The 44,765-nt window shown below is 40.2% G+C and carries 39 protein-coding genes and 4 pseudogenes; 5 read left to right on the top strand and 38 right to left on the bottom strand.

From position 1 onward, the window contains the following. Window positions 1–536: 536 nt before the first annotated feature. Both HT736_RS03505 and HT736_RS03500 read right to left on the bottom strand, forming a co-directional pair. Window positions 537–2,172 (bottom strand): annotated as a pseudogene (locus HT736_RS03505) (hypothetical protein). Next, entirely contained in the window at window positions 2,153–2,902 is a 750-nt protein-coding gene (locus HT736_RS03500; RefSeq protein WP_119948164.1) for an ABC transporter ATP-binding protein, read from the bottom strand. The pseudogene HT736_RS03505 and the gene HT736_RS03500 overlap by 20 nt, the downstream one beginning before the upstream one ends. A 180-nt stretch (window positions 2,903–3,082) precedes the next feature. On the opposite strand from HT736_RS03500, the gene HT736_RS03495 reads away from it, so the two are divergent. Beyond that, on the top strand, window positions 3,083–4,537 hold the full coding sequence (locus tag HT736_RS03495) for an alpha-amylase (protein WP_055356677.1): 1,455 nt from the start codon (window positions 3,083–3,085) through the stop codon (window positions 4,535–4,537). Between the two features lie 162 nt (window positions 4,538–4,699). Here HT736_RS03495 and HT736_RS11650 read toward each other — a convergent pair whose 3' ends face one another. The 12 genes from HT736_RS11650 to HT736_RS03435 all read right to left on the bottom strand — a co-directional run bounded on the left by HT736_RS11650 (window position 4,700) and on the right by HT736_RS03435 (window position 17,679). Next, window positions 4,700–5,971 carry an HNH endonuclease gene (locus HT736_RS11650; RefSeq protein ID WP_055356678.1) on the bottom strand — a complete coding sequence of 424 codons (1,272 nt, stop codon included), beginning with the start codon at window positions 5,969–5,971 and terminating at the stop codon, window positions 4,700–4,702. Between the two features lie 70 nt (window positions 5,972–6,041). Beyond that, window positions 6,042–8,660, bottom strand: a complete 2,619-nt coding sequence (alaS, locus tag HT736_RS03485; protein ID WP_138700323.1) for an alanine--tRNA ligase — start codon at window positions 8,658–8,660, stop codon at window positions 6,042–6,044. A 21-nt stretch (window positions 8,661–8,681) separates the two neighbouring features. Further along, window positions 8,682–9,167 (bottom strand): LURP-one-related/scramblase family protein, encoded by a 486-nt coding sequence (locus tag HT736_RS03480; RefSeq protein ID WP_138700324.1) that lies wholly within the window; start codon window positions 9,165–9,167, stop codon window positions 8,682–8,684. Window positions 9,168–9,680: 513 nt separating this feature from the next. Continuing rightward, window positions 9,681–10,214 carry a DUF5626 family protein gene (locus HT736_RS03475; RefSeq protein ID WP_023939050.1) on the bottom strand — a complete coding sequence of 178 codons (534 nt, stop codon included), beginning with the start codon at window positions 10,212–10,214 and terminating at the stop codon, window positions 9,681–9,683. A 152-nt stretch (window positions 10,215–10,366) separates the two neighbouring features. Beyond that, window positions 10,367–11,437, bottom strand: coding sequence for an ABC transporter substrate-binding protein (locus HT736_RS03470; protein WP_138707307.1), 1,071 nt, complete (start codon window positions 11,435–11,437; stop codon window positions 10,367–10,369). Further along, a complete protein-coding gene (locus HT736_RS03465; protein WP_000712740.1) occupies window positions 11,434–12,207 on the bottom strand; it encodes an ABC transporter permease subunit in 774 nt (257 codons plus the stop codon). Before HT736_RS03465 ends, HT736_RS03470 begins: the two co-directional genes overlap by 4 nt. Further along, window positions 12,204–13,010, bottom strand: a complete 807-nt coding sequence (locus tag HT736_RS03460; RefSeq protein WP_138700326.1) for an ABC transporter permease — start codon at window positions 13,008–13,010, stop codon at window positions 12,204–12,206. The genes HT736_RS03465 and HT736_RS03460 overlap by 4 nt, the downstream gene beginning before the upstream one ends. After that, window positions 12,991–14,148 (bottom strand): ABC transporter ATP-binding protein, encoded by a 1,158-nt coding sequence (locus tag HT736_RS03455; RefSeq protein ID WP_000742900.1) that lies wholly within the window; start codon window positions 14,146–14,148, stop codon window positions 12,991–12,993. Before HT736_RS03455 ends, HT736_RS03460 begins: the two co-directional genes overlap by 20 nt. A gap of 159 nt (window positions 14,149–14,307) precedes the next feature. After that, on the bottom strand, window positions 14,308–15,213 hold the full coding sequence (murB, locus tag HT736_RS03450) for a UDP-N-acetylmuramate dehydrogenase (RefSeq protein ID WP_172930756.1): 906 nt from the start codon (window positions 15,211–15,213) through the stop codon (window positions 14,308–14,310). 115 nt (window positions 15,214–15,328) lie between these two features. After that, the gene (locus HT736_RS03445) at window positions 15,329–16,081 is read right to left on the bottom strand and encodes a YhfC family glutamic-type intramembrane protease (RefSeq protein WP_119919707.1); all 753 of its coding nucleotides are present in this window, start codon (window positions 16,079–16,081) and stop codon (window positions 15,329–15,331) included. Window positions 16,082–16,090: 9 nt separating this feature from the next. Next, complete coding sequence (gene budA / locus HT736_RS03440) at window positions 16,091–16,822, bottom strand: acetolactate decarboxylase (RefSeq protein WP_023936077.1); 732 nt, start codon at window positions 16,820–16,822, stop codon at window positions 16,091–16,093. 482 nt (window positions 16,823–17,304) lie between these two features. Beyond that, a complete protein-coding gene (locus HT736_RS03435; protein WP_000342870.1) occupies window positions 17,305–17,679 on the bottom strand; it encodes a hypothetical protein in 375 nt (124 codons plus the stop codon). A gap of 563 nt (window positions 17,680–18,242) precedes the next feature. On the opposite strand from HT736_RS03435, the gene HT736_RS03430 reads away from it, so the two are divergent. Further along, complete coding sequence (locus HT736_RS03430; RefSeq protein ID WP_000744852.1) at window positions 18,243–19,514, top strand: PLP-dependent aminotransferase family protein; 1,272 nt, start codon at window positions 18,243–18,245, stop codon at window positions 19,512–19,514. 19 nt (window positions 19,515–19,533) lie between these two features. Here HT736_RS03430 and HT736_RS03425 read toward each other — a convergent pair whose 3' ends face one another. From HT736_RS03425 to hprK, 21 genes and pseudogenes are all read right to left on the bottom strand, one after another. Further along, window positions 19,534–20,349, bottom strand: a complete 816-nt coding sequence (locus HT736_RS03425; protein ID WP_172923263.1) for an ABC transporter substrate-binding protein — start codon at window positions 20,347–20,349, stop codon at window positions 19,534–19,536. 119 nt (window positions 20,350–20,468) lie between these two features. Then, window positions 20,469–20,942 carry an NUDIX domain-containing protein gene (locus tag HT736_RS03420; RefSeq protein ID WP_249337221.1) on the bottom strand — a complete coding sequence of 158 codons (474 nt, stop codon included), beginning with the start codon at window positions 20,940–20,942 and terminating at the stop codon, window positions 20,469–20,471. 84 nt (window positions 20,943–21,026) lie between these two features. After that, window positions 21,027–21,680, bottom strand: a complete 654-nt coding sequence (gene phoU, locus HT736_RS03415; RefSeq protein WP_000946465.1) for a phosphate signaling complex protein PhoU — start codon at window positions 21,678–21,680, stop codon at window positions 21,027–21,029. An 11-nt stretch (window positions 21,681–21,691) separates the two neighbouring features. Beyond that, the gene (pstB, locus tag HT736_RS03410) at window positions 21,692–22,450 is read right to left on the bottom strand and encodes a phosphate ABC transporter ATP-binding protein PstB (RefSeq protein WP_000128635.1); all 759 of its coding nucleotides are present in this window, start codon (window positions 22,448–22,450) and stop codon (window positions 21,692–21,694) included. A gap of 12 nt (window positions 22,451–22,462) precedes the next feature. Further along, a complete protein-coding gene (pstB, locus tag HT736_RS03405) occupies window positions 22,463–23,266 on the bottom strand; it encodes a phosphate ABC transporter ATP-binding protein PstB (RefSeq protein WP_000109215.1) in 804 nt (267 codons plus the stop codon). A 10-nt stretch (window positions 23,267–23,276) separates the two neighbouring features. Continuing rightward, window positions 23,277–24,161, bottom strand: coding sequence for a phosphate ABC transporter permease PstA (gene pstA, locus HT736_RS03400; RefSeq protein WP_001201787.1), 885 nt, complete (start codon window positions 24,159–24,161; stop codon window positions 23,277–23,279). After that, window positions 24,151–25,068, bottom strand: a complete 918-nt coding sequence (gene pstC / locus HT736_RS03395) for a phosphate ABC transporter permease subunit PstC (RefSeq protein WP_001070908.1) — start codon at window positions 25,066–25,068, stop codon at window positions 24,151–24,153. The genes pstA and pstC overlap by 11 nt, the downstream gene beginning before the upstream one ends. Beyond that, window positions 25,068–25,946 carry a phosphate ABC transporter substrate-binding protein PstS gene (gene pstS, locus HT736_RS03390; RefSeq protein ID WP_000746334.1) on the bottom strand — a complete coding sequence of 293 codons (879 nt, stop codon included), beginning with the start codon at window positions 25,944–25,946 and terminating at the stop codon, window positions 25,068–25,070. The genes pstC and pstS overlap by 1 nt, the downstream gene beginning before the upstream one ends. A gap of 657 nt (window positions 25,947–26,603) precedes the next feature. Then, window positions 26,604–27,908 (bottom strand): RsmF rRNA methyltransferase first C-terminal domain-containing protein, encoded by a 1,305-nt coding sequence (locus HT736_RS03385; RefSeq protein WP_001160256.1) that lies wholly within the window; start codon window positions 27,906–27,908, stop codon window positions 26,604–26,606. Next, window positions 27,909–28,682 (bottom strand): inositol monophosphatase family protein, encoded by a 774-nt coding sequence (locus tag HT736_RS03380; RefSeq protein WP_138701202.1) that lies wholly within the window; start codon window positions 28,680–28,682, stop codon window positions 27,909–27,911. It abuts the gene before it with no gap. After that, window positions 28,672–28,950: a UPF0223 family protein gene (locus HT736_RS03375; protein ID WP_001041974.1), complete on the bottom strand. Its 279-nt coding sequence runs from the start codon at window positions 28,948–28,950 to the stop codon at window positions 28,672–28,674. The genes HT736_RS03380 and HT736_RS03375 overlap by 11 nt, the downstream gene beginning before the upstream one ends. Beyond that, window positions 28,950–29,351 carry a Spx/MgsR family RNA polymerase-binding regulatory protein gene (locus tag HT736_RS03370; RefSeq protein WP_000631259.1) on the bottom strand — a complete coding sequence of 134 codons (402 nt, stop codon included), beginning with the start codon at window positions 29,349–29,351 and terminating at the stop codon, window positions 28,950–28,952. The genes HT736_RS03375 and HT736_RS03370 overlap by 1 nt, the downstream gene beginning before the upstream one ends. A 209-nt stretch (window positions 29,352–29,560) precedes the next feature. Continuing rightward, a complete protein-coding gene (locus tag HT736_RS03365) occupies window positions 29,561–30,178 on the bottom strand; it encodes a TIGR01906 family membrane protein (protein ID WP_172930755.1) in 618 nt (205 codons plus the stop codon). Continuing rightward, a complete protein-coding gene (locus tag HT736_RS03360) occupies window positions 30,168–30,941 on the bottom strand; it encodes a TIGR01457 family HAD-type hydrolase (RefSeq protein ID WP_172930754.1) in 774 nt (257 codons plus the stop codon). The genes HT736_RS03365 and HT736_RS03360 overlap by 11 nt, the downstream gene beginning before the upstream one ends. Before the next feature lie 10 nt (window positions 30,942–30,951). Then, window positions 30,952–31,689 carry an acyl-[acyl-carrier-protein] thioesterase gene (locus HT736_RS03355; protein WP_023936057.1) on the bottom strand — a complete coding sequence of 246 codons (738 nt, stop codon included), beginning with the start codon at window positions 31,687–31,689 and terminating at the stop codon, window positions 30,952–30,954. A 4-nt stretch (window positions 31,690–31,693) separates the two neighbouring features. Next, window positions 31,694–32,824: a radical SAM family heme chaperone HemW gene (gene hemW / locus HT736_RS03350; protein ID WP_023936055.1), complete on the bottom strand. Its 1,131-nt coding sequence runs from the start codon at window positions 32,822–32,824 to the stop codon at window positions 31,694–31,696. 175 nt (window positions 32,825–32,999) lie between these two features. Beyond that, window positions 33,000–37,097 (bottom strand): G5 domain-containing protein, encoded by a 4,098-nt coding sequence (locus HT736_RS03345; protein ID WP_172930753.1) that lies wholly within the window; start codon window positions 37,095–37,097, stop codon window positions 33,000–33,002. Window positions 37,098–37,455: 358 nt separating this feature from the next. Then, the gene (locus tag HT736_RS03340) at window positions 37,456–37,851 is read right to left on the bottom strand and encodes a YtxH domain-containing protein (RefSeq protein WP_000517395.1); all 396 of its coding nucleotides are present in this window, start codon (window positions 37,849–37,851) and stop codon (window positions 37,456–37,458) included. Then, window positions 37,824–38,250, bottom strand: a pseudogene (locus HT736_RS03335) (DUF948 domain-containing protein). Before HT736_RS03335 ends, HT736_RS03340 begins: the two are co-directional and overlap by 28 nt. After that, window positions 38,251–39,039: a prolipoprotein diacylglyceryl transferase gene (gene lgt, locus HT736_RS03330; protein ID WP_054392788.1), complete on the bottom strand. Its 789-nt coding sequence runs from the start codon at window positions 39,037–39,039 to the stop codon at window positions 38,251–38,253. It abuts the pseudogene before it with no gap. Beyond that, window positions 39,032–39,967, bottom strand: a complete 936-nt coding sequence (hprK, locus tag HT736_RS03325; RefSeq protein WP_000115147.1) for an HPr(Ser) kinase/phosphatase — start codon at window positions 39,965–39,967, stop codon at window positions 39,032–39,034. Before hprK ends, lgt begins: the two co-directional genes overlap by 8 nt. Before the next feature lie 96 nt (window positions 39,968–40,063). On the opposite strand from hprK, the gene HT736_RS11645 reads away from it, so the two are divergent. Beyond that, window positions 40,064–40,210 carry a hypothetical protein gene (locus HT736_RS11645; protein WP_240154021.1) on the top strand — a complete coding sequence of 49 codons (147 nt, stop codon included), beginning with the start codon at window positions 40,064–40,066 and terminating at the stop codon, window positions 40,208–40,210. 39 nt (window positions 40,211–40,249) lie between these two features. On the opposite strand, the gene rpsU is transcribed toward HT736_RS11645, so the two are convergent. Together rpsU and HT736_RS03310 are read right to left on the bottom strand one after the other, a co-directional pair. Continuing rightward, window positions 40,250–40,426, bottom strand: coding sequence for a 30S ribosomal protein S21 (rpsU, locus tag HT736_RS03315; protein WP_000048054.1), 177 nt, complete (start codon window positions 40,424–40,426; stop codon window positions 40,250–40,252). 138 nt (window positions 40,427–40,564) lie between these two features. Then, the gene (locus HT736_RS03310; RefSeq protein ID WP_000864588.1) at window positions 40,565–41,272 is read right to left on the bottom strand and encodes a glucosamine-6-phosphate deaminase; all 708 of its coding nucleotides are present in this window, start codon (window positions 41,270–41,272) and stop codon (window positions 40,565–40,567) included. A 150-nt stretch (window positions 41,273–41,422) separates the two neighbouring features. Between HT736_RS03310 and queA the strand changes: the two genes are divergently transcribed. Beyond that, entirely contained in the window at window positions 41,423–42,451 is a 1,029-nt protein-coding gene (gene queA, locus HT736_RS03305; RefSeq protein WP_001090168.1) for a tRNA preQ1(34) S-adenosylmethionine ribosyltransferase-isomerase QueA, read from the top strand. Between the two features lie 479 nt (window positions 42,452–42,930). Then, window positions 42,931–44,257: pseudogene (locus tag HT736_RS03300) on the top strand (transposase). A 260-nt stretch (window positions 44,258–44,517) separates the two neighbouring features. Here HT736_RS03300 and HT736_RS03295 read toward each other — a convergent pair. Further along, window positions 44,518–44,765, bottom strand: a pseudogene (locus tag HT736_RS03295) (N-acetylmuramoyl-L-alanine amidase family protein); the annotation flags it as partial.

Here is a 44,765-nt window from a genome sequence, read left to right as displayed (position 1 = left end):
GTCAGTAACCATATCTACGGCAAGGCAAAGCTGACGTGGTTTGAAGAGATTTTCGAAGAGTATTAACTTTGAGATTGTAGGTAGAGAGGTTGTACCTGCAATATATGTCTGTCAAATTTAGTGACGAAGATAGTAGAAGAAATATTAGGATATAGATCAGCTTCAGCAGGTATCTGGAAAATTTGATTTTATAGAAAAGCCTTTTGTTACAAACTAAATATACTATCAATAAATAATATTATAGAAGCAACAATAATTAAAATTTCACCTATCTGCATCATTCTATTTCTAACTTTAAATATATGTTCTATCAAAAATACTTGGATCACACACATTATAGGAATGAAAGTTTTTGAAATTGAAAAATATCCAAATAAATAAACTATAAACAATAATAATAGAACTATATTATATTTCTTATTCAAAACATTCCTCCCTATATTTTTGATTACCAATCGTAATCATTTACAACTATATTCTAACAAACTATAAAAGCGTTTGTCGAATTGAATTTATCAAGCAATCGACCAACTAGCTCATCTTTTTTCTATTTCTGCCAATATGCGTGACAGGTAGTAATGATAGCCAAAAATAGCAAGAGCAAGCAAGAGGATAAGAACTCCTACTCCCAAGCTGATGGCAAGGACAGGGGCGAGAGACCGAACCAAGAACAAACTTGCTATGACTAAAATCATTAAGATAACACTATAAATTAAGAGTAAAACTATTGCTACTATACGATTTGAACGGTTCACCAAGTCCGTAATGCTACTCCAATTGGTTGACAGATTTTTCACGTCCTTAAGGTAATGGTGGCAAGAAAGGATGACACTGGCAAGGATCCATGCCACAAGAAGGTAAATCATCGAAAGGATGGGCAAGCCTAGATATAGAGAAAGGCCAAGTAAAGTCAGAACTGGTAAAAAGGACTGGACAGCAAATATAATCCAAAATTTCACTTTCACATAACGAGCAAAGTCAAAGGGTAAACTCTTAAGAAAATCAACATTTTCTCTCTCCAAGGACAAGGCAATTGAATGCAGGCTGGTGATATTGTTATTGACAACTGCTATAAACACTCCTACAAAAAACAAGGGTAACCAGTATGGAGGATGAATGTCTGGAACTATCTGAGAATCTCGGATTTTGGAAATCAGACCGATCATCATGAGATAAGGAAGGAAAGCACTTGTAAAAAGCACTGTAATCACGCCAGTCCCCTGTCCCAAGAGGGTGAGGTGGTAGCGTAAAACCATACGGAAAAATCCCTTTTTAGTAGTTGAAATTCTCTCCTTACTGCGACGTTCTTTCTTGACCTTCTCCTCACTGTTAAGCAGAATCACGTCATAAAAACGAGGAAAAACCTTCTTTTTGCTCAAGTAAAGCAAGAAGAGAGTTAGTCCTATCCAAGCGAGCAGACCCAGGATGGCTTCTGTCGAAAAAGGCTCCACTGCTATTTTGTAAAAGAGATGAATAGGATAAAGGAGAAATGGAATGTCTCTAACTTTGTCAACAATACGTCCAGAAGTCGACTGTAGAAAGAAGACATATATTAAAGGTATGAGAACTCCTATCCCAATCATCACATTCGAAAAAATAGACTGATACTTTCTGAAGACCCTAGTCTGAGCCAAGAAATGTACTGCCACTACCATCACTAAAGTAACAGAGACAAATAATAAGGCCAAGGACAGTAGCATCAAAGGCAAGCCCAGCCAAAGAGAAGGTGCTAGCCTAATATAGAGGACTAGAAAATAAGCTAGGATTGGTACAATTCCAGTTAGAGCTGGCAAGAGAACAGACAGTCCTTTAGCAATTATAATCTCTGATTCTTTAAAGGCATAGGGTCTATACGATACCAAATCCTTACTCTCATAAAAGACATTATAAAAGGCCGTTAAAGAAGTTGAAAAGGCAACCACTAGTAAAATAGTAACCATGAAACCAAAATAAACAGGCATTTCTTCAAAAGGAAAATGAATGGCTATATTACTTAAAAAAAAAGAGCATCAAGAGGCTAGAAAAAATGTAAGAACTTAGAACTCTAGCGGAAACATTTACTTTTTTCCCAGGATTCTTAGCCTGCTTCTTTCGTAGGTTAGCCAGATTAGCTTCTTGAGATGAATAAAGGATATTGATATCAACTAATTTTTTAATGACCTTGAAACGCATCTGAAACCTCCTCTTTTCTACCAGCAAGGCTAAGATAGATACTTTCTAAAGACTGGTCTGGATGGTCTTTTCTCAAGTCCTCTACGCTACCACAATAAATCAAATGTCCCTTTTTCAAAATGGCAATCCGATCACAAACTTGCTCAGCTACCTCTAGGACATGGGTTGAAAACAAGACTGTCTTGCCTTTTTGTGCATGTTCCTTCATCATTTGCTTCAAATCAAAGGCAGCCTGGGGATCCAAACCTGTCAAGGGTTCGTCCAAGACCCAAATATCGGGATCAGACAAGAGTGCCCCAATGACAAAGACTTTTTGACGCATTCCGTGAGAAAGGGTTTCAATAACCTGATAACGATTTTCAGCAAAATCAAAAACACTCAATAGCCTAGCTAGACTAGCCTCCAAGTCAGAGCTAGTCAGATCATAGGATGAGGCGATCAATTCCCAAAATTCATTGGCCGTTAAACGTAAAAATAAGTCAGGCGAGTCTGCTACGTAGCCAATTTTTCGTTTGATAGCTAAACGATTTTCCGATAAATCCTGACCATCTACCAGAATACGACCACTGCTGGGTGAAATGATACTGACTAGGGATTTTATGGTAGTCGATTTTCCAGCACCGTTATGGCCAATCAAACCCATAATCTCCCCATTTTCAATCTGCAAATTGAGATTGTTCAAAGCCTCTTTATCACCATACAACTTACTAACATTTTGAAATTCAATCATGGGATGACTCCTATCTTTATCTATATTACATACTATTATACTAGCACTTTGATACAAAAAAATCAACACTTTATTTTAAGTAGATACAATAGTTTCCTTCTATTTCTTACGCAAACGTTTGCGCTGAGAGATACTTTATGATAGAATAAAGAACAAGATTGACAAGTAAGAGGAAACATCATGCAAAATCAAACACTCATGCAATACTTTGAATGGTATCTGCCCCATGACGGTCAGCACTGGATGCGTCTAGCTGAAGATGCTCCACACCTAGCTGATCTCGGTATCAGCCATGTCTGGATGCCACCAGCCTTCAAGGCTACCAATGAAAAAGATGTAGGTTATGGGGTCTATGACTTATTTGACTTAGGAGAGTTCAACCAAAAAGGGACTGTCCGCACCAAGTATGGTTTTAAAGAAGACTATCTTCAAACCATTCAAGCCCTAAAAGCACAGGGAATCCAGCCTATGGCTGATGTGGTACTCAACCACAAGGCTGCGGCCGATCACATGGAAGCCTTTCAGGTCATCGAAGTGGACCCTGTAGACCGTACAGTCGAACTCGGAGAACCCTTCACCATCAATGGCTGGACTAGTTTTACCTTCGATGGTCGCCAAAATACCTACAATGACTTCCACTGGCACTGGTACCACTTCACAGGTACAGACTATGATGCCAAACGTCGTAAGTCTGGGATTTATCTCATCCAAGGGGATAATAAGGGCTGGGCCAACGAGGAATTGGTCGATAATGAAAACGGTAACTACGACTACCTCATGTATGCTGATCTAGACTTTAAGCATCCTGAAGTCATCCAAAATATCTATGACTGGGCTGATTGGTTCATGGAAACGACTGGTGTAGCTGGTTTCCGCTTGGATGCCGTTAAACACATTGACTCTTTCTTTATGAGCAATTTCATCCGTGATATGAAGGAAAAATACGGTGAGGATTTCTATGTTTTTGGTGAATTTTGGAACCCAGACAAGGAAGCCAACCTAGACTATCTTGAAAAAACGGAAGAACGATTCGATCTTGTCGATGTTCGTCTCCACCAGAATCTCTTTGATGCTAGTCGAGCAGGTTCCAACTACGATCTTCGTAGCATTTTCACAGATAGCTTGGTTGAACTCAAACCTGACAAGGCTGTGACTTTTGTCGACAACCACGATACACAACGAGGTCAGGCTCTTGAGTCTACCGTTGAAGAATGGTTCAAACCAGCAGCCTATGCCCTCATTCTGTTACGCCAAAATGGCCTTCCATGTGTCTTTTACGGCGACTACTATGGGATTTCAGGGCAATATGCTCAACAAGATTTCAAAGAAGTCCTTGACCGTCTCCTAGCCATCCGAAAAGATTTGGCCTATGGAGAGCAAACAGACTACTTTGATGACGCAAACTGTATCGGTTGGGTACGTTCAGGTGCTGAACATCAATCCCCAATCGCAGTCCTTATCTCAAATAACCAAGAAAGCAGCAAGTCAATGTTTGTCGGCCAAGAATGGGCTAACCAAACTTTCATAGACTTACTTGGAAACCACCAAAGTCATGTTACAATCGATGAGGAAGGTTATGGACAATTCCCAGTCTCAGCTAGATCCGTAAGTGTCTGGGCAGCCAATACAATCTAATAACTCATAATAATCCAGCCAGGTCCAATCGGATTTGGCTTTTTTGCATTCACAAAAAGACCTACCCAAATGGATAGATCTTTAAACAACCTATATTTTTGTTAAAAATTATATCACTAATTGACACGTTCTGTTCTCAAACATTATAATTTTCATCTAAATCTATAAAATTTTATCTGATTTTGTTCTATTACATTTCCAACATAATGTTTGTAAATTACTTTCCGTAGACATTCCACCCTTTGAAACTGGAATAATATGATCCACTTCTAGCAATAATAAATCTTGTTGAGCAGTAGATGCTCCGCAATATTGGCAAGTATAACAGTCCCTTTCTTTGACATACTCACGTAATTTTTTAGTCATTAATGCACGTTGAGCTTTAGCACTTTTCTTATACTTAACTTGCTCATCCATATAAGTAATTAATAATTCAATTATTTCCTCATTTAGTGTAATTGAAGTAACTTGACTAGAATTACCACCTGCACTAACATATTGAAAAGTATAGGTAGGAAAATTAAAATTAATTTGGGGAACTTCAATGTTGATATAATATAAAAATTCTTCTTTATAATACTTTAAAATAAACTGTGGAGGATTTAAACTATTTAAAATTCTTGCCAATCTATTATCAAGATTCTCTTTAGCATTAAGAAATCGTGATACTTGTTCACCAATTTCTTGAATACGCTGTAGATTTTCTTCGTTAGGCTTAAAATCAAAATACTTACATAAATACTTAAAAGGTTCTAACTCTGCATTTCTAACAACTTGTAGTGAAGCATTATAAACATATTTAGATTGATAATCAATAACGTTCCTATCACGTTGAATATTATACAAACTTGTATTTTGTCCTTTAGCTACATGAGCATACTTATATTTATCAAAACTTGTAGATTGTAAGCTTACCTCATCAAACTTCTCAACATATTTAGCTATTTCATTATATTCTGTAACAAAAGAATCGATTTGTATTTTATTCCGAATAAATTCATCACTTAAAAAGTAATGTTTTTTCATATTATATCGAACAAGCCTATAAATTAAATAAATCCAACCAATCCAAGGAATAAAGAACGCAACAATAAACTTGAGAATTTCATTATTTTTTCTTTTGAATTTATTTAATTTAATTTTATTTCGCTCTTCTTCTATTACACTTATTGGTATTTCAATCGATGAGGTCGATGAGTATATTTCATCTATCGGTTTATTTATTGTATCTCTGTTACTATTAACAGCTATAGCTTTTTTACTATCTTTAATATACAACCAATAGAAAAGGAAAGTAAATACGGAACTAAAAATAATTTGAGATATAAATTGTTGGAAGCCTAGCTGGTCAATAATTTTTTTGGAATCAAATACAAATCCAATTGTTCCCATACCAAAAAATATACTTAAAGCAACATAAATTTTTCTTTTCATAAGAATACTCTCTTAACAATATCTTTTCAACTCTTAATTTTTAAAATTATCAAAGAATTAATAATCGAGTTTACAATTTACCTGCTACTGCATCCAACAATTCTTGGATCTTAGCTTGATTGCTTCCTCCTGCCATGGCCATGTCTGGTTTACCACCACCACGTCCATCGACGATTGGTGCTAATTCTTTGACAAGGTTTCCTGCATGAAGGTCTTTTGTCTTGCTTGCTACAAGGACATTGACTTTATCACCGATAGCAGCAACTAGGACAAGCAAGTCAGAGTAGTCTTTTTGTTTCCAGTTATCCGCAAAAGTACGAAGGGCACCAGCATCTGATACAGACACTTGGCTAGCAATGTAACGGTGACCATTGACTTCCTTAACATCCTTGAAGATATCGCCTGCGGCTGCAGCTGCGGCTTTTTCTTTCAACTCAGCATTTTCTTTTTGCAATTGACGAAGTTGTTCTTGAAGTCCTTCTACCTTGTGAGGGACTTCTTTAAGTTGAGGTGCTTTAAGAGTTGCTGCGACAGCTTTAAGAGCATCTTCTTGTTCACGGTAGGCTTCAAAGGCTTCCTTACCAGTCACTGCCAAGATACGGCGAGTTCCTGAACCGATTCCTTCTTCTTTGACAATTTTGAAGAGACCAATCTCAGAAGTGTTGCCAACATGAGTACCACCACAAAGTTCAATAGAGTAGTCACCGATAGTCACGACACGAACTTCCTTGCCGTATTTCTCACCAAAGAGGGCCATAGCTCCCATTTCTTTAGCAGTGTCAACATCCGTTTCAACTGTCTTCACTTCAAGTGCTTCCCAAATTTTCTCGTTAACTTGCTGTTCAATCGCACGCAATTCTTCAGCAGTCACTGCTTGGAAGTGGGTAAAGTCAAAGCGAAGGAATTCCACTTCATTAAGTGACCCTGCTTGTGTCGCATGGTTTCCAAGGATATTGTGAAGGGCAGCGTGAAGCAAGTGAGTAGCAGTGTGGTTTTTCATAACACGGTGACGACGATTTGTATCAATTGCTAAAGTATATTCTTGGTTCAAGGCAAGCGGTGCAAGGACTTCAACAGTGTGAAGAGCTTGTCCGTTTGGTGCTTTTTGAACATTGGTCACAGTAGCCACAACCTTACCTGACTCATCCAAGATTTGTCCGTGGTCAGCTACCTGTCCACCCATTTCAGCATAAAATGACGTTTCCGCAAAGATAAGAGAGGCAGTTCCTTCTGAAACAGCTTCTACTTCTGCATTGTCCGCCACGATAGCTACCAATTTAGAAGACAATTGGCTAGCATTGTAGTTGAAGACACTTTCTACAGTGATGTTTTGAAGAGTTTCATTTTGCATACCCATTGAGCCACCCTTGACAGCTGACGCACGCGCGCGTTCTTGCTGTTCTTTCATGGCTGCTTCAAAACCTTCACGGTCTACAGTCATACCAGCTTCTTCAGCGATTTCTTCAGTCAATTCAACTGGGAACCCATAAGTATCATAGAGTTTGAAGACATCTGAACCAGCGATAACAGATTGACCTTTTTCTTTCAAGTCTGCTACAATGCCTTGGGCAAAGTGTTGACCTGAGTGAAGGGTACGGGCAAATGATTCTTCTTCGCTCTTAACGATTTTCTCAATAAAGTCACGTTTCTCAAGCACTTCTGGGTAGTAGCTTTCCATGATTTTTCCAACAGTTGGAACGAGTTTGTAAAGGAAAGGCTCGTTGATACCCAATTTTTGACCATGCATAGAAGCACGACGAAGAAGACGACGAAGGACATAACCACGACCTTCATTTCCTGGAAGGGCACCATCACCGATGGCAAATGAAAGTGAACGGATGTGGTCAGCGATGACCTTGAAGCTCATGTTGTCGCCATCTTGGTCATAAACCTTACCAGACAATTTCTCGACTTCACGAATGATTGGCATGAAGAGGTCTGTTTCAAAGTTTGTCTTAGCCCCTTGGATAACCGCCACCAAACGCTCCAAACCAGCGCCCGTATCAATGTTCTTGTGTGGCAATTCCTTGTACTCGCTACGAGGAACAGCAGGGTCTGCGTTAAATTGTGACAAAACGATGTTCCAGATTTCGATGTAACGGTCGTTTTCAATATCTTCTGCAAGTAAACGAAGACCGATATTTTCTGGGTCAAAGGCTTCTCCACGGTCAAAGAAAATCTCTGTATCAGGTCCAGAAGGTCCCGCACCGATTTCCCAGAAGTTGTCCTCGATCGGAATCAAGTGACTTGGGTCCACTCCCACTTCAATCCAGCGGTTGTAAGAATCTTTATCATCTGGATAGTAAGTCATGTAAAGTTTTTCAGCAGGGAAATCAAACCATTCAGGGCTTGTCAAAAGCTCATAAGCCCAAGTGATAGCTTCGTCACGGAAGTAATCTCCAATAGAGAAGTTCCCCAACATTTCAAACATGGTATGGTGACGTGCAGTCTTCCCTACGTTCTCGATGTCGTTGGTACGGATAGCCTTTTGAGCATTGGTAATACGTGGATTTTCAGGAATAATGGTCCCGTCAAAGTATTTCTTAAGGGTTGCTACCCCAGAGTTGATCCACAAAAGAGTTGGGTCATTTACAGGAACCAAGCTCACTGATGGTTCTACTGAGTGACCTTTGGTCGCCCAGAAGTCAAGCCACATTTGGCGTACTTGTGCACTAGATAGTTGTTTCATATCGTCTCCTTATTTACTTGTTTAATGTGATTGGCTTTCTAGCATTTCCACATAGTCAATCGCGACACAGAGGGAAATGACTAGATCTGCATAAGCGTCTTCAAGAACCGTTACGGTATAGGTAGAGGTCAAATGGAAGAGTTCCTTCTTAATTTCCGCAATCAGCTGATCGCGATCATCCAGCAATTTGAAATCCAAATCCCAGATATTACCCTCGATACGAAGACCTAAATTATCAAACTCATACTTATCTCGCCAAAAGGTCAACTTCTTACGAATGACAAAACTCGAGCCATCCCGAAGCTGAATCTCAAAACGAGGAAGCAAGGTCAAGATTTCTTTACTGATCTGACTGACCTGTTCACCATTATCATCATAGATGGTAAAAGTTTTGGGAATCTTAAAGAATGATCCCTCTACCTGATAGGCGATTTCTCCCCTGTCGTCCTTGATAGCGAAGCGTTCGCCTCCAAGACGAAACTTTTGTTTGACAAGAAATGTTTTCATCAACACCTCCAAAAAATCAAAAGACAAGCTCATATCACGAAGGGCGAAAAACCGCGGTACCACCTTCATTCAATGAACTTGTCATTCTCTTGTTCTTATGCAATTGTATGATTGAGTAGCATGACTTCCTAGCTTAGATGGCTCGCAGCACCGCCATTTCTCTGGACTAAGACAAGAGAAAATCAATTCTCAACTTTCTTATTATACCGTTTTTTTAAGCTTGCGTCAACTGGAAATGATCTCCATTTAATCAGACCTATTCCCTACATCTCAGATTACTTTTTCAGAATATACTTTTTCTTACTGCCATTTTTCTTTTTATCCCAACTTTTATCCCAAGTTTTCGAATGTTTCATAATAAAAGACACCAAATTATTTAGTTTTGGTGTCTTTTATCTGCTCTCTAAATATTTTAAAGTTATTTATTTCTTAATATTTTTTACTATTAAAAAAATGATGATTAGAAAGAGAGTTATAGTAAGAGCGACTGTCATCAAACCAAACATTCCCATTTTACTTCACCAGTGTAACTAGATAGTCTGCGTCGAGCTCTGCTCGAAGAGCTCCGTCCCAACTTGGGCCGTTAATCCAAGGAACACTGAGTTGAAATGTGAAATATGCTGTTGCTCTCCTATTACTTTCATGCACTAAATTTGCGGAGTTTGTGCCTACTAGATGGAAATACCATAAATCATATGCGCTGGTAATGTTACGAGTATCTATTGTGATATAGAAGCCACAGTTAAATATCCCGCGTCTGTAACTTATATGATAAGTTCCGTTACTAGCTTTTTCACTACCAACTTGTGCCCATCTAAAACTGGTTCGAGGTCTGTCAGCAACCTTTGTAACGGTAATTACATTTTCTTCCCCAGAATTATCTGTAAATACTTGTGTAGCAGAATCCCCAACTTTCATTACTAAAGATGTTCTTGTTTCATAACTACCGTTATTGTCAATATTTTCATCTGCCTTTGTAGTTGAAAATGTTGTTAAAAACAATAAACTAGCAACTGCTGTTAAGAAAATCATAAAATTCTTTTTCATGATTTATTCCTCCTATCTTTTTTAAAAGCATAGAATATTTAGAGAGTTTCTTGTGTTTGTGTTTACGCTTACATTATACCATAAAATATTGTTATTGCAAAGAAAAAGAGTTAAAAAAACGAACCAGCGTGACTGATCCGTTTTCATATATCCTACTTCCGATACATTTTAAATTGTAGGAAGAGGTCGCTATATTTTCCTGTCCATTTATGGTCAAATTTCTCATAAACTTCTAGGTGTTTCATAGTTTCAGCATCTGGATAGAAGGCTTTATCTTCTTTTTTCTCCTCTGGGAGTAATTCCTTAGCTGGTAGGTTTGGAGTTGAATAACCGACATACTCCGCATTTTTGAGAGCATTTTCGGGTTTCAACATAAAGTTGATAAAGGCATAGGCTGCATCTTGGTTTTTGACTGTTTTTGGAATGACCATATTGTCAAACCAAAGGTTACTGGCCTCAGTCGGTACTACATAGCGTAGATTTTCATTTTTTTCTAACATTTGGCTGGCTTCACCAGAGAAGGTCACACCGATAGCAGCGTTATTTTGAATCATGTAGCCCTTCATCTCGTCGGCCACAATAGCCTTGATATTTGGAGTCAGTTTATAGAGCTTATCTACTGTCTCTTCCAATTGCTGTGGATCCTTGGAGTTAAGGCTGTAGCCAAGGGAGTTGAGCCCCAGTCCCAGTACCTCACGCGCCCCATCAAAGAGCATGATAGAGTTTTTATACTCTGGTTTCCAAAGGTCGTCCCAATGTTCAGGCGCTTCATCTACCATAGTTTCATTGTAGACAATTCCCAAGGTTCCCCAGAAGTAAGGGATGGAGAATTTATTGCCTGGGTCAAAGGACTGGTTGAGGAACTCTGGTCCAATATTTTCAAGACCTTCAAGTTTTGAATAGTCAAGCGGTACCAAGAGGTCTTCGTCCTTCATCTTGTTAATCATGTATTCACTAGGGATGGCAATATCGTAAGTCGTTCCACCCTGCTTAATCTTGGTATACATGGCTTCGTTGGAGTCAAAGGTCTCGTACTGGACTTGGATGCCTGTTTCTTCTGTGAATTGCTCCAAGAGTTCTGGATCGATATAGTCCCCCCAGTTGTAGATAACCAGTTTTTGACTATCTCGGCTATTGATTTTACTATCGAGATGAGTCGCAATTCCCCACAAGACAAGGATAATGGCTACAATTCCTGCTAAAAATGAATAGAGTTTTTTCATGCTTGCTCCTCCTTCTCACGTGAGATAAAGTAATATCCAACAACTAGGATAATACTAAAGAGAAAGACAAGGGCAGACAGGGCATTGATTTCTAGCGAAATCCCCTTGCGAGCACGAGAGTAAATCTCGACGGACAGGGTTGAAAAGCCATTTCCCGTTACAAAGAAGGTCACAGCAAAGTCATCTAGCGAATAGGTGAAGGCCATGAAGTAACCTGCAATGATAGACGGAGTCAGATAAGGAAGCATGATTTCCTTGAACATCTGAAATTGACTAGCTCCCAAGTCATAGGCTGCATGAATCATGTCGCCGTTCATTTCCTTGAGTCGAGGCAAGACCATCAAGACCACGATAGGAATAGAGAAGGCCACATGACTAGAAAGAACGGTCAAAAAGCCAAGTGAAAATTTGAGTTGAGTAAAGAGAATCAAGAAGCTGGCACCAATCATAACATCAGGCGCAACCATGAGGATATTATTGAGTGATAGAAAGGCTTCTTGGTATTTCTTACGAGACTGGTAGATATAAATAGCTCCAAAAGTCCCGATAATGGTCGCAATCAAGGCTGACAGGAAGGCCAAGAAAAAGGTCTGAGTTACAATCAACATAAGACGACCATCGCCAAACATGGTTTTAAAATGGCTCAAGCTAAAGCCTGTAAAGCTATTCATGTCATTGCCTGCATTAAAGGCATAGCCAATCAGGTAAAAAATCGGCAGGTAGAGGACAAGAAAGACCAGTCCTAGATATAGATTGGCAAATTTTTTCATCGTTCTCTCCTTTCCTTAGTTACCCACATGGTGATGAACATGGTCAGGATGAGAATCACACCGATGGTAGAACCCATACCGTAGTTGTCATTGGTCAGAAAGTTTTGCTCAATGGCTGTTCCCAGCGTGATAACGCGGTTCCCACCAATCAAACGGGTCAGCATGAAGAGACTCAAACTTGGGATAAAGACCGATTGGACCCCACTTCTCACTCCGTTCATAGATAGAGGGAAGATGACATGACGGAAGGTTTCCCACTTGGTCGCACCAAGGTCGTAGCTGGCATTGATGAGATTGTTATCCATATCGTCCAAGACATTGAAAATCGGCAAAATCATAAAGGGAAGCTCGATGTAGCTTGCGACAAAGATAAAGGAGAAATCGGTAAAAAGCAACTGTTGTGAGCCGATTCCGATAAATTCCAAGAATTGGTTAATAGAGCCATTCTGACCAAAAATTCCGATAAAGGCATAGGCTTTAAGGAGCAAATTGATCCAAGTTGGTAGGATAATCAGCATGAGCCAGAGTTGACGGTGCTTGAGACGGGTCAAAAAGAGGGCTGTCGGATAGCTGATGAGCAGGGTTACAAAGGTCACAATTCCTGCATAGAGTACAGAGTTAAAGCTCATTTTTAGGTAGGTCAAGTTTTGTGACGCAAAGTAAGATTTATAGTTTTCTAAACTAAACTGGCCTTCAATGTTGAAAAAGGATTGTCCGAAAATCAAGACCAAGGGTGTCAGGACAAAGAGGGCGATCCAGAGCATGTAGGGAACTACAAAGAGTTTAGAGCTTGTTTTCTTCATCTCTTTCCTCCTCGATTGCATTGATCAGACCTGCTTCTTGCTCTTCGATTTCCACGTATTCTTCGATACGAGCATCGAACTCTTCTTCAGTTTCGTTGAGACGCATGATATGGATGTCTTCTGGCTCAAAGTCCAGACCGATTTCCTCTCCAACGATGGCCTTACGAGTTGAGTGGATCATCCATTCATTTCCAAGTTCGTCATAGGCGATAATTTCATAGTGCACCCCACGGAAGAGCTGGGTATCCACCTTAACTTGGAGCTTGCCTTCTTCAGGCAGGGTAATGCGCAAGTCCTCTGGACGAATGACAACCTCGACAGGCTCATTTGGCTTCATCCCCCCATCGACTGCTTCAAAGCGTTTGCCGTTAAACTCAACCAAGTAGTCCTCAATCATGGTACCTGGCAAGATATTTGACTCCCCGATAAAGGTGGCAACAAAGTGGTTGATTGGCTCATCGTAGATGTCCACAGGAGTTCCAGACTGAACAATCTCGCCATCATTCATAACGAAAATCCAGTCACTCATGGCCAGGGCTTCTTCCTGATCGTGAGTGACAAAGACAAAGGTAATGCCCAATCGTTGTTGCAGTTCACGCAGTTCGTACTGCATGTCTGTTCGTAATTTTAAGTCCAGCGCTGACAAAGGCTCATCCAACAAAACCACACGGGGTTGGTTGATAATGGCACGGGCAATAGCCACACGCTGACGTTGTCCTCCTGAGAGTTTACGAATGGATCGTTTTTCATACCCTTCCAACTGAACCATCTTGAGAACTTCCGCTACGCGTTGCTCGATTTCTTTCTTGTCGATCTTACGCAAGCGGAGCGGAAAAGCAACATTTTCAAACACATTCATATGTGGAAATAAGGCATAGGATTGGAAGACGGTATGGACGTCACGCTTGTTGGTTGGAATGTCATTGATTCGGACACCGTCCAATAAAATATCTCCTGTTGTCGCATCCAGTAAACCTGCAATGATGTTAAGGATAGTTGATTTCCCTGAACCAGATGCGCCTAAAAGAGTGTAGAATTTCCCTTCTTCCAACTCAAAGTTGATATCTTTGAGAACCTTGGTGTTGCTGTCTTCAAAAACTTTAGAGACGTTTTTGAATTCAATAATTGGTTTTTTCAATTGTCATTTATTCCTTCTTTTTCATAGATTAACAGATCAGGGCTCTGTCAGGTCCCCACTACCTCTTGCAGGGAGTAAAACCACCTGCATACATCTTCGCTACCGATAGGCTTTCACCCCCTTTCCATGACATAGCAGCAGCTTTTCAAATACAGCTTCCTACTTGCTTTCACCCAAGATCCGGACTTCTCTTTCAAGCGTAATACCTGAGTGTTCCTTGACTTTTTCGATAACCGATTGGATCAAGTCCTCGTAGTCTTTGGCCGTTCCATCAGCAACATTGATCATAAATCCTGCGTGCTTTTCAGACACTTCAACACCACCGATACGATAGCCTTTCAAGCCAGCTTCTGAAATTAACTGACCTGCAAAATGCCCGACTGGACGCTTAAAGACCGAACCACAGGATGGGTATTCCAAAGGTTGCTTGAGTTCACGTAAGTGCGTCAAGCGGTCCATTTCCTGCTTGATAACCTGATGGGTTCCTGGGGCTAGGGCAAATTTAGCTGACAAGACAACTGCACCAGACTCCTGAATAGCTGAATGGCGGTAACCAAAAGCCAAGTCCTTGGCAGACAGGGTCTCGATTTCCCCATCCTTAGTCAAGACCTTACAAGACTGCAAGATGTGGGCAATCTCGCCACCATAGGCACCCGCATTCATAAAGACAGCACCGCCAACGCTTCCTGGAATGCCACAAGCAAACTCAAAGCCAGTCAAACTATGACGAAGCGCAATGCGAGTTGTTTCAATCAAGTTAGCCCCTGCTTCTGCTTCAATAGTATAGCCATCAACAGAAACATTATTGAGCTTGTCACACAAGATGACAAATCCACGAATTCCACCATCACGAACGATGATATTGCTAGCATTGCCAAGAACCATCCAAGGGATATTTTCTTGATTAGCAAATTTGACAACGCGAGCCAACTCAAAACGATTTCGTGGAAAGACCAGATAATCGGCCTCTCCACCTACTTTTGTATAACTATAGCTATGCAAGGGTTCCTTAAAACGGATATCAATCCCTTCTAAGATTTCAAGCATTTTTTCTCTTACAGACATGTCACTCTTCCTTTTACAAAATTCATTCCATTATACCATTTTTAGAGACATTTGACGACCATAAAAAGACCTTGTCTGGATTTTGCATAAGAAAAAGAGGTTTCCCCCTTTTTTCTTATGATTTTTTACAAAAGATTGCCTTGGTCCCATAGGCAACCAGAACAAGTTCAAGTGCTAGGACAACTTCAACCAAGACTGGATTTGTCAACCAGCCAACTTGGACTAGAGATGGTGCTAGGTCAAAGAAGGCATGTAGGCCATAGGCTGCTAGGAGATAAATCCATTTCTTCTGGCGAACAGCTTGGTAAACCCAAACAGTCAAGAGTAATTGGAAACCTAGCGCCAAGATTCTCTCAAAACCAAGCAAATAAATCTGCCAGACCGAAAGTGACTGAATGGTTTTCAACATATTTTCAGACAGTAATTGCATGACCTGTGGATCCTGAGTTTGAACTGCCGAAAGCACGAAGTAGAGATTGAGTAAACTAGTAAGACCTAGGAAAATCAACTCCAAACCACCATGCCCTAACCCATAGGCCAAGGCGTCTGCCTTTTCCAAACTTCTCTTTTTCTCCAACCATTTGAAGAAAATAAGACGAGCCGTTTCCTCAAAAAATGCTGCCATGGCTAGGCCATAGATGATATAGACAAGCGGATGATCTTGCAAGAGAGCAATACTACCGTCTTTTTGAGGATGTAAAACTAAGATATGCACCAGTTTTTCCAAAATCTGCGAAGAAACAAAGAAAGCGACTGCACCCAATCCCAAGGCAGCTAGATTAGTCTGGTATTTCTTTTTGGCATACCAAACGCTCCCTAGCAAGAAAGCCAGCAACAGCACCATGGTAATGATAATATGAATGATCATTTTCTTCTCCTATTCTGCCTTTTCAATATCTTTTTTCATCTCGTCAACATTGAACTTAGCAAACAAGTATTGACGGTCTTGGACTGGGAAACGTTGGTCCAACTGGTCAATAGCTCCCACCTCGATAATGCCTTCCTTGATAACAAAGTCCATAACATGCCCACCGAAGGTCAAATCATCTGAGATAAAATGTAGATGATATCCTGCCAAACTGACCCCATTGAAAATCTCTGGCGTCCAGAAACCAACGATGGTTCCTGCCACATTGTCACGACTATATTCAGGTTGATGGGTTGCGACATCAGCAAACTTGGTATCTGGTGCCGACTTAGGAATCATGCGCACATGCATATGTGAAAATTCCCCACGAATCTTGATAGAGCGGAAAAGATTTTCCCCGTCATAATAAGACTCAATCCGTTCTTCCAATTCCTTGTCTGTCATCTCAAAGCGCTGGCGGAAAATGACCTCTGCCTGATGTGGTACTACTGCTGCGTAAGGAATAAGGGCATCTGGTGATACTTCTACAATTTCCGGTTGCTCTCCTGAGCCTTTGGCTTGATAAGCCTTGCCATCCAAGACAATCAATTCCCCATCAATGGAATCCAAGGTTCCCAAACCAAGGTCTCCATGCTCTAGCAATTCTCCTACTGTCATGGTGCCACCATAAAGGCCAGCCATCAAGGCTCCAAGGGTATTGTATTGAAATAATTTCACTGGTTCCTGCACGTTCTTATCCATTCTCTTTCTTGTTTGTTATTCTATAAATGTTACTCCTAAGTATACCACATTTAGCTTTATATGTGAACGAGAGAAACACCTTAGACATTGCCAAGAAAGAAAAAAAGGGTACAATGTAACAAAATCAAGGGAGGTCTGGAATGAAGAAACAAAGCAAGTACCAAGAGGTCGTAGCTTATCTGAAAAATGCATCGAGTCTGGACGCTTTCCGACGGGTAGCCTGAGATTTTGACAGAAACAAAACTTGAACTGGCACAACAACCCCTAAGGAACACACTTCCCTAGGGGCCTTTTTTTATTTAACTAAATCATTATTTATTTTTTGTTCCTAGCAAACATAAATATTGTATTAATAATTGCAAAAATAAATGCAAACAAAAGGATTTTCCAAAGGATAAATTTTTGTAACACTAAATATGCATATACAAATCCAATCAAAAAGCTAATAATCCCATCTTTTATTAAAAAGTTTTTATCACGCATTATTCCAGACCACACTGAACTGCCCAAATAGCCAACTGACCAGCAATGATATAAATATTTGTTTTAAGTCCATTAGCTTTAACAAATCTTAGTACCACTTTAGCTAATTCTAACCAAGCCTTTTTCTGCGCATACTTAACAATTAGCGAAACATTGGTCATAGCAAAAAATTCTTCTCGTATTTTTCTCGCTATACATCCTCCCATCTCATCCCAAGGGACTCTGTCATAGAGATTATTAATATTAGTTTCTAATTTATTTTCCGCAAGAGCAATATCTTTTTGAGAAAAGTTTTTATAAACATATTCAGTAAAATTTTTTTCATTAACTCCATTTCTAAACATTTGATCAAGAACATTAGCTACATCATCCATTTATTTTTGTTCTTGGGTACTAATTTCAGAAACTTCCGTAGTAGTTACATCATCAGCAAATACTCTAACAGAAACTATAGAAGGAGACATAATAGAAAATAGTGATAATACAACAAGAGCTGAAGTTACAGTTTTTTTTAAATTTCATAAAAAACACTCCTTCAAGTCACAAATATATATTACTGATAAAATAACTTGATTTTCTGATTTAAAACTCCTTTCTAACAAGTCATTCGTATACTTTTATTTTCCAATTCTATTATACCACAACTAGAAAACGGTTTCAAGCTTTTTCCTAAAAATATGTGCAAGTAATACGGGGAAATTAGCATGAAAACTTTTTAAAACAAACCAACCCCAGATAAAAATACATATTTTGTTTTAAAGAGAAAAAGGTTCCGAAAAACTGTCACATCTGCATTTGGTTGCTCTTTGATTTCAAAAAAGTATTAAAGATGGGAATATACCACATTTGCTCTTAGATGTGAACGAGAGAAACACCCTAGACATTGCCAAGAAGGAAAAAAAAGGGTACAATGTAACAAAATCAAGGGAGGTCTGGAATGAAGAAACAAAGCAAGTACCAAGAGGTCGTTTCCTATCTGAAAAATGGTATCGAGTCTGGACGCTTTCCGACGGGAAGTCGCCTGCCTTCTATCCGTCAACTAAGCCTTGACTTTCACTGTAGCAAGGACACCGTTCAGCGCGCCCTGCTGGAATTACGGCACGAACAATACCTCTATGCCAAGCCCCAGAGTGGCTACTATGTCCTAGAACAAGGGCAACACCAAGACCTCGAAATCGAGGTTACGGATGAACACGCCAGCGCCTATGACGATTTCCGACTCTGTGTCAATGAAACTTTGATTGGCCGGGAAAACTACCTCTTCAACTACTATGAAAATCAAGAAGGTTTAGAAGACTTAAGACAATCCATTCACCAACTCCTCTTTGACCAAGCCCTCTACTGCAAGGCTGACCAACTGGTACTGACTTCTGGAACCCAACAAGCCTTGTTTATCCTTTCTCAAATTTCCTTCCCTAGCCAAGCCAAGGAAATCTTGGTGGAACAACCGACCTACCATCGAATGAATCGCCTCTTGATTGCTCAGGGTCTGGACTATCAAACGATTGAACGAGGCATTGATGGGATTGACTTGAAGGAACTGGAAGGCCACTTCAAAACAGGAAAAATTAAGTTTTTCTATACCATTCCTCGATTTCACTATCCTCTAGGCCATTCCTATTCTGAGCAGGACAAACGAGCTATTCTTGACTTAGCAGCCAAGTATGATGTCTATATCGTAGAGGACGATTATCTGGGTGATTTGGACTCCAAGAAGGGCCAAACCTTCCACTATCTTGATACAGAGGAGCGTGTCATTTATATCAAGTCCTTCTCGACCAGCCTCTTTCCAGCCCTTCGTATTACAGCACTCATTCTTCCAAATGCTATCAAAGAAGCATTTGTGGCCTACAAAAATATCCTAGACTACGACAGCAACCTCATCATGCAAAAGGCCTTATCACTCTATATCGATAGTCAATTGTTTGAGAAAAATCGTCTGACTCGCTTGAATAATCAAGAAACTTACCAAAAACAAATCAAGGAAAGACTAGCTTACAGCCCCTGTCCTCTTCCTCATTTTCCTCTTCACGATGGTTTATTGCTAGACCTGAGACAGTATCCTAAAATCGCCAATCTCAAACACAGTCAACTAGGCTTGGACTTCTTTGAAGAGGCCTATTTAAGCACCTGTCCTTATCAATTTGCCAAGGTGTCCCTAGACAATCTGGAAAAGGTTTTAAACTATTTAAAAGCAGAATTGGAATGACATCCAACTCTGCTTTTTCTTATTCTTCAACTTCAGTTAGACTTGCTGCTTTTTCAAGATAGCTTTGGTAAGTTCCTTCATCCTTGAGTTTTTGGATGACCTTGTCTACCACTTCTCTCAAATCATCACTATTTTTTCTAAGAGCAACGGCATTGGCGTCGCCGTCCTTCATCTTCAAGCTGACAATTGCGACAGCTAAGTCAGCGTTTTTAGCAGCATAACTAAGTGCAACAGGCTCATCCATATGAACAGCATCTACTTTTCCAACCTGCAATTCATTGACTGCTTCACCCATATTAGTTAGGGAAGTTAATTGAGCTTTTGGCAATTGTTCCTTGACCATTGATTCTGGAACAGTCCCTTTTTGAGCCGCAATATTAGCACTTTCAAGGCTAGTTAAATCCTTGTATTTTTCTACATCAGCCTTACGAACCAAGAAACTAATCTTGTTTTCATAGTAAGGGATTGAAAAATCAAAGACTTCTTTTCTCTCGTCAGTAGCGCTAATTCCCGCAACTGCCAGGTCAGCCTTACCTGTTTGAAGACTGGTCAAAACATTGTCAAAACTCATGCTTGAGATTTCCAACTTAACCCCAAGTTCATCAGCGATAGCCTGAGCCATGTCGATGTCTGCACCGACTACCTGATTTTTCCCGTCAACTAAAGACTGAAATTCAAAAGGTGCATAGTCAGGACTTGTCGCCACAACCAATTTCCCCTTTTGCTTAATCGCCTCAACAGCTGACTGAGAACCATTCGAACCTGACTGGCAAGCTACTAAGAAGAAACTTGCAAGAAAACTACATAAAACAAATATCCATTTTTTTGATTTCATAAATAAACAACCCCTCTGTTAATTTTGTATAATTATAACGATATCTAAGTTACTTGTCAAGTGTTTTCTTGCATTTTCATAAAATATATTTACTAAAAAATAGAAATACAGTGGTTAGTTTATCTATCTATTGGGAACTTATTTTCAAAAAAATCATTTATCATATCTTGATGCTGCTGGTTTACAATTGCAATATTTTGTATGTCACTATGATCAAAAAATCCTAATTCTAAAGTTTCATCACTTGTAAAAAAATTTGTAGAGATAGAAGTTTCAGATGAAACTAAATACAAGATTGTAAGAACTTGAGCCTCATCACCATTCGGATAACTGTCTGAATATTTTGTATAAACATTTAAGAGTTTTTCCACCCTCACTTCGACTCCTGTTTCTTCATAAAACTCTCGTACTAAAGCTTCTAAAGCCGATTCTCCTAATTCAAGAGCACCACCTGGTAATCCCCACGTTCCTTTATCTGCTCGTTTTTGTAATAAAATTTTTCCTAATTGACTTAATATTCCACAGGTAAAATTTAAAATAATCTTATCTTTTCCAACTTTTTTCTGATATTCTGTATGTAGTTCATTATTCACCTCTGACAAAGCAAACTATCTATACAATGAAAGCTTACTGTATTAAAAAGTAAGCTTTCACAATAATTTTATCCTTTGAATACTTTATAATTCGACAATCTTACCTGTTTCAAAGTAAACAACCCATTCACAGATATTTTTAGCATAGTCACCGATACGCTCCAAGTAGGAAATAACTTGGAAATAATCACGACCCGTAACAATGGCTTCTGGATTTTTCTTAATCTCTTCAGTCGCAAGGTCACGGATAGTTTCAAAATAGTGGTTAATTTGCTCATCCATGGAGGCTACCCGGTATGCGTCGTCAACAGAACCATTAAGATAAAGATCAAGTGCTGCTTCAACAACGCTTTTAACTTCACGTCCCATTTTTTGAATTTCTTCCTCTACAGCTGGGATGCGTTCTTCCCCCTTCATACGGATGGTTGCCTGGGCAATGGCTACAGCGTGATCCCCCATACGCTCCACATCTGATACAGCCTTAAGGACAGTCAAGACTGTACGCAAATCTTGAGAGACTGGTTGTTGGAGTGCAATCATTTCAAATGATTTCTTTTCCAGTTTCACTTCGTATTCATTTACTTCTGCGTCATCTTCGATGACCTCTTTTGCCAGGTCACGGTCATGCGTGACAAAGGCACGCACCGTACGATTGATTTGTGAGAGCACTTCTTGTCCCATAGCGTAGAACTGGTTATGTAATTTCTCTAAATCTTCTTCAAATTGAGATCGTAACATCTTTCATCTCCTTATCCAAATTTTCCTGTAATATAGTCTTCCGTTTCCTTGTGTTGGGGATCAAGGAACATCTGCTTGGTATCATTAAATTCAATCAAATCTCCATCTAGGAAAAATCCTGTCTTATCAGAGATACGTGAAGCTTGTTGCATGGAACGGGTTACCAGAAGCATGGTGTACTTGTCTTTTAGACCATACAAGGTTTCCTCAATTTTACCAGCTGAAATCGGATCCAAAGCCGAAGTTGGCTCATCCAAGAGGATGATTTTAGGACTGGTTGCCAAGACACGGGCCACGCAGACACGCTGCTGTTGACCACCTGACAATCCAATAGCTGAATCATGTAGACGATCCTTGACCTCATCCCAGATAGAGGCACCTTGCAAGGCTTTTTCTACGGCTTCATCCAGAACCAGCTTATCCTTAATTCCATTGATACGAAGCCCGTAGACAACATTCTCATAGATAGTCATAGGGAAAGGATTAGGTTGTTGGAAAACCATTCCGATTTCCTTACGTAATTCAACCGTATCTGTACGCGGACTGTAGATGTTGTGACCATTGTACACCACGGATCCAGTTGTTGTCACCTCTGGATTGAGATCTCCCATGCGGTTGAGAGACTTGAGGAGGGTTGACTTCCCTGATCCAGATGGACCAATCAAGGCTGTAATTTCCTTAGGTTGGAAAGATAGGGAAACACTATTCAAAGCCTTCTTTTTATTATAATAAACGGACAGGTCTGATACCTGTAAAATCGCATCTGTCATACGGTTTCCTTTCTAACCAAAGTGACCAGATACATAGTCATTGGTGGACTGTAGCTTGGCATTTTGGAAAATAGTTGCAGTTTTGTCATACTCAATCAAATCACCCAAGTAAAAGAAGCCTGTATAGTCACTTGCACGAGCAGCCTGCTGCATATTATGCGTTACAATGATGATGGTAAAGTCTTTCTTGAGCTCAAACATGGTCTCTTCTAGTTGCATGGTCGCAATCGGATCCAAGGCTGAGGCTGGCTCATCCATTAAGAGGATATCTGGCTTAACAGAGATGGCACGAGCAATACAGAGACGTTGTTGCTGACCACCTGATAAGGTCAAGGCTGACTTGTGGAGATCGTCTTTAACCTGATCCCAGAGGGCAGCCTGACGAAGGGAGGTTTCTACGATTTCATCTAGGACTTGCTTATCCTTAACTCCAGCACGTTCATGCGCAAAGGTAATATTACGGTAAATTGACTTAGCAAATGGATTAGGGCGTTGAAAAACCATTCCAATGTGTTTACGCATTTCATAAACGTTGATTTCTGGACGGTTGACATCAATTCCACGATAGAGAATCTGCCCAGTTACTTTAGCAATATCAATAGTATCATTCATGCGATTGAGACTGCGTAAGTAGGTAGATTTCCCCGATCCCGACGGACCAATCAAAGCTGTAATTTTATTTCTTTCAAATTGCATATCAATCCCCTTAATGGATTCATTTTTACCATAGTAAACATGGACATCCTTAGTAGAAAGGGCTACTTTTTCTTCAGGAAAGGTAAGGATATGCTTCTCATCCCAGTTATATGTTGACATGGCTTCTCCTTTAGACAGCGGTTAATTTCTTGTGTAGATAGTTTCCGAACTTACGAGCTCCAAAGTTAAAAATCAGGATAAAGATTAGGAGCACAGCGGCAGAACCTGCTGATACAATAGTTCCATCTGGAATAGTGCCTTCACTATTGACTTTCCAGATATGGACAGCCAAGGTTTCTGCTTGACGGAAGATAGAGATGGGGCTAGTCACACTGAGGATATTCCAGTTAGACCAGTCAAGAGCTGGCGCCGATTGCCCTGCTGTATAAATCAGAGCTGCAGCTTCGCCAAAGATACGACCAGATGCCAAGACGACACCCGTTACAATACCTGGAAGCGCTTCTGGAATAACAACATGAACCACTGTCTCCCAACGAGAAATCCCAAGAGCCAGACCAGCCTCACGTTGGGTATGGTGAACATGTTTCAAACTATCCTCTACATTACGCGTCATCTGAGGCAAGTTAAAGACTGTCAAGGCCAAGGCACCTGAAATGATTGAAAATCCATACTCAAACTGGACTACAAAGATCAAGTAACCAAAGAGACCCACCACCACTGATGGTAAAGAGGACAAAATTTCAATACAAGTCCGCACAAAGTTGGTAACAGGACCTTTTTTAGCATATTCAGCCAAGTAAATCCCAGCTCCCATAGAAAGAGGTACAGAAATAATCAAGGTAATGACCAATAGGAAAAAGGAATTGTAAAGCTGAATGCCAATCCCACCACCTGCTTGAAAAGCAGAAGACCTTCCAGTCAAGAAAGACCAAGAGATATGGGGCAAGCCCCGAACCAAGATATAGAGAATCAAGGAAGCCAAGATTGTCACAATGATGCTAGCAATCGTATAGAGGACAGCTGTTGCAAGTTTATCTAATTTCTTAGCGCGCATAATTTTTCTTTCCTCTTTCTTTCGTAATCAATTTAATCACACTGTTAAAAACTAAACTCATCAAGAGCAGTACCAAGGCCAGTGACCAGAGAACATTATTATTTACAGTTCCCATGACAGTGTTCCCAATTCCCATAGTTAATATAGAAGTTAAAGTTGCAGCTGGTGTGGTCAAGGAAGTTGGGATAACAGCTGAGTTTCCGACAACCATCTGGATAGCTAAAGCCTCACCAAAGGCACGCGCCATCCCAAAGACCACTGCAGTGAAAATACCAGAACGGGCCGCCTTCAAGATTACACGCCAGATAGTCTGCCAGCGAGTGGCTCCCATAGCGAAACTAGCCTCACGATAATAACGAGGAACCGCACGCAAGCTATCCGTTGTCATAAAGGTTACGGTCGGCAAAATCATGACAAAGAGGACGGAAATCCCTGACAAAATCCCAAAACCAGTCCCACCAAAGACACTGCGAACAAAGGGAACGACGACTTGCAAGCCAATAAATCCATACACTACTGAAGGAATCCCAACCAGGAGTTCAATAGCTGGTTGCAAAATCTTCGCCCCTTTTGGTGATACTTCGGTCATAAAAACTGCTGCACCAATAGCAAAGGGGGTTGCGATAAGGGCTGAGAGAATGGTAACGATAAAGGAACCCAAAATCATAGGAAGGGCACCAAATTCTTTACTAGAAGGATTCCAAGTTCCTCCCAAAAGAAAGTCAAAGATATTCACACCATTGACAAAGAAGGTCGACAAGCCTTTTTGCGCTACGAAAACCAAAATCATGGCCACAAGGATGACTATCAAAGAAAGACAGGCAAAGGTCAAACCTTTTCCTAATTTCTCCAGACGAGAATTCTTTGATGGAAGCAACATTTTCTTAGCTAATTCTTCTTGATTCATTATTGTCTCCCTTCCAACACTGTCACAGTTCCGGCAGCATCTTTTTCAACCTTCATTTCCTTAATCGGAATATACTTCAATCCTTTGACAATCCCTTCTTGGGTCTCATCCGAGAGAACAAAATTGAGAAATTCTGCAGCTAACTCATTGGGCTGCCCCAATGTATACATATGCTCATAAGACCACAAGGGCCAATTATTGCTACTTATATTTTCTGGACTTAAGTCATAACCATTCAACTTCATGCTTTTGACCGAATCATCTATATAGGTAAGAGATAAATAAGAGATAGCTCCTGGACTTTTTGATACGATTGATTTTACCGCTCCATTTGAATCCTGCTCCTGACTTTGCATGGCAGACTGACCTTCCATAATGACAGTATCAAAGGTAGCACGAGAGCCAGAGCCGGCTGCCCGATTGATAACAGAGATGGGTAAGTCCTTACCACCAACCTCTTTCCAATTGGTTACCTCACCTATGAAGATTTGACGAAGTTGCTCTGTCGTTAGGTTATCAACATCAACCTCCTTATTGGCAATCAGAGCCAAGCCAGCTACCGCGACCTTGTGGTCAACAAGAGCAGAAGCATCAATTCCGTCTTTTTCCTCAGCAAATACATCTGAGTTTCCTATATCAACTGCCCCAGACTGAACCTGGGACAAGCCTGTACCAGAACCTCCCCCTTGGACATTGACCGTTTTTCCAACATGGATCGTGCCAAATTCATCTGCCGCTACTTCAACCAAGGGTTGCAAGGCAGTTGAGCCAACAGCCGTTATGGATTCTCCACGATCAATCCAGCTAGCACAGCCTACTAAACAAGCCGTCAGCCAAAAAGCGATAAGAGACAGAGCAAGCTTTTTTCTTTTTTTCACTGTTTTTCTCCTCGAAAATAATTATGAATACTGTGAATTTTTTAAGTAGTTCTTTATGAGTTGACGCATGAATTCTTACCAAATTTCTGCGCAATTGATTATTTATATAATATAGGCTATATTACTCTTTTCTAACCTCCTTTTTTCATATGTGGATAAAATCTCTTGTCTATCCCTTCCCCCATTGTCACCCATTATAGTCATTTCGTGTCTCTTTTTCCCCTTTTTAATGCAAGGAAAAGGTTACTCTCCTTAGATGATAATCCAAAAGCTAGAAAGGTATCTCAAACCTCTCTACTCTCCCAGACTAGTTTACAACTAAAAGGAAAAGATTCTATTTTATGGGAAATCTAGTTTACAAGCGGTAAGAACGCTAATAACTAAACTTCTTGTACTCTTTGAAAATCTCTTCAAACCAGGTCAGCCTTGCCTTGTTATAGGTATGTACCTATTTGGTCAGTCCTATCTACAACTTTAAAGCAATGCTTTGTAACTGACTCCGTCAGTCCTATTTGCAACCTCAAAACAGTATTTTGAGCNNTGATTTTCATTGAGTAGTAAAACTACATGTGATGGCAATCAAGATATCAAGAATCATCCTACTAAAAAAATCCATACTTTCACTATAACATAGAATAAGATATTTGACTAGCATTTTCACTTGAATCTGAGGCCTTTTGGAAAATAATTTTTCAAAACATTTCCAGTAACCTTTGCAAAGCCCAAGCCATTGCCTTTAACCAAAACTTGGTACCAACCATTTGGCAGACTTTCTGCCAGCTGAACAGTTTCTCCAGCCACATACTTGACAAACGCTTCTTGGCCAATTTCAACCGATTGTTCGACCTGACTCGGTTTCAAGGCTAGACCAAGAGCAAAACTGGGCTCAAAGCGTTTCTTCTTAAAAGTGCCCAGATGTAGTCCATTGCGAGCAATCTTGAGCTTACCTAAATCTGGCAAGAGTTCTGGTAAGAGATAGAGTTGGTCCCCAAAAGTCTGCAAGATTCCCGGTAGATTGACCTTCAAATGGTTTTGGGCAAATTCTTGCCACAAGGCAACTTGTTCTCGACCAAGATTGCTCTTACTTGCCTTACATTTAGGAGTTGGATTGTTACCCTTAAACTGTAGATGGGCTACAAACTGACCCTCTCCCTTAAACTGATGAGGGTACATCCGAGCCGTTTCTGGCAGGTCAATACCAGCTACCATTCCATTGATATGCTCTACTGGCAACAAATCAAAATCATACTCTTCCAGCAACCACTTAACAATCTCTTCGTTTTCCTCGGGTGCCCAGGTACAGGTTGAATAAACCAGACGACCACCTTCAGCTAGCATGGTTACTGCATCTGCTAAAATTTCTCTTTGCAAGCTAGCACATTGACTCGGATACTCTAAGCTCCAATAGTTCATAGCATCTGGTTGCTTACGAAACATTCCTTCACCAGAGCAAGGGGCATCAAGGACAATGAGGTCAAAATAGCCTTTAAAGACCTTGGCCAAGCGGTCAGCAGATTCATTGGTCACCACAACATTTGTCGCTCCAAAGCGCTCCATGTTTTCTACTAAAATCTTAGCCCGTTTGCTTGAAATTTCATTGGAGACGAGAAGGCCCTCTCCAGCTAGATAGGCTGCTAGTTGAGTTGATTTACCTCCCGGTGCAGCTGCCAAGTCCAAGACCTTCATACCAGGACTGGGCTGGGCTACCTGAGCAACCATCTGAGCAGCAGGTTCTTGCGAATAAACTAAACCAGTAGCATGCTCAGGCGATTTCCCTGAAACCTTCCCATAATGTCCCCAAGGAGTTTGAGGAATGGTATCAGAAAAGGAAAGTTGCGCTTCTTTTAAAGGATTGACCCGAAAGGCCGAAACCGCTTCCTCCTCAAAAGAGGCAAGAAAATCTCTTGCCTCATCTCCTAGTATCTCTTCATATTTTTCAACAAATCCTTCTGGAAATTGCATTTAAGTTCTTTTCCTTTCGTAAATATAGGACTGAATTTCCTCCTGCATCTCAAGAGGTAGCATCATGACCGGTTGTCTGGTTTGAAAATCAAGCGGTTGACCAGATAGGGTCACCACCCGATAGCCCAGACTTTCCCCTAAAATACTAGCCGCAGCATAATCCCATGGTTGCAGATAAGTGACATAGGTCAACAAACGCCCTGACAAAATCTTGGCAAAACTAATGGCCGCACTCCCATAGACACGAACACCGAGGACGGCTCGACTCAAATCAGCTAGTCCCCATTCATTGGTTTCTAGCATACCACTATTTCCTGCAATGAGAAAATCTCCAAGTGGTTTTGGTTTAAAGGGAGCTAGGGGCTTATTATTTCGACAAACTGGAAAGACCCCACCACCGTGGTAACAATCCCCTTTGACCACATCATAAATTAGGCCAAACTGTCCCTGACCATTTTCAAAATAAGCCATCATAACAGCAAAATCTTCCTGCTGGGCTACAAAATTATTGGTCCCATCAATGGGATCAATGACCCAAACCTTGCCCTCTTGAACTGAAGCTCGCAGACACCCTTCTTCAGCACAAATCTTATCCTCAGGATAACAGGATAGAATTTCACCAACCAAGAGTTCCTGAACTTCCTTGTCCAGTCTGGTCACCAAATCTGTTGGAGAGGACTTGGTCTCAACGCGCAAGTCTTCCTGCATGTGGTCAAGGATGTACTGTCCTGCTTTCTTAATTAGCTCTTTAGCAAATTCAAATTTACTTTCCAAGAGAAATCTTTCCTTCCCCTTTTTCCTTGGCAGCCTGAACTGCTCGGTAAAGCGAATAACCACTCACTGTTTCAAATTCTCGTCCCAAACGTTTTTCTTCGCTCTTGCTTGGCACGACCGCCTTGAATCCCTTATAGGAGTCCAGTAACTTTTTAGCCTCTACCTTGCCTTCATAGGCAGCTTCAACATCATTAAAAAAAGAAAGCACTGAAGCAAGTTCTTCAGTGCTCCACGACAAATCTAGTGGGTAACTATACTGTTTGTTCATTAACTAATACCAGCTCTCATTCTTGCTTCTTTTAGTTCTTGCTTACGGTAACTACGAGGGAGAAAAGCACGAATCTCATCTTCATTAAAACCGATCTGCATACGTTTGGCATCAATAATAATTGGACGACGCAAAAGACTAGGATACTGCTCAATCAAATGAAGCAATTCCGATACCGAAATACTCTCTACATCAATATTCAATTTTTGAAAAATTTTTGAACGAGTTGAAATGATGTCATCAGTACCATTTTCGGTCAAGGAAAGGATGTGTTGCAATTCTTTTCTTGTTAAAGGACTGGTCATAATATTGTGTTCCACAAAGGGAACCTTATGTTTTTCTAACCAGGCCTTCGCCTTACGACATGATGTACAGCTCGGTGATAGAAATAGTGTAATCATGCTTTTCTCTTCTTATCTATACTTTGCTACTTCTATTATACAAAAAAATAAAGCGCTTGACTAGAGATTTTTAGAAAAAAAGCCTATTTTTTCAAGAAAAATAGACTGTTCGCGAACGATTGACACAATTGGATTTGGTTAATTCACTCTTAACGATGGTTTTAAACGATATGTATTTTTATATATACAAATTAAAAACAGCTTTCGGTTCACTTCCTACGACTTTTCAGATACAGATAGCCAAAGAAGCTCTCATAGAGGGCAAAAAAGAGGAGGAAGGCATGAAGGAAGAAGGTCTCTGGCAAAATCAGAATCACTGGATCCTTGGCTGGGTCAAAAAGCCAGGTATCATCTCCCACAAAGAGAATTTGATGGAAAAGGGTAAAGAATTGGTCAAAACCAATCAAAACTCCCCCAAGTCCAATCAGCACAGGCAAGACTACTAGAGTCAAGAGTCCCTTACTGAATAAAGACAAAAAGCCCTTTTTCACAATCCTATTGACAAAGACATAGAAACTTGGCAGTGTCACTAGAGCTACTAGCTGAACCAAATGAAAGAGATTCTTGACCACTGCAAAGTGGTGCAGACCAGCTGCTGACGAACGAAAATCTGGCATCTCTAGGACCTGACTAAATGGATTGGTCAGATAATTCATCAAAATATGAAAATTGTATTGAATGATTTCTGGTTTTAGATAGACTCGATTCGTTAAGTTTAGCCACTGAATCTCCATAGGATAGAAAATCCAAGCCAAATAAATGGTCAGAAGGATAGAAAGAGAGAGGAGAAAGAGCATAGAGCTCCAAAAGGTCAGTTTAGTTTTCATCAAAATCCCACTCCGCAAGGCTAGAAACCACATGTGTCGGTGCGATTGGTAGGCCAGCTACTTCTTCTGCCTTGGTAAAACCTGTCGTCACCAAGAGCGTTGGAATGCCATTATCAATCCCAGCTCGTATATCCGTCAGATAGTTGTCCCCGACCATGATTAACTCTTCACGTTCCAAACCTAAATGCTCAACCGCCTTGTCCATAATGATGGCATTTGGTTTTCCGATATAAACCGGCTTCACTCGTGTCGCTACGTCAAGCAGCGTAATCAGCGAACCAGCACCAGGCAAAAGACCACGCTCTGTCGGGATATTGAGGTCAGGATTGGTTCCGATAAAATGGGCACCCTTTTGGATAGCTAGAGTTGCTGTCGCAAATTTTTCATAGTCAACTTGCCAGTCCAGACCTACTACCACATAGGCAGGATTTTCCTTGTCTTCCACATAGCCAGCCGCCTTGATGGCTTCCTTGAGCCCTGATTCTCCGATAACATAGACAGTCTTTTTCAGTCCCAAGTCATTCATATAGTCGATAGTTGCCAAAGTCGCTGTGTAGACAGTCGATAGAGGCGTATCGATATTAAAATTCTGAGCCAACATTTCTTGAACACTCTCAGGAGTACGGGTTGTATTGTTGGTCACAAAGAGATAGGGGATGTCTCGCTTTTGCAATTCATGGACAAAAGCCTCTCCTGCTGGGATTCTGTCTTTGCCCTTATAAATGGTTCCGTCTAAATCAATTAAATAGCCTTTATATTTCATCTATTTCTCCCTAAGCCTTTTTTATTTCTTGCCAAGTAATAATAGCCTGTGCATTGGTAGCCCCGTCGCTTGTAATCTCATGCTTGCTTTCCAGTCCAGTCCTTTCAACAGCCGATGTAATAAACCCACCTGGTCGAACTTCCTTGACATACTTGAGATTGATTTTCTTGGGAATATAGTGGGTCAAAAAGTCCGCTCCCATGACCTCAAAAATCCAATCCAAGTATTTACTGTTATTGACATGACCATTCATATCCAAGTCGTAAAAACGGACATGGTAATCCTTGCTAATTGGATTTTCCAAGAACTCATACTTTGGCCCGCGGATAAGCTTTTTATTAAATTCAGACTGGTAAGGAGCCACAATCTCAGGTTCGACAGCATGGATTTTTCGACTGTCTCGGTCCATGAGAACAAAGGTCGCCATCATGTGGATGAGTTCCTGACCTGCTTCATCATAAATGGTAAAGCGACGGTAGCAAAAGAGCAGATTGTAGCTCAGGGCTTCCGTTTCGATGGTAATTTCTTCCGCAAAACGAGGCAAACGAACCACCTCAATATCGTATTCTGTGATAATCCAGACCAGATTATGCTCTTCTAAAATGGCCTTATCACTAACTCCCAGTTCAATCGACTGCATCCCTGAAACTTGTAGGGACAGCAAAATCACATCTGGAAGTTTGATATGACCGTTCATGTCAGCCATATCAAAAGGAATTTTCATTTTCATTTGATAAGTTAAGCCCATCATCCTACTCCAAAATAAATCGTTCTGCTACGGTGTCTCCTAAGAAGAGACCTCTTTTTGTCATGCGAACTCGGTCACCCTCTATTTGCATGAGACCCTGTTGAACCAAGTCTCTGACAATTTCTCCATAAAGTCCATCAAAAGAGCATCCAAATTTTTCCTCAAATCGCGCCATAGAGACCCCTGATTTCTTGCGGAGTCCCAGGAACATTTCTTCTTCCATTTGCTCTTTTTGGCTCAGGTACTCCTCTGTGATACGAGCATTGCCTTCCTCAACTGCACTGAGATAATGGCGAATGGGACCATGGTTTTTATAGCGAATACCATTGACATAACCAGAGGCCCCAGCACCGATGCCATAGTATTCAGCATTATCCCAGTACATGAGATTATGACGACTTTCAAAGCCGGGTTTGGAGAAATTAGAAATCTCATAATGCTCAAAGCCTGCTCGCTCAAGCTCAGTGATGATGTACTCAAACATCTCAGCTTCCAGCTCCTCCTTAGGCAGAGGCAATTTTCCTCGCCGCATGCGGTTCATAAAGACCGTATGGTTTTCTAAAATCAAACTATACAAACTCATATGGGGAATATCCAGTCCAATGGCTTTAGCCACATTTTCCTTTACTTGCTCCATGGTCTGACCAGGCAGCGCATAAATCAAATCAATGGAGATGTTGTCAAAACCAGCCAGTTTCAGGCGATCGATATTTTCATAAATATCCTTCTCCAAATGACTGCGCCCAATCTTTTTCAACATCTTATCATCAAAGGTCTGGACACCTAGCGAAACACGATTGACAGCCGAATTTTTCAAAACAGCTATCTTATCCGCATCCAAATCTCCTGGATTGGCTTCAATGGTCAACTCTTCCAAGGCAGACAAGTCCAAGTTTTTAGTCAAGCCATTCAGTAAAACCTCCAGTTGCGGAGCCGACAGGGCTGTCGGTGTTCCACCACCGATGTAGATGGTCCGCAACTTTTGAATATCATAAGAACGAAACTCTTCTAACAGATGCTCCAAATAGCTATCAACTGGCTGATTCTTGATAAAAACTTTTGAAAAATCACAATAATAACAAATCTGGGTACAAAATGGGATGTGCACATAGGCTGACGTTGGTTTTTTCTGCATAGTACTTATTATACCACAAAAGCGAACAATACTTAGAATTCCCTTTAACAAAATCCTAGCATTGTTCGCTTTCTTTATCTAAACATTCTTTGTATTTTATGACGAACACGATTCCCAGAACCAATCTAGTTTGTCTTTACAATACAAAAGAATGAATGTTCATTTGACTAAATTTTTAGTCTTCTTTTTTCTTTCCAAGAGCAAGTCCGAGACCGCCTAGCAGACCAAGAAGTCCTAGAGATGCAAGAGTCGCATTTGATTCTGTTCCTGTATTTGGCAATACATTTTGAGAATCATTTGACTTAGCTCCACTATCACTATCACTAGCATCTGTAGTATCTTCATGATTTTCATTCGGAGTAACTGCATCTGGAATTGGAGTTGTTGGTGCAGGTGTATCTTGATCAGAACCTCCATTAGTAGCAGGTGTGACTGGAGTTGCTGGAGTGACTTTACCTGGTGTTACCTTAGCTGGTGTTGTTATATTATTAGCAATGTGTTCTGTGATATGACCGTCCTTTGAGTCTACATCATAAGTGGTTGTAGTAACTGTTTTACCTTTAGCTCCTTCAATACGTTCATTAGGTGTGTCAACTTCTCGTTCACCATCTCTAACATATCCAACTTCAGGTTCAATCGGGGTTTCTACTACTTTGTCCTTGGCTGCGACTTTGACGACTGTATTCGTTGGTTCTTTCGTTTTCCCATAAGTTAGCACGGTTGTTGGAGTTACCTTACCTGTTTCTGGATCAACTTCATAGGTAGTGGTCTCAATCACATCGCGACCTTCAGAATCTTTAGATTGTTCAACCTTAGTTTTAGCTCCTACTTTAACGATTGTCTTACCTGCTGGGGTGACGACTGGGGTGCCAACGTGTTCTGTGATATGACCGTCCTTTGAATCTACATCGTAAGTGGTTGTAGTAACTGTTTTACCTTTAGCTCCTTCAATACGTTCATTAGGTGTGTCAACTTCTCGTTCACCATCTCTAACATATTCAACTTCAGGTTCAATTGGTGTTTCTACTATTTTGTCCTTGGCTGCGACTTTGACTATTGTTGCTGTTGGATTTACTACTACTGGTTTTTCTACTGTTTCTGTAATAGCGCCTGTAGTAGAATCAACACTATATGTTGTTGTGATAGTACTTGAACCTGCTTGGCCTGCTTCTTCCACATTTGGTTGATTTTTGTCGCGTGTATCATCTTTCACATATTTCTTAGGTGATGAGATTTCTGTTTTTTCTACTTTGTCCTTGGCTGCGACTTTGACGACTGTATTCGTTGGTTCTTTCGTACGAACTGGTTTACCTTCACTTGCTGTAATCTTTCCAGTATTAGTGTCCACAGTGTAAGTTGTTGTGATAGTGTCTTCACCATCTTCACCTTTAACAGTAGTTGGGACTGTACCTTTTTCTTTCGTATCATCTTTTTCGTAAACTACTGGAGATGGTACTACCATCTTCTCAATCGTTAGTTCTTTCCTTGTCCCGTAAGTAGTTACTGTTGTAGAAGTTACCTTACCTGTTTTTGGATCAACTTCATAAGTTGTAGTGTTGATAACTTCACGACCTTGGTCATCCTTGCTACTCTCAACCTTAGTTTTAGCTCCAACCTTAACTATTGTTTTACCAGCTGGGGTGACCACTGGCTTACCAACCTGTTCTGTGACTGTTCCATTATTTGGATTAACGTCATACCTTGTAGTCGTTACAGATTTTCCTTTTGCTCCTTTTCTAGGCTTGTCTGGTGTACCAAAGTCACGAGTGTCATCTCTTTCATAAACCACTGTGGGCTCAATTGGCGTTTCTACTACTTGATCCTTAGCCGCGACTTTAACGATTGTTTCTGTTGGATTTACTATTACTGGATTTCCTTCATTTGGAGTAACTTCCCCATTGTCTGGATTTACTGTGTAAGTCGTGGTGGTTGTCTTACTTCCGTCTTTTCCTGGGACAGTAATATTGGCTTGGCCTTTTTCTCGACTAGCATCTTTTTCGTATTTTACTGGAGATGGGATTGTTTCTACGTCTACTTTATCCTTAGCTCCTACTTTTACAACTCTAGCTATTGGTAGAGTTACGACTTCTGATCCCCCTTTTGTTGGAGTTAGGGCTCCATTTACTGGATTTACGCTATAGGTTGTGGTGACTTTAGATTTTCCTGATCTCCCTAGAAATTGAACGGTATCAGTACCTTTTGGACTGTTTTCATCTTTTAAATAAACTGTTTTGGGTTCAACTGAATTATACTCAACTATATCCTTCGCGCCACCTTTATTGACTACTTCTTCCTTCTTAGTCGAAGTAAGGCTGCCAGTTTTTGAGTTTACTGTGTAGCTTGTTGTCTTCTTAACAACGTCGTCTCCTTTTTTAATGTATTCTACTTCATCCTTGGCTGCGACTTTGACAACTGTTTCTATTGCCGGTTGCTTAACTACTGGTTGTCCTACATGTTCAATCAGATCTCCAGTGTTAGGATTTACACTATAAGTTGTTGTTACTGTACTAGTACCTGAAGTACCAGTTGTTGTTACATTAGCTTCACCTTTAGCTCTTGTGGCATCTTTTTCATAACGTACACTTGGCTCAAGTTGGGTAACGACAACTGTAGATTTGGCTCCATCTTTCTTAAACACTTCATCAATTGTATTGTTAGTAATCTGTCCTGTATCGAGATCTTTCATACTCACAGTTATTGACTTAATGATGTCATCTCCGCGTTTACTATATACAACAGTTTCTCCAACTTTTTCTACAGATTTAACTGTTTCAATGTTTTTATCTTGATAACCTGTCCCATCTAAGGAAATTCGTTTCCCAGATATAAACTCTGATCGTCTATTAATCATATCAGCTTCAAAATAAGAACGTGAACTGTGACCTCCACTGGTTCGTCCAACATTTATAACAACATCACTATCATTGCTGACGCCTTTTCTTATCGCCAAATCATTATCAACAATATAATGAGTCATTTTACCAGACTTGGCTATTTTTTTGCTATCTAAACCTTTTTGCCAAAATTCACGACTGGAAAGCAAATTGGTCACAACTTTTGGAGCATTAAAGGTTGTGCCTTTTTTTAATACATTATTATAAACGTTTCTATAAACCAACTGTTCTTTAGGAGACATGACTCTGCTGTCAGAATATGCCAACTGATAAGCTTCAACCATTGCCCGTTGTACTAAATATCCTCCTAAAGAATGACCTGTCAAATAAAGATTAGTAATACTCTTATCTTTAGCTAGTTCATGCATAATATTTTCTGCATCTATCCCTTGTTGAGGATTGCTTCCTAATCCAAGTGTTATATCAGCTCCTATATCTTTCGCATCACTTGTTCCACGAAAGGCTAATACTTGTGCAGTTCCATTTGGTAAATATAAGAAATCACTCTTCGTTTCATACAAGACAGCATCTAGTCCACTGGAGGTATGGTAACTTTTCTTCCTTTCCCAATAAGGCCCCAATTCCTTATTCATCATCATATACTCATAACGTGGTTTACTGTCACCATTCTTTTTATATAACTCTGACTCTGTTAAGGGTCTCTTATGATCCAGCACTCTATCAATATAATTATCATCACGGTAGGATAATTCCATGAACATAATCATATCGCGCTCACTTACATTCCATTTTAATTTTTCATCTGGCTTTTCTTTACTGTCAATAATACCATCACCATCAGTATCTTCTAATAAGGGATGACTATTATAACCTACATATTTTTTCCCACCTTTTTCATAAATATAAAGTTCTTCTTTATCCTTCAAGTAATCATCATCTGTATAGGCTTCTGGACTTAACTTAGAGCCGTTTAACAATAAACTATCAAGCTTATTACCTTCTGAACCGATTACTCCTGCTTTTATTTGCTTAGCATACTCATCAGTTAATTCATACTTTTTAACCTCGGAAGGATTTGATGCTGCTCTCACCGCTGGAGTGCTTGATCTGTCTTCACCCGCCACGAAATCCCTTGTGGTCAAGCTATTATTTTCCTTATTCCCAGATCTGACGGGTTCTGTAGTCCTTGTAGATCCTATTGGAACATCTCTGGTATCTAACTCAGAAGAAGGATTATTTTGATTATCTAGCATAGGTTGAACTTCTTCTCTTTTATCCACAGAAGATGGAGAATTTTCCGTAGAAGCAAGTACTCCCTGGGATGGTGTAAACAAGGCAATGCCTATTAATACAGAAGCCACTCCAACAGAAAACTTTCGAATCGAAAAACATTGACGTTTATTAAAAATATCTTTCATTTTACCAACTTTCTTTCTAGCTATTTTTTACAAAATAGAGAGTTCTACTATTTTCCCTTGACAAAATACTAAACCCTTTCTTGACTAAAATTTTAGAACTTTTCCTCTGCTTGATTATAAACTACCACATTGATTTCTAATCATAAAAAAATGAATTGCTTAATATTAATAAAATATCAGTACAATATAAAAAATGTAAATATTTCACTTTCAACACTGCCATTATACCATAATACTCAATGAAAATCAAAAAACGCATAATATCAGGCCTTGAAAAACCTTGATACTATGCGTTTGATTATGGGAAGATCTACTTCATTTTCTCCTAGAATTGAGTTTTTGCCCAGTCTCATCAAATCTAGATTTTTTCTTCTTTGATATCAATCACAATCTCTTCTGATTCATCAAGAATTTCGGCCTTTTCTTGCCATTGCTCTTTGAGATTATTGAATCGATATTTTGATACTTCTGTCGCTTGACGAGCACATGATTTGGCTTGAGCAAGGACGCTGTCCACAGTGATTTCACCCGACTCAACCTGTTCTTTGGTTTTAAGAACAAAATCTGTAGCCTGCTCCTTGACTTCTGTCAGTTTTTCACAGACCTGCTCCTTGGCATACTCTGGATTTTCTCTCAAATCATCCAGAAAATCTTGAGCCTGACTGCAAACTTGTTTGCCCTTGTCGCTTGTTAAAAACAAGGCAAGAGCTGCACCTGAAACGGTTCCTAAAAGGATTGAGGATAATTTACCCATAAGGATTCTCCTTTTTTATTTTTTTAAAAATTTACTTGCAAGACGAAGAGCTGATAAACTTGCCCCAGTCTTGAGTGTTTTTGAACCAGCTGATGAAGCTTTCTTGCTCAAGACACGCGCATGGTCATTGAGGTCTGAAACAGATAGAGATAAATCTGCAACAGCACTAAAGAGTGGATCAATCGTTGCCACCTTGACATTAATATCATCTGCCAAGACATTGATCTTAGACAGCAATTCATTGGTATGATGCAAGGTCACATCCACATCTGAAGTCAAGGTTTTAATCGTCTTCTCTGTTTCATCGATAACACGGCCAAGCTTTTGTACAGTAATGATTAGATACACTAAAAATACAATCAAAGCAAGGGCAACAAAAATATATGCAACTTCTAACATTTAGTTTTCCTCCTCTGTAACATAGTAAGGGGCCTTCTTTCGATTTTGATATAGAATGATAAAAATACCCAGTCCGATAAGGACAACTGATAGCCATTGAGACACTCGAAGGCCAAAGAACATGAGACTATCTGTTCGCATGCCTTCGATGACCATACGACCGAAACCATACCAAATCAAGTAAAAAGCCGTGATATGACCTCGTCTGAGACTTTTCCATTTTCGTCTAAAAATCAGAATCAAGGCAAATCCAAGTAGATTCCATAGGGACTCATAAAGAAAGGTCGGCTGACGGTAGCTCCCCTCAATATACATCTGGTCACGAATAAAGACAGGTAGATAATCCAAATTATCCACTGCTGCACCATAAGCTTCTTGGTTAAAGAAATTGCCCCAGCGACCCAAACTTTGGGCAATCATGACGCTAGGCGCCGCAATATCTAGAAAATCCCAAGTGTTAATGAGTTTACGATCAGCAAAGATATAGAGTACAAGTGCCCCAGTTATCAAACCACCGTAAATGGCCAAACCACCATTCCAAATGGCAAAAATCTCTCCCAAATTCTGACTATAATAATCAAAACGGAAAATGACATAGTAGAGACGAGCTCCTAAAATAGACAAGGGAAAGGCTATCAAGATAAAATCTAAAATATCGTCTGGTATGATCTTCTTTCTAGGCGCTTCTTTCATGGTCAAATAAACCGCAAGAATCAAACCTGTAACAATACACAAGGCATACCAACGAATGGCTAGAGGGCCTAGTTGAATAGCAATTGGATCAAGCATTAGGCACCTCATTTCGAGCGATGAGACTTGTCAGTCGTTCTTCGAACAAACGGGTCGCATCAAAGCCCATTTCCTTGGCACGATAATTCATGGCAGCTGCCTCAATCACGACAGAAATATTACGACCTGTTTTAACTGGAATGCGGATACGAGGAATGGCTACGCCAGAAATTTCTATTTCCTCTGCATTGTTTCCAAGACGATCAAAAGTCTTATGTGTATCATAGTTTTCCAAATAGACAGCAAGTTGAACCTGTGAAGAATCCTTGACGGCACTGGCACCGTAGAGGCTCATGACATCGATAATCCCAACCCCACGAATTTCAATCAGGTGTCTCAAGATTTCAGCCGGTTCACCCCAAAGAGTAATCTCATCCTTGGCAAAGATATCGACCCGGTCATCAGCTACCAAGCGGTGACCACGTTTGACAAGTTCCAGACCTGTCTCACTCTTACCAATTCCACTATCTCCCTGAATCAAGACGCCCATCCCATAGATATCCATCAAAACCCCATGAACACTGGTACGTTCTGCCAAACGAGAATCCAGATAGCTAGATAACTCTCCAGATAAACGACTTGTCGCTGTACGGCTGGTTAAAATAGCAATCTTACATTCTCTGGCTGCTTTTAACATCTCCTCTGGAACCACCAAACCACGGGCAACAATGACCGCTGGTGTCTCAGGTAGAAACATTTTTTTCAAAACTTCATAACGGCTGTTGGAAGGCATGCTGATCAGATAAGACCACTCCTTCATCCCCAAAAGTTGAATCCGCTCTGGCGTGTAGTAGTCAAAATAACCTGTCATTTCAAGACCAGGTCGCGTAATATCTGCTGTATTGATTTCCTTTTCAAGCAATTCTGGTTCGCCATAGACAATGTCTAGTCTAAGCTTTTCAATCACTTCTTTTACTAAAACCGACATCATTTCCTCCTTCAATCGAGTTCTTCTCTCTATTATATCAAATTGTAGGAGGAAGTTTCAGATTTTTGCAGGCTTTGGAGTATTTATTTATACTCAATGAAAATCAAAGAGCAAACTAGGAAACTAGCCACAGGCTGCTCAAAACACTGTTTTGAGGTTGTAGATGGAACTGACGAAGTCAGTAACCATATCTACGGCAAGGAGACGTTGACGTGGTTTGAAGAGATTTTCGAAGAGTATTAAAAGAAAAAGGACTAGATTTCTCCAGCCTTTCATTTCAAATTAGAATTTTTTACGTTTACGAGCTGCTTCTGATTTACGTTTACGTTTTACAGAAGGTTTTTCATAGAATTCACGTTTGCGTGTTTCTTGAAGAGTACCAGCTTTAGTAACCGCACGTTTGAAACGACGAAGTGCGTCGTCAAGAGATTCATTCTTACGTACTACTGTTTTAGACATTTTTTTCACTCCCTTCAAGTTCAATATCTATTTTATTCTACACGTAAAAGGAATAATTGTCAAGCAAAAATGCGGTTTAATTTTGATTTTTTCTTACATTTATACAAGAGTTGAAAGCGTTCAATAGAACATTGCTTTTTATTTTTCAAGTAAGCTAAGCGCTTCAGCATCCGCAATAATGGTCACATCAGGGTGATTTTGGAGACTACTTGCAGGTAGATTCTCAGTCACTGGGCCAGACACTGTTCCGGCAATGGCTTCTGCTTTCGACTCACCGTAGGCAAAGAGAAGGATTGACTTGGCATCCAAGATGTTCTTAATCCCCATTGAAATAGCTTGGGTTGGGACGTCTTCAATCTTGTCAAAAAAGCGCGCATTGGCTTCAATAGTAGACTGGTCAAGTTCTACTAGATGCGTTTGACTGTCAAATGGAGTACCAGGCTCATTAAAGCCGATATGCCCATTGCGACCGATTCCCAAGATTTGCAGGTCAACTGGATGGTCAGCCAAAATTTGGTTGTAGCGTTCAACTTCAGCTTCAGCATGATCCTTAACACCACGAGGCAAGAAACTTTCTTTAAATGGTTTTTGGTTGAACAAGTTTTCTTGCATGAAGTGACGGTAAGACTGTGGATTGTCGCCATCAAGGCCTACATACTCATCAAGGTTGACACTGGTTAGATTTGAAAAATCGAGGTCACTTTCAACAATTTCCTTATAAAATTCAAGTGGACTACTTCCTGTCGCAAGCCCTAAGGTTTGAGCGCCATTGGCTAATTTTTCCTTCAAAATCTCAAAAGCAACTTTTCCACCTTCGATTTGGTTTTCAACTTTAATAACTTTCATCTTTTCATCCTCCATTTCTATCTATTTTTATTATATGGTATAGACCAATTTTTGTCAAGTGAAAACGATTTAATTTCTAAAAAAAGAGCGTCTATACTTGAAACATGTTATAATGGATAGGATTAGAACTTAGAAAGAATGAACAGATATATGAATACAGCTGATTTTGACTTCCACTTACCTGAGGAATTGATTGCCCAAACACCCCTTGAAAAACGAGATGCCTCTAAACTCCTCATCGTCAACCGTGAGACAGGAAAAATGCAGGACAAACACTTCCACTCCATTATTGATATGCTGGAACCTGGTGATGCCCTCGTTATGAACGACACCCGCGTTCTCCCTGCCCGCCTCTATGGTCAAAAGGAAGAAACTGGAGGCCATGTGGAACTTCTCCTGCTCAAAAATACTGCTGGAGATGAGTGGGAAGTTCTGGCTAAACCTGCCAAACGCCTCAAGGTCGGTACTCGTATCAGCTTTGGTGATGGTCGCCTCAGCGCTGTCATTACAGAAGAATTGACCCACGGAGGCCGCATTGTCCGCTTCGAATACCACGGAATTTTCCTAGAAGTTTTGGAAAGTCTGGGTGAAATGCCGCTGCCACCTTATATCCACGAAAAACTGGATGACCGTGAACGCTATCAAACAGTTTACGCCAAGGAAAGCGGCTCAGCTGCTGCACCAACTGCTGGACTTCACTTCACCAAAGAACTGCTAGCAGAAATCCAAGCTAAGGGTGTTCATCTAGTCTATCTGACTCTTCATGTCGGACTCGGAACCTTTAGACCCGTTTCTGTGGACAATCTAGACGAACACGAAATGCACTCAGAGTTCTATCAACTTTCTGAGGAAGCAGCTGCAACTCTCCGCTCTGTTAAGGAAAATGGTGGTCGTGTCATCGCTGTCGGAACCACTTCTATCCGCACCTTGGAAACTATTGGTTCCAAGTTTGAGGGGCAAATCCAAGCAGATTCTGGTTGGACCAATATCTTTATCAAACCTGGGTATGAGTGGAAGGTCGTGGATGCCTTCTCAACCAACTTCCACCTGCCAAAATCAACTCTGGTCATGTTGGTTTCTGCCTTTGCAGGCCGTGAATTAGTCTTAGATGCCTACCACCATGCCATCCAAGAACACTACCGCTTCTTCAGTTTTGGTGACGCCATGTTTATTTATTGAGAAAGAATTTCTCTAAATCTTCTAATACCAATAAATCGCTAAGATATTATTTCAAAGAATATCTACAATTGAAACTCTAGCTATCTGTAGAAGACGCCTAGTACATTAAAATTAAAATGTTTCCCCCTAGCTGCGAAAATATTGCCATAGATTGCGTTGACTCTCCAAATCGATTCATCTATATTTTATTTCAGCTTCCTATATTTTCTTCGCTGTTTGTAAATCAAAATACAAGATACATGAGTAGCACCATATTTGTTACTCTTATCTGTCCTCTCAAGAGACTATTATGAGTGGTTTCAGAATCATTCACTACTTTGACCCTGACTCTCCTTAGTCTCAAAATCAAAGACTTATGGCTCTATAATATTTGTAGTGGGTAAATCCCCTATAGATATTATGGAGCCTATTTTGTGTAGAAAAAAGTCCCATATGACCTATAATGAAAAGCGACAAAATAACTCATTAGAAAGAATCATATGGAACAATTACATTTTATCACAAAACTACTCGATATCAAAGACCCTAATATCCAGATTCTAGACATCATCAATAAGGATACACACAAGGAAATCATCGCCAAACTGGACTACGACGCCCCATCTTGCCCTGAGTGCGGAAGTCAAATGAAGAAATATGACTTTCAAAAACCGTCGAAAATTCCTTACCTCGAAACGACTGGTATGCCTACTAGAATTCTCCTTAGAAAGCGTCGATTCAAATGCTATCACTGTTCAAAAATGATGGTCGCTGAAACTTCTATCGTCAAGAAGAATCACCAAATCCCTCGTATCATCAATCAAAAAATTGCTCAAAAGTTAATTGAAAAGATTTCTATGACTGATATTGACCATCAGCTTTCCATCTCAACTTCAACTGTCATTCGAAAGCTCAATGACTTCCACTTTGAGTGTAATTTTAGAAATCTGCCTAAGATTATGTCTTGGGACGTTGAAACAGTCCAGGGAGTGACTGTTTCAATCGGGAGATGGAGATGAGCTTCATTGCGCAAGATTTTAACAATCTCAATATCATCACTGTTCTTGAGGGAAGAACACAAGCTATCATTCGAAATCACTTTCTTCGCTACGATAGAGCTGTCCGATGTCGAGTGAAAATTATTACTATGGATATGTTTAGTCCTTACTATGACTTAGCTAAACAGATTCGCTTTCAAATTTCTAGGCTCAGGCTGAAACAGTCTCCCAGACTGTTTCACTCCCGAATGCTAAAATCGTGTTGGATCGCTTTCACATTGTACAACATCTTAACCGTGCTATGAGTCGTGTGCATGTCCAAATCATGAATCAGTTTCATCGAAAATCCCATGAATACAAGGCTATCAAGCGCTACTGGAAACTCATTCAACAGGATAGTCGTAAACTCAGCGATAAACGTTTTTATCGCCCTACTTTTCGTATGCACTTAACCAATAAAGAGATTCTTGACAAGCTTTTGAGCTATTCAGAAGACTTAAAACACCACTACAATCTCTATCAGCTCTTGCTTTTTCACTTCCAGAATAAGGAACCAGAGACATTTTTCGGACTTATTGAGGACAATCTAAAGCAGGTTCATCCTCTTTTTCAGACTGTCTTTAAAACCTTTCTAAAGGATAAAGAAAAGATTGTCAACGCCCTTCAACTACACTATTCTAACGCCAAACTGGAAGCGACCAATAATCTCATTAAACTTATCAAACGAAATGCCTTTGGATTTCGGAACTTTGAAAACTTCAAAAAACGGATTTTTATCGCTCTGAACATCAAAAAAGAAAGGACGAAATGTGTCCTTTCTCGTGCTTAGCTGACTTCAACCCACTACAGTTGACAAAGAGCCAAAAAAGAAAGGACGAAATGTGTCCTTTCTCGAGATTAGCTGACTTCAACCCACTACAGTTGACAAAGAGCCTAAACAAAAAGTGAACAAACCTGAATTCTAATGTACAGAAGACTAGGCTTGTTCACTTTTTTATAGTCGCTATAAGATGACCTTATCTATAGCTTTTTATACATAATTATATATTCAGACATACTATTATCAATTGTGTCGCAGGGAGGAATCTGTTAACGCACCCATTCACCATTATCATTGACTCTATAGCCATCTATACTTGTATTGATCGCTAGCTCACCCGATGCATTTACATAATACCATTTACTGCCAACTTGGAACCATTGATTGGCTTTCATAGAACCGTTGCTGTTGAGGTAGTACCATGAACCATTATTTTGTAGCCAACCTGTCTCCATGGAACCATTATCGTTGAGATAGTACCATGAACCATCAACTTGCTCCCAACCTGTTGCCATGG

The organism is Streptococcus sp. 339, assembly GCF_013277285.1.
In the GTDB taxonomy this organism is placed as follows: domain Bacteria; phylum Bacillota; class Bacilli; order Lactobacillales; family Streptococcaceae; genus Streptococcus; species Streptococcus pseudopneumoniae.
The sequence above is the reverse complement of the archived record's forward strand: the minus strand, read 5'-3'. Positions and strand labels throughout refer to the sequence as shown.

Bases quoted from the DNA above. Each gene is read 5' to 3' on its own strand.
- HT736_RS03480 (WP_138700324.1), bottom strand. From the start codon at position 9,167: ATGAAAACATTTCTTGTCAAACAAAAGTTTCGTCTTGGAGGCGAACGC.
- HT736_RS03340 (WP_000517395.1), bottom strand. From the start codon at position 37,851: ATGGGTAAATTATCCTCAATCCTTTTAGGAACCGTTTCAGGTGCAGCT.
- HT736_RS03370 (WP_000631259.1), bottom strand. From the start codon at position 29,351: ATGATTACACTATTTCTATCACCGAGCTGTACATCATGTCGTAAGGCG.
- HT736_RS03475 (WP_023939050.1), bottom strand. From the start codon at position 10,214: ATGAAAAAGAATTTTATGATTTTCTTAACAGCAGTTGCTAGTTTATTG.
- HT736_RS03355 (WP_023936057.1), bottom strand. From the start codon at position 31,689: ATGGGCTTAACTTATCAAATGAAAATGAAAATTCCTTTTGATATGGCT.
- HT736_RS03375 (WP_001041974.1), bottom strand. From the start codon at position 28,950: ATGAACAAACAGTATAGTTACCCACTAGATTTGTCGTGGAGCACTGAA.
- HT736_RS11645 (WP_240154021.1), top strand. From the start codon at position 40,064: ATGAAAATCAAAGAGCAAACTAGGAAACTAGCCACAGGCTGCTCAAAA.
- pstB (WP_000109215.1), bottom strand. From the start codon at position 23,266: ATGTCAACATATAACTGGGATGAGAAGCATATCCTTACCTTTCCTGAA.
- alaS (WP_138700323.1), bottom strand. From the start codon at position 8,660: ATGAAACAACTATCTAGTGCACAAGTACGCCAAATGTGGCTTGACTTC.
- murB (WP_172930756.1), bottom strand. From the start codon at position 15,213: ATGTCTGTAAGAGAAAAAATGCTTGAAATCTTAGAAGGGATTGATATC.
- pstC (WP_001070908.1), bottom strand. From the start codon at position 25,068: ATGAATCAAGAAGAATTAGCTAAGAAAATGTTGCTTCCATCAAAGAAT.
- HT736_RS03495 (WP_055356677.1), top strand. From the start codon at position 3,083: ATGCAAAATCAAACACTCATGCAATACTTTGAATGGTATCTGCCCCAT.
- HT736_RS03500 (WP_119948164.1), bottom strand. From the start codon at position 2,902: ATGATTGAATTTCAAAATGTTAGTAAGTTGTATGGTGATAAAGAGGCT.
- HT736_RS03470 (WP_138707307.1), bottom strand. From the start codon at position 11,437: ATGAAAAAACTCTATTCATTTTTAGCAGGAATTGTAGCCATTATCCTT.
- rpsU (WP_000048054.1), bottom strand. From the start codon at position 40,426: ATGTCTAAAACAGTAGTACGTAAGAATGAATCTCTTGACGACGCACTT.
- HT736_RS03460 (WP_138700326.1), bottom strand. From the start codon at position 13,010: ATGAAGAAAACAAGCTCTAAACTCTTTGTAGTTCCCTACATGCTCTGG.
- hemW (WP_023936055.1), bottom strand. From the start codon at position 32,824: ATGCAGAAAAAACCAACGTCAGCCTATGTGCACATCCCATTTTGTACC.
- HT736_RS11650 (WP_055356678.1), bottom strand. From the start codon at position 5,971: ATGAAAAGAAAAATTTATGTTGCTTTAAGTATATTTTTTGGTATGGGA.
- queA (WP_001090168.1), top strand. From the start codon at position 41,423: ATGAATACAGCTGATTTTGACTTCCACTTACCTGAGGAATTGATTGCC.
- HT736_RS03465 (WP_000712740.1), bottom strand. From the start codon at position 12,207: ATGAAAAAATTTGCCAATCTATATCTAGGACTGGTCTTTCTTGTCCTC.
- pstB (WP_000128635.1), bottom strand. From the start codon at position 22,450: ATGACAGATGCGATTTTACAGGTATCAGACCTGTCCGTTTATTATAAT.
- phoU (WP_000946465.1), bottom strand. From the start codon at position 21,680: ATGTTACGATCTCAATTTGAAGAAGATTTAGAGAAATTACATAACCAG.
- HT736_RS03360 (WP_172930754.1), bottom strand. From the start codon at position 30,941: ATGAAATATAAAGGCTATTTAATTGATTTAGACGGAACCATTTATAAG.
- HT736_RS03345 (WP_172930753.1), bottom strand. From the start codon at position 37,097: ATGAAAGATATTTTTAATAAACGTCAATGTTTTTCGATTCGAAAGTTT.
- budA (WP_023936077.1), bottom strand. From the start codon at position 16,822: ATGGATAAGAACGTGCAGGAACCAGTGAAATTATTTCAATACAATACC.
- HT736_RS03310 (WP_000864588.1), bottom strand. From the start codon at position 41,272: ATGAAAGTTATTAAAGTTGAAAACCAAATCGAAGGTGGAAAAGTTGCT.
- HT736_RS03385 (WP_001160256.1), bottom strand. From the start codon at position 27,908: ATGCAATTTCCAGAAGGATTTGTTGAAAAATATGAAGAGATACTAGGA.
- lgt (WP_054392788.1), bottom strand. From the start codon at position 39,039: ATGCTTGATCCAATTGCTATTCAACTAGGCCCTCTAGCCATTCGTTGG.
- hprK (WP_000115147.1), bottom strand. From the start codon at position 39,967: ATGTCGGTTTTAGTAAAAGAAGTGATTGAAAAGCTTAGACTAGACATT.
- HT736_RS03430 (WP_000744852.1), top strand. From the start codon at position 18,243: ATGAAGAAACAAAGCAAGTACCAAGAGGTCGTTTCCTATCTGAAAAAT.
- HT736_RS03435 (WP_000342870.1), bottom strand. From the start codon at position 17,679: ATGGATGATGTAGCTAATGTTCTTGATCAAATGTTTAGAAATGGAGTT.
- HT736_RS03425 (WP_172923263.1), bottom strand. From the start codon at position 20,349: ATGAAATCAAAAAAATGGATATTTGTTTTATGTAGTTTTCTTGCAAGT.
- HT736_RS03365 (WP_172930755.1), bottom strand. From the start codon at position 30,178: ATGAAAACTAAACTGACCTTTTGGAGCTCTATGCTCTTTCTCCTCTCT.
- pstA (WP_001201787.1), bottom strand. From the start codon at position 24,161: ATGCGCGCTAAGAAATTAGATAAACTTGCAACAGCTGTCCTCTATACG.
- HT736_RS03445 (WP_119919707.1), bottom strand. From the start codon at position 16,081: ATGATCATTCATATTATCATTACCATGGTGCTGTTGCTGGCTTTCTTG.